Genomic DNA, 57671 nt, shown 5'->3' with positions numbered 1-57671 from the left:
GCTGGTAGTCTTAATTTAAATGAGATTGTAGCGGCACAGGAGAAGGTGTGGTACATTTTCGCACAGCCGATCGGTTTCGTTGTTTTCTTAATTGCAGCAGTTGCAGAGTTAAATAGGACACCGTTTGATTTACCGGAAGCTGAGTCAGAACTTGTTTCTGGATACCATACGGAATACTCAGGGTTTCGCTGGGCATTTTTCATGCTTTCAGAGTATGTATATTTCTTCGGGATGGCATCTTTAATTACAGTACTTTTTTTAGGCGGATGGAACCCAGTTATGTTCCTCGGATTTATTCCAGGTGCTGTATGGTTTGCTTTGAAATTCAGCAGTGTGGTCTTTCTATTAATTTGGTTCCGCGTCACGTTTCCACGTATAAGAGGTGACCAGTTAATGGAGTTTGGCTGGAAAGTATTATTGCCAATCGCGCTTGCAAATATTTTCTTAACGGCATTGATTAAGGAGTTATTCTTCTAATCTATGAAGGGGGTGCCAGTAAGAGATGAAAGGACTATTTAAAGGTTTAAAATATACGCTTAGTAATTTGAGTAAGAAAAAGGTGACCTATGATTATCCGAATCAACCGTTGCCATTACCAGACCGCTTTCGAGGTATTCAAAAGTTTTATCCAGAGAAATGTATTGTTTGTAATCAGTGTTCTAACATTTGTCCGACAGATTGCATTCAATTAACAGGAAAAAAACATCCTGATCCTACGAAAAAGGGAAAAATTATCGACACGTACGATATTAATTTTGAAATTTGTATTCTTTGCGATTTATGTACAGAAGTTTGTCCGACAGAGGCGATTGTAATGACAAATAATTTTGAACTCGCAGAGTATTCACGTGATGATTTATTTAAAAATTTGCAGTGGCTTGACGAGAATGACGAGAACGTCAGGAAGGAGAATAAAGCATGAATGGCGAGTTTGTAGCTTTCTTTATATTATCCTTTTCTGCGATTATTGGAGGCGTTCTTATGCTGAACTTAACGAAAGTAATGCATATGATGCTGGCTCTTGTGCTTACGTTCCTTAGTATTGCAGGTTTGTACTTTCTCTTATCAGCTGAATTTATCGGAGTTGCACAAATTTTAATTTACTCTGGTGCAATCACTATTATTATGATTTTTGGCATTATGTTAACGAAACATAACGCGGAAAATGAATCGCGCCTTACTCTTCGAAAATGGATTATCTTCTTTGCGGTTGTAGCATTTGGAGCGGTTATGTATTTCGCTGTTAATAATATCGATTTTTCAAATCAAAGCGCACAAGGAAGTTTACCTCTCCATGAAAAAAACACACTTCAAATCGGTACACTTCTCTATTCAAAATATATTATTCCATTTGAATTAACCTCGGTTATTTTACTTGTAGCACTTGTTGGCGCAATTATACTTGCGAAGAAGGATGAGGGGGAGGAGGATTCCCATGAGTAGCGTTCCAGCTTCTGCGTATTTAACACTTGCGATTATTTTGTTTTGCATCGGTCTATTTGGAGCTTTAACAAAGCGAAATACAGTAATTGTATTGGTTTGTATTGAATTAATGCTCAACGCCGCCAATTTAAATTTAGTAGCGTTTAGTAAATTAGGTTTGTTTCCGAATTTAACAGGACAAATTTTTTCGCTGTTTACGATGTCTGTAGCGGCAGCTGAGGCGGCGGTCGGACTTGCGATTTTGATTGCTTTGTACCGTAATCGCACGACAGTTCATGTAGATGAAATGGATACGCTGAAAGGATAGCATTGTGACCGAAAAGGGGGAAGGAAACAATGATCGATTATGCATGGCTCATACCGCTTTTCCCGCTTGTTTCGTTTTTGTTACTTATTATGTTCGGGAAGAAGATTAGAGAGGGAAGCAGTGTACTAGGTATTTTCTTCACCTTTCTCTCCTTTATAGGAGCGGTAGTTGTACTAATAGAACGATTTTCATCCGAGGCAGTGAAACATAAATGGATATGGCTTAGGGCCGGAGATATAGATATATCATTTGGTTTTGAGGTTACTGCATTAGGAGCTTTAATGCTATTTATCGTTACGCTTGTGAGCTTTCTTGTACATGTGTACTCGAAAGGTTATATGAAGGGTGACGAAAGATTACCAACCTTTTATGCATATTTAGGGCTCTTTACATTTGCGATGCTTGGACTTGTTATATCGACGAATTTATTACAGCTTTATATATTTTGGGAGTTAGTCGGCCTCGGTTCATTTTTACTTATCGGTTTTTATTTCTTTAAAGAAGAAGCGAAGGCTGCTGCGAAAAAGGCTTTTATTATGACACGTATTGGGGATGTTGGGTTATTTGTTGGGATGATTTTAATTTTTTGGAACGCAGGTAGTTTTGAATATGAGGCGATTTTTAAGGCGATTTATACGGGTGATCTTTCCCCTACCATGATTACAATAACGGCGATCTTAATTTTTATCGGTGCGATGGGGAAATCGGGTCAGTTCCCGCTTCATACGTGGTTGCCAGATGCAATGGAAGGACCGACACCTGTTTCGGCACTTATTCATGCGGCAACGATGGTTGCAGCTGGCGTATATTTAGTAGCAACGATGTTCCCTCTATTTTCAGCAAGTGCTGTAGCGATGCAAACAGTTGCAATCGTTGGTGCTTTCACCGCAATCTTTGCAGCCTCTATCGGTCTTGTACAAACTGATATAAAGAGGGTGCTTGCTTATTCTACAGTTAGTCAGCTCGGGTACATGATGCTTGCGCTAGGCTCTGCTGGTTATGTAGCTGGTGTCTTTCATTTAACGACACACGCTTTTTTTAAAGCATTACTGTTCTTGGCTGCAGGGAGTGTAATTCATGCAGTGCACACGCAAAACATTAATAAAATGGGCGGTTTACAGAAGAAGATGAAAGTAACTGCTGCGCTGTTTTTAATAGGTACACTTGCCATTAGCGGCGTTCCTCTCCTTTCCGGGTTTTTTAGTAAAGATGAAATTTTAGCGGCGACTTGGATGAATGGTAATTACTTTCTATTCGCTTTAGCGGTAATTGCGGCATTTTTAACAGCATTTTATATGTTCCGTCTATACTTTCTTGTCTTTACGGGAGAAACGAAGACGAAGGAAGAGGTGCATGAATCGCCTCGCACAATGACGTATCCGATGATTGTCCTCGGTGTTCTTGCAGTGGTAGCAGGATATGTAAATACACCGTGGTTTGGGACGTTTCTCGGAGATTGGCTTACGAAGGATGTAGGGTTCAAAGTGAAAGATGTACATGGACCAGCTTGGATTATGGTTGTTGCGACGCTCGTTTCATTTGCGGGAATTGTCCTCGCGTATTTCATATATGGCAAGAAATCTATCTCCAGAGATTGGGCAGCGGGAGAGGGGACGCCTCTTTATAACCTTTTGAAAGAAAAATATTATGTGGATGAACTATATAATGTTACGGTGCTTCCTATTACGAAAGGAATCGCTCATATGCTTCGCTTATTTGAAGTATATGTTGTAGAAGGAATCGCAGTTTTAATTGGGGGTTTGGTTAAAGGTGTGAGCGGCCTAGGGGCGAAGCTTCAAAACGGGAATGTACAAGTGTACGGCACTGTAACGGCAGTTTCGCTCGCGGTACTCGTAATTATTTTGTTATATACGGGAGGGGATTTACGATGAATGAGTTGCTATTAACGTTCTTCATTTTTTCCCCGCTGTTAGGAATTCTCTTACTGTTATTAACGCCGAAAAAAGAATCGCGTACGGTGCGAGCGCTTGGTTTATTCGGAACGGCGCTTCCATTTGGAATCGCTATCGTCCTTGCTTGTACATACGCCTCTGGAAAGAGCTTATCGATATTTGATGAAAAAGTGAAATGGATTAAATTTGGGGACTTTGCAGCAGTGGACAAAAGGTTATTTTCGATTTATTACGAGCTTGGTATTGATGGTCTATCGCTTGTAATGATGGTACTCACAGCCCTTCTAGCGATGCTTGCAGCAATTGCGGCATTTTCCATTAAAAGAAATTTAAAAGCATTCTACATGCTATTACTCGTGTTAGAAATAGGGATGCTCGGTGTCTTCGCTGCTCAAAATTTAATGCTGTTCTTTATCTTCTTTGAAATTACGTTGCCACCAATGTTTTTATTAATTGGCAAGTGGGGGAAATTGTCGAGTGAAAAGGCTGCATATAGTTATTTAATATATAACGGTATTGGATCAGCCATTTTACTCATCGTTTTCTCAATTTTGTTTGCGAAAACAGGTACTACAAATATTGCGGAGCTTAAAGAGATATTAACGAGTGTAACTGCTGGGGGAGGACCGCTCGCCTCGAGTAGCTTACAGTTCGGTTTATTTCTTGCCATAATGGTTGCCTTTGCGATTAAACTACCCATTTTTCCTTTGCATCGCTGGATGGTCAATGTGCACATAGAAGCGCATCCTGCTGTAGTTATGCTTCATGCGGGAGTTCTGCTGAAGATTGGAGCGTACGGTATTATTCGCTTCGGGAAGGGGTTATTCCCAGAATACTTTCGTGAGTTTGCAACGCTAATCGCGATTTTAGGGGTAATTAATTTATTGTACGGGGCCTTTCTAGCACTTATCCAAACGGACTTTAGAAAGGTACTTGCTTACTCTAGTATTTCACATATGGGAATTGTTTTAATGGGGCTTGCGGCGTTAAATGCACCAGGCACACAGGGGGCGTTATTCCAAGTTGTGTCTCACGGTTTAATTGCAGCGTTACTCTTCTTCTTACTAGGCATAATTGAACAACGTTTCGGGACTTCGGATATTACAGCACTTGGCGGACTCGCAAAAAGTGTTCCAGTGCTTAGCGGTTTCTTCCTGGCGGGCGGTATGGCATCGCTTGGACTGCCAGGAATGTCTGGATTCGTTAGCGAATTCCTTGCCTTTCTCGGTTTATTCCAAGGGGAACCAGTCATCGCCGCTGTCGGTGTACTTGGGATTATTTTAACCGCTGTATACGTATTAAGAGCGATACTTCAAGTGACATTTGGCAAGAAAGAATGGGAAGCGAAATCGGATATACACGGATGGGAGTACGTCCCTGTTATATTGCTTATCGTTTGTATTATTGCAATTGGAGTAATGCCAGAACTACTAGGGGATCCGCTTCAAAATACATTGAAAACATTGGGGGTGAAGTAGGATGGATATGAACACGTTACTTAGCTTCTCATGGCACCTCATGGTACCAGAATTCATTATTCTCGGGGCTGCCATCCTTCTTTCCATATGTGATTTGTTTTTTAAGCTGAACCATAGGTACGTAGCGATTGGTGCAATTGCCGCTGCCTTGTTAGCGATAGTGTCATTAATTACGCTATATAGCGAACCGGCAGGAGATATTTTAAATGGATCGTTTGTATTAGATGGATTTTCAAAAGGGTTTAAAACGTTGTTATTAATCGGAGCAGCTCTCGTCTTATGTATGGCAATGAGTGATGACAAAGAGGATCCTATTCGAGATAAGGGAGAATATTATTACTTAATGTTAATGGCGCTTCTTGGAGCGATGTTCATGGCTTCTAGCGTTGATTTCATCACACTATTCGTCGGTTTAGAGTTGCTTTCGCTTTCTTCGTATATTCTAGTAGGAATTCGAAAAAGAAACCGCGCATCAAATGAGGCAGCAATGAAATACGTCATTAACGGAGGGATTGGAACAGCGATTACGCTCTTTGGAATGAGTTATTTATACGGTATTACAGGATCGACCAACATAGTGGAAATGCAAAAGGTATTGACGCAAGAGTTGGCTGGCGGCATTCAGTTATTGTTAGCTCTCGCATTTCTACTATTGCTCGTTGGGCTCTCTTTCAAAATTGCAACAGTGCCGTTTCATATGTGGGCACCAGACGTATATGAGGGAGCGGCGACACCTGTCACAGCCTTTCTCGGGACGATTTCTAAAATTGCGGGGTTTCTACTCATTACGCGCCTGTTCCTTATGGTATTTGCAAGTGTGGCAATCCAAGGGGATATGCAATCCTTGTATGGGCGTATGAGCATATACATTGTGGTGCTAGCTAGTATTACGATGATTGTTGGGAACGTAGTAGCCTTAAAGCAATACAATGTAAAACGCCTATTTGCCTATTCGGGCATTGCGCATGCTGGGTATTTGCTCGTGCCTCTCGTGGCACTATCGCAGTTTACGATGGATAGTATGTGGTTTTATATGCTGGCGTATATGCTCATGAATATAGGAGCATTTGCAATCATCCACGGATTAATCTTACAAAACAATAAGGAAAATATGACGATTTTCACAGGATTATATAAGCGATCGCCATTTACCGCTATAGTGATGACAGTTTTTATTTTATCGCTAGCTGGAATACCGGGGACGGCTGGTTTCATCGGAAAGATTAACATCTTTTTAGGAGCACTTCATGTAGAACCAGCTCATTACGTGTTAGCTTCTATTATGATGGGTACGACGGTTATTTCACTCATATATTATTTCCGGATTTTACAGCAAATGTTTTTTCGTACTGGAGAGACAGAAGAGAAAATTCAGTTACCGTTAAATATAAAGATTGTCATGAGCCTTTGCGCAATTTCGATTGTAATACTAGGGATTATGCCGATGATTGGTTACAATTTCTTTTATGAATATTTTCCATTAATGAAAGATTTCTTCTTCTTAGGGAACGTGGTACAATAGTGAAAATAAAAGGTGTAGAGTCCGTACTCTACGCTTTTTATTTTGGAGTAGCAGCAAATGAAAACGCCTATAGGTATATGTTTTTCAAAAGAAAATTTCGATGTGAAATGTAAGATACTTATTTGCGTGTGAAAAAGTGTGGCTCCTACTTATTATGGTATCGTTTTTACATTTTGCGTAAGTAGTAGCCAAGCAAAAAAGGGGTCGATTTTTTGGCACAACTTTTAGGGCAACAAGCACTGATTGCCATTGTTTCGCATTTATTATTTATTACCATTACGTGGTGGGCCTTACAAGGTATTCACATTGAGCGCTTAATGAAGTCTGGGAAAGTGATGCAGACGAGAGTGTTACTTATCCTAATTACAATTGCAATTGGGACATCTGTAAGTAACTTTTTCCTTGATTATTTAGGCTATTCGAAGAGTTTAACGTATTTAGTAAAGTAAGTGTATAGAACCTCATATCTCCGTTAACAATGGGGATAGGAGGGGATGAAATTGAAGTTTAAAGCCATTCTTATCGTTGTCGTAAGTGTTGTTTTATTTTTGGTTGGATATAGAGAGATGAAACCTATAAGCGATGAACAGAAAATGGAGAGCATGATTGCAGCTTTAGAGAAGAACGATGCAAAAGTAGAGCGGTGGTCATGGTTAGCGCGAGAAACGAAAACAATTTCTAATATACATACGTTTCAAAAATTGTTAAATGAAGTGAAGGAAAAGGCAAATATCGAAAGTTGGGAATTAGAGCAATCTCCAGATGGATATAAAGCTACATCCTATAAAAAATCTTCTTTATATGAAGAACGAGTAGTAGTAACTTGGAGTAAGGAAAATACTAAAGAAAACACTTTCATTATTTTTGAAGTAAGCGGGGCGAAATGGGACCCGAAGTACGTTCGGGAAATGAATAAAATTTTTAGTGAAAAACCTACAATTTATACTTGTGTTCAAGGTGTACTGAATGATAAGATTGAAGGTGTTTTGCAAAATAAAACCAATCAGGTTTTGAAAGATCTTTCAGCAAGAGCGATCGAACAGATAGAAGAAAGAGCATTTGTGTCAGTCTCCGCATATAATAAAAAGTGGAATGACGCTCTTTCAACAAATAGAGAGAAAATAAATGTGCAAATAGCAATACGTTCTACAGACAACAAAGATACAATTGTGGTTGGCACACCGATCATAACTTCTGAGTATTGAGTGAATAGATACTGAAAAAAGGACACGGAGGGGAATAATTTGGAAAAGATCATCGTCCGTGGCGGAAAGCGGTTGAACGGCACAGTGCGTGTTGAGGGCGCAAAAAATGCTGTATTACCTATAATCGCTGCAGCCCTATTAGCGAGTGATGGAAAGAATGTACTATCTGAAGTACCAGTTTTGTCTGATGTATACACAATTAACGAGGTATTACGTCATTTAAATGCTGAAGTCGTATTTGAAAATAACCAAGTAACAATCGATTCTTCTAAAGAATTAAACATTGAAGCACCATTTGAGTATGTACGTAAAATGCGTGCATCTGTTCAAGTAATGGGACCATTATTAGCACGTAACGGTCGTGCTCGTATTGCACTTCCTGGTGGATGTGCAATTGGTTCACGTCCAATTGACCAACATTTAAAAGGCTTCGAAGCAATGGGAGCGAAAGTGCAAGTTGGTAACGGATTTGTTGAGGCATATGTAGAGGGAGAACTAAAAGGAGCTAAAATTTATTTAGACTTCCCAAGCGTAGGCGCGACAGAAAACATTATGTCTGCAGCTACATTAGCAAAAGGGACAACAATCCTTGAAAACGCAGCAAAAGAGCCAGAAATCGTTGACTTAGCTAACTTCTTAAATGCGATGGGAGCGAAAGTACGCGGAGCTGGAACTGGAACGATTCGTATTGAAGGTGTCGATAAATTATATGGTGCAAACCATTCTATTATTCCTGACCGTATTGAAGCAGGAACATTCATGGTTGCAGCAGCAATTACTGGTGGAGACATCTTAATTGAAAATGCTGTACCAGAACATTTACGCTCTATTACAGCGAAAATGGAAGAAATGGGTGTTAAAATTATTGAGGAAAATGAAGGTGTACGTGTTATCGGCCCAGATAAGTTAAAAGCGGTTGATATTAAAACTATGCCTCATCCAGGTTTCCCAACAGACATGCAATCACAAATGATGGCATTATTACTACAAGCTGATGGAACAAGTATGATTACAGAAACGGTATTCGAAAACCGCTTTATGCACGTTGAAGAATTCCGTCGTATGAATGCTGATATTAAAATCGAAGGTCGTTCTGTTATTATGAACGGTCCAAACAGCTTACAAGGTGCTGAAGTAGGTGCAACTGATTTACGTGCAGCAGCAGCATTAATCTTAGCTGGTTTAGTATCAGAAGGTTACACTCGTGTAACCGAGCTAAAACATCTTGACCGTGGCTATGTAAACTTCCATAAGAAATTAGCTGCATTAGGTGCAACTATTGAACGTGTAAACGAAAAAGTAGAAGAAGTGAAAGAACAAGAAGTTTCTGACCTTCACGCTTAATTGAAATAGTCTCTATGTCTTTTGACGTAGAGGCTATTTTTTTTAACTATTACTGTTATAGTCAATAAATTCTATACTTATGCACGTCTCAGTAAAAATATTTAGAAAATTTTTGTTTTATCCCGCACATGCTCGATTGGGATGGGCTAATAGTCAGTGAGGGATGAATAAAACCCTCACTGATCAAAGTTTCACTTTATACCGATCCCCCTAAGTATGTTCTAAAAGCCCCCTTAGTTCCATAAGAATGAAAGGAAGCCAACTTTATATTGGGGGAATAGGATGAAATTTTCAAAGCCACTTTTCATTACAATGGCGCTTTTAATAGCGCTCGTTATCATTGTACCTGCCGTCCTTGTCATTCCGTTTGCGAAAGCAAAGGTAGGGGAAGAATCTCCTAAAACTCCTCCAGTCGTACAAAGCATACCAGCTCCAGGGAAAGTTGATACAGCGGTTCAAGTTGCTGTATATCGCGATCAGCAGAAAAAGGTAGAAACATTGCCTATGGAGGAATATGTAACCGGTGTAGTAGCTTCTGAGATGAATGCCAGTTTTGAAATAGAGGCGCTAAAGGCGCAGGCATTAGCAGCAAGAACATTCGTGGTGCAGCGTATGCTAAGCGGAGGTAAGAAAAACAATGCGGACGTGACAGACACGGTCAAAGATCAAGTGTACAAAAGTAAAGAGGAACTGAAGAAACAATGGGGGAATAACTACGAAAATAATTTAAAGAAAATCGAGGAAGCAGTTTCTAAAACAGCAGGACAAGTTTTAACGTATGAAGGTAAGCCAATTTCAGCTTCTTTCTTCTCAACGAGTAACGGTCGAACAGAAAATGCAGCGGATTATTGGGGGAATGATTATCCGTACTTAAAGAGTGTAGACAGTCCGTGGGATCAAGCATCTCCAAAATTTACGAGCGAGCAAACATTTACAGTGACGGACTTTCAAAAACGTCTCGGTGTGAAAGTACTACCAGACGGGAAGATTGGAAACATTAAAGACCTTACAGAAGGAAAACGGGTAAAAGATGTAGAGTTTCAAGGGAAAACATTAACAGGAAAAGAAGTTCGTGAAAAATTAGATTTACGTTCTTCTGACTTTACATGGAAACAACAAGGTAATAACATCGTCGTTACGACAAAAGGTTTCGGCCATGGCGTCGGTATGAGTCAATATGGGGCAAACGGTATGGCGAAAGAAGGTAAGAAATATACAGATATCGTTGCTCATTACTATAAAGGTATTGAAATTAAGACGATGAATGATTATGAAGGGAAATTAATGGTGAAAAAATAGAGATTATAGTGCACGTACACTTTTGTTGATTTGATATAGATGTCGTTACTAGAAGGAGCTGTTCCAAAAGATATTTTGGAACAGCTCCTTTTTGTTGTATAGGTGGCTACTATTGTAAATCTTTATCGGTAAATCGATATTCCTTGTCGAATCGTTAATATATTTTGAGTTACGATAGATATATTCGAAAAATCGTTAATTTACTATGGTATTGTTCAGCAAGGAGAAAATATAAAGGGGTGTCGCCTAGTCAAAAGTTCGACTTATGGGACAGCTCTTTTTGTCATTATTTGTAGAAATAAATGGAAGTTACACTACGTGCCGCGTGTTATAATACAGTTATGTGAATATATAAAACATAATAACAGGGGGTAATGAAAAATGATGATGGATGTACCACTTCTCATTCCATCAATGATGGAACGAGCGGAGAAATATTTTTCAAAAAAGGAAGTTGTCTCACGGACTGCATCTCGTATTCATACATTAACATACGGAGAAATTGCAAAGCGGACAAGAAGGCTTGCTAGCGTATTAAAGAGAATGGGAATTGAACAAGGGGATAAAGTAGGTACAATTGCTTGGAACCATCATAGGCATTTGGAAGCATACTTTGCGATTCCTGGGATCGGAGCGGTGCTACATACGATTAATTTAAGGCTTTCCGCTGATCACATTTCATATATTATTAACCATGCAGAAGACAAAATTATTTTTGTCGATGAAGACATGGTACCTATATTAGAAAGTATTCAACACGAAATTCCACACGTAAAAGCCTTTATTATTATGACAGACGATCATAAACTACCTCACACAACACTATCACCAGCATACCATTACGACCAATTACTCGAAGAGGGCGATGAGACATTTCCGTTTGTAAAAGATTTAGATGAAAAAGAACCAGCTGGTATGTGCTACACATCGGCTACGACAGGGAAACCGAAAGGTGTAGTTTACACACACCGTAGTATTGCGCTCCATAGTTACACACTCGGGCTTGCAGATGGCGGGAATATATCAGAAGTAGACACTTGTATGCCTGTCGTTCCAATGTTCCATGTTAACGCATGGGGATTACCGTTTGCGAGTACATGGTTTGGTACGAAACTCGTATTACCAGGACCGCATTTCACACCAGAGATTTTGGCGGGACTAATCGACAGAGAGAAAGTAACAATTACGGCTGGCGTGCCAACCATTTGGATTGGCTTATTACAAGAACTTGAAAAACATCCATATGATATTAGTAGCGTGAAAACGATATGGTCAGGTGGATCAGCTGCTCCACAAAGTATGATTCGTACGTATGAAGAGAAATATGAAATTGCATTTAGACAAATATATGGAATGACAGAAACAAGTCCAGCAGTTGTAATTAACTGTCCAAAATCATATCAGCGTGATTTACCGAAAGAAGAATATTATAATTTACGTTCTCGCCAAGGGTATTTATTCCCTGGATTAGAAATGAAAGTGATTGGACAAGACGGTGAAATTAAATGGGATGGAGAAGAAATGGGAGAACTTTGCCTGAGAGGCCCATGGATTGCCGGTAGCTATTATAACGATGAACGTACAGAGGAATCGATGAAAGATGGTTGGCTCCATACAGGAGATATTGTCACGGTGGATTCGGAAGGATTTATTAAAATTGCTGACCGTACAAAAGACTTAATTAAAAGCGGCGGTGAATGGATTTCTTCAGTAGATTTAGAAAACGCCTTAATGTCACACGACAAAGTATTAGAAGCATCTGTCGTGGCAGTTCCGCACGAAAAATGGCAAGAACGTCCCGTTGCTTGCGTCGTATTAAAAGAAGGACAAGCAGTAGAGCGAGACGAACTGTATGCTTTACTAGAAGCGGAATTCCCGAAATGGTGGATGCCAGATGATATTTTATTCGTGAATGAAATTCCGAAAACATCTGTAGGGAAATTCTTAAAAAGAGCACTTCGTGATCAGTTGAAGACTTATATGGTGGAGCAGAAATAAAGAAGAAGGCTATCCTTTCATTTGGATAGCCTTCTTTGTTGGCGTAATATAAGAATGTATAAAATATCATAATTTTCCATTAATTGTTTGGTATAATTAGAGAAAAACAGTTGGGGGAGACAGAATGGCGTTATTGGAGTTAAAACAGTTAGGGAAGACAAACCAGTTGCCAGCAATTGAACTGGAAGTTAAGAAAGGACAATGTGTTGTTTTGCAATGTAATAATCATACAGCTAAAGTGTTGCACCGTATTATTATCGGAGAAGAAGAGGCTTCTTCGGGCAGTGTGCTATTTGAAGAAGAGCCAATTGGGAAGAAAGTGTATTCCCGCATCGGCTTTTGCTTTTTGAAAGATGAAGCATATGACCGTTTGAAGGTGAAGGAGTACTTTAAGTTCTTATTAGGGCTGTATGAATCAAATATGAGTATGGAAGAAGTAGTACAATATGTTGGTCTCCTAGATAAGTTAAACGTTAAAATAGAAAAATTGTCATTTTCAGAGAAACGCCGTCTTCATATCGGGCGGGTTATGATTCATAATCCTGATTTAGTTATTTTGGAAGAGCCAGAGCAAAATGTAGATACAGAGAGTACGATTATTATTCGAAAAGCGATTATGAAAATGAAAGAACAAGGAAAGGCAATATTTATTACATCGTCCTTCCTATCGGACGCTCTTTCACTGACTGAAGATGTATACATATTAAATCAAGATGGTGTAAAAAAGGTGGAAATCGAGCAGGAAGAAGTGGAAGAAGTCGATGAAGAAAAAGTAGTTCAAATGATTCCGCAAATGAAACTTGAAAGAATACCAGCGAAAGTGAACGATAAAATCATTTTACTTGATCCGATGGAAATTCATTTCATTGAAACGCAAAATGGGGTGACACATATTCACGTTCGTGAAGGTGATTTCGTATGTGCATTAACATTAAGTGAACTAGAAGTAAGATTAACAGGATTCGGATTCTTCAGATGTCATCGCTCGTACCTCGTTAATTTACAAAGAGTGCGAGAAGTTATTACTTGGACACGTAATAGCTTTAGTTTAATTTTGGATGACGAAAGAAAAAGTTCAATCCCGCTTTCAAAAGGACGAATGGATGAATTAAAAGGTGTAATTGGACTATAAAAAATACTCCAATAAGCTCAAAATACGATTCATTCACCGGTAAAAATACTCCTTTTACCGGTATTTTACTGCGTAACCCCTTTGTTTTTCATATGATTGAGTCAAGAAAAGCGAAACAAACAAACGAGAATCGCTAAAGCGACTTTCATCTATAAAAGGAAAAACAAAGGGGATGACGAAATGACATTGGCAATTGAAATGAAAGATGTAATGAAAAGTTTCGATGGAAAAACGGCCCTTCGAAATGTAAATATTGAGGTGAAGCAAGGAGAAATCTTCGGATTCCTCGGACCGAGTGGATCTGGGAAAACGACAACAGTGAAAATTTTAACTTCTCAATTGCTTCATAGCGTTGGAACTGTAAGAGTGTTAGGTAAAGATATTACGGGGCCAAGCAGCATCGATTACAAACGAATCGGTATTTTAACAGACAATAGCGGCTTATATGAAAGACTTAGCATTTATGATAACTTACTACTATTTTGTGACTTATACGATTGTAAAAAAGAACGAATCGATGAAGTGCTATCACAAGTGAACTTATTAGAAGATAAAAAAACACCAGTAAAAAAATTATCAAAAGGAATGAAGCAGCGCGTTACATTAGCGAGAGCAATCCTTCATAAACCAGATATCCTCTTCTTAGATGAACCAACATCTGCACTTGATCCAGTAAACGTGCAAAACATCCATAACATTTTAAAAGACTTAAATAAAGAAGGAACAACGATTTTCTTAACGACGCACAATATGGACGAAGCAGAAACACTTTGTAACCGCATCGCCTTTCTTTGCGGGGGAGAAATTGTAGCCCTCGATACACCAGAAAACTTACGATTAAAATACGCGAAAGATCAAATACAAGTTGTGTTAAAAGATAAGAAAAAAGAAACAGTACAAAAAGATGAATTAGGGGCAAAACGCATTTCAGAATGGATGAAAAAGGGCGAATTACTATCGATTCATTCTTATGAGCCAACGTTAGGTGATATCTTTATTGAAGTTACTGGGAGGGGATTATAATGACATTTTCAATGAGGCGATTTTCAGCTATTTTTCGGAAAGAGGTACAGGATTTTAAAACGAATTCACAAAGTTTAATTATGATGGCAATGCCGATTTTCTTTGCAATAATATATAGTCGTTCAGATAATTTTAGAGAAGTTGGGGCAAGTACATTAATTACAATGACGTTAGTTTTGGTTGGGGGCTTTATACAGGCAATGCTTATCGCTGAAGAAAAGGAGAAAAGTACGCTTCGTGTTCTTATGTTATCGCCAGCATCGTCTATTGAAGTATTAATTGGTAAAAGTTCATTAACGGGTATGATTACAGTAGCGATCTGTTTTATTAATCTACTTATTTTAGGGAAATTAGAAGGTAACTTTGCATTATTATTACTCATTTTTGTTCTTGGAATGCTAATATTTAACCTCATTGGTACTTGTATTGGATTATTAGCTCAAAATGTGCCGCAAACATCAACAATTGGGTTACCGATATTAATGGTCTTTCTTATTGGCGATTTTATAGCAGGATTCGTGAAAAATGAGGTTGTTACAAAAATAGTTGAGTATTTACCAACTCGTCATATCGGCCTCGCAGTCAGCGGTGTGATAAAAGGTGAAGGCTTTAGTGCAATTACTAGTAATTTATTGAACATAACAATTTGGTTAGTTGCAGTACTTGTTATTACGCTCTTTGTGTATAGAAAGAAACAAATGGACTAAAAACTGGGCTGAAAAAGCTCAGTTTTTTCTTTTTTTCATCATTTCCTCGGAAATTTTGCAATTCTTATACATATTTTTACAGATTTTGTCGAAAAGTAATTAGTTATAGGTTGTATAGGATGTATGAATATTGTTCAAAATGATTGCTGAGGTGATGATGGAATGCGAGGAAGAAATAATAAAAAGTCGCAAAAAGTAGTACATTTATTTCAAAGAAGATGGGTGTTTCCGGCACTATACATTGCTTGTGCAGCGGTAATCTTAATGGTTGCGCTATGGTTCCAGGGAGCTAACCCGAAGAAAGCTCCGAACCAAGATCAAGCAACGCCGTATACACAAACAGATGATCCGGCAGTACCGGTAACAAAATCTTCAGAAGTAGTGAAAATGCCAGCTGCAGCAAATGCAGAAGTAGTAGTACAGAAGAAATTCTATGAAGATGCAGCAACAGAGGCGGAACAAGAAAAAGCACTTGTCTTTTATAACAACACATATTCCCCGAATAAAGGAATCGACATTGCTGCGAAAAATGGAAAAGAATTCGATGTTACAGCTGCTTTAAGTGGTACAGTAACGAAAGCTGAAAAAGATTCACTTCTTGGTTATGTTGTAACAGTAGATAGTGGAAATGGTGTAGCAGCATCTTATCAAAGCTTAGGCAGTGTGAAAGTAGAAAAAGGTGCACGAGTTGCACAAGGTGAAGTACTAGGGAAATCCGGTTTAAGTACAATGAATAAAGATGCAGGTTCTTACGTTCACTTTGAAGTACGTAAAGACAATGTGGCTGTGAATCCTGAGCGTTACTTAAATAAATCAGTATCAGAAATTAAAGCTGATGCAGGTACTGCAAAGGCGACGAATGCTTCTGGTAAAAAAGCTGATGACAAATCTCAAAAAGAAGAAAAGTCAACAAGCACGAAACCAGAAAGTAAAACAGAAGATAAGTCTCAAAAAGAAGAGAAATCGACAAGCGGTTCGACTAGTGATAAAGAGACGAACGGCAAACAAGAAGACAAAGCTAAGAAAGAAGAAAAGTCAACAAATGGTTCTACAGAATCATCTAGTGATTCTTCTTCACAAGAATAAAAAAGTGAAAAAATCAGTTCTCACTAGGAGAGCTGATTTTTTTATTTTTATATAAAAATAATCAATTTCGAGAAAAAATTTGCAATAACAAGGAAAAATGACGAGATTCTCGAATATATATTACAAAAGGGAGGGGATACTGTGTCATTTTTATCTGTTCTGTCGATTGCTATTATTTTATTGTTTGTTTTATTCTCCTTATATTATTATATTGCCGGTAAGAAAGAAGTTCCCCACCATCAGTTGTTAGAAGAAGAGTATGAACGAGAAAAGTGACACCTTTTATAAGAGGTGTCACTTTTTTTCGCCATAATTGTCATTGTTAACGTATTTCTCACACAAAAACGTAATTTTTCTTAACTTAGTCCGCAAAAATAGTGAACATGTAGCATATATCAGTAGTGCGGGCAATACAATGGTATAAACCAATGCAAAGAGAGTGTTTGAGGTGAGAAATCGTGAATCATTTCATTATAAATCCAAGAATGTTTAACGCTTACAAACAGCACTCACATTTACTTCATAGTCGTATGCAGCGAGTCTCATTTCACACTTCTCACATCCAATTTAGGGAGGCGAGTGGTGTGCACGATTACATCAAAGAGAGAACTATCAAGATTGGTAAGTATATCGTGGAGACAAGAAAGACAGTGCGTGTAATTGCAAAGGAGTTTGGGGTATCAAAGAGTACAGTCCATAAAGATTTAACAGAACGTTTGCCAGAAATTAATCCAGAGCTCGCAAATGAAGTGAAAGAAATTCTTGATTATCATAAGTCTATTCGTCATTTAAGAGGGGGAGAAGCAACAAAGCAGAAGTATAGAAAAGAAGATATAGAAAAGCCTGTACGTCAATAAATGCAAAACAGCAAACATTCCTTACAGATTCGGTAATATTTTTCAGAAAAATTCTTTTTGTGAATATTACGTTTCTGTTAAAATTATGATAAAATCAGAAATTAGGTGTAAAAGAATTCGGGTGTAACCTGATTTTGAATATCGAGGAGGAAAAAACGGGAATGTTTGCGCGAGATATCGGAATTGACCTAGGTACGGCTAACGTATTAATTCATGTTAAAGGTAAGGGTATTGTATTAAATGAGCCATCTGTTGTGGCAATTGATCGTAATAGTGGAAAAGTATTAGCAGTAGGTGAAGAAGCAAGAAGTATGGTGGGACGTACACCTGGTAATATTGTGGCAATTCGTCCGCTTAAAGATGGTGTAATCGCAGATTTCGAAATTACAGAAGCAATGTTAAAGTATTTCATTAACAAATTGGACGTGAAGAGCTTCTTTTCAAAACCTCGCATTTTAATTTGCTGTCCAACAAATATCACATCTGTAGAACAAAAAGCAATTCGTGAGGCTGCTGAGCGTTCAGGTGGTAAAACAGTATTTTTAGAAGAAGAGCCAAAAGTAGCTGCAGTTGGTGCTGGTATGGAAATCTTCCAGCCAAGCGGAAACATGGTTGTTGATATTGGTGGAGGTACAACAGATATCGCCGTACTTTCTATGGGTGATATTGTTACCTCTTCCTCTATCAAAATGGCTGGCGATAAGTTTGATTTGGAGATCTTAAACTACGTTAAACGTAAGTATAAGCTATTAATTGGAGAACGTACTTCAGAAAATATTAAAATTAAAGTCGGTACAGTATTCCCAGGTGCACGCAGTGAAGAGCTTGAAATTCGCGGACGTGACATGGTAACTGGTTTACCACGTACAATTACAGTATGCTCTGAAGAAATTACAGAAGCACTAAAAGAAGACGCGGCTATCATTGTACAAGCTGCAAAAGGCGTACTAGAGCGCACACCACCAGAACTATCTGCGGACATTATCGACCGCGGCGTTATTCTAACAGGCGGAGGAGCTTTATTACACGGTATTGACATGCTTCTAGCAGAAGAATTAAAGGTACCAGTATTAATTGCTGAAAACCCAATGCAATGTGTTGCTGTTGGTACAGGTATTATGTTAGAGAATATCGATAAATTACCACGTCGTGCGTTGAAATAAAGTGAAAAAGAGCTAAGGGAAAACCTTAGTTCTTTTTTTGGGGATTTTTTTAATTCTAATTTTTTAAGAAAACAGAAGAAAAATAGAGGAAAATAAAGAAATAGGGCAATATATTCATATATATAGTTAAATTTAATGTTTTCTTATTTGAAAACGTATGTAATATAATGATTCGGAATACGACATTAAGGCAAAGAATGTTCAAATACATATTGCCTTTCCCTAATTTGGGCATACACTCTTTTCTACCTCCGTGTCAGTTGCTGGGAAGTGCAACTATTTTAATGGAATAGAGTGTGTGCATTTTTTTATATATGAAGCTGAACTGATTAAAGTTTCACTTTATAATGACAAATAATAAACAAAATGGGATAATAACAATATGTCCAAGTGGTAAGACCAATATTGTAAAAGGGGCGATTGTTATATGCTAAATATAGAACAAATTAAAGAAATCATTCCTCACCGCTATCCATTTTTACTTGTTGATAAAATATTAGAAGTGGATGAGGGAAAAAGAGCGGTTGGAATTAAAAATGTATCTGCAAACGAGGAGTTCTTTAACGGACACTTTCCTGATTATGCAGTTATGCCTGGTGTACTTATTGTAGAAGCATTAGCACAAGTTGGGGCAGTTGCTGTATTAAAGAAAGAAGAAAATCGCGGGAGACTTGCTTTCTTCGCAGGCATCGACAACTGTCGCTTTAAAAAACAAGTGCGCCCAGGTGATCAACTTCGCCTAGAAGTAGAAATGACACGCGTACGTGGTCCGATTGGAAAAGGAAAAGCAATCGCAACAGTAGATGGTGAAGTTGCTTGTGAGGCTGAAATTACATTTGCAATTGGTGATAAAAAAGAATAGATAAAACAAAAAAAATCTTCTTGTAAAAATACAGGAAGATTTTTTTATTTCATTAATATATCGATGGAATTATTAAAATGCAAACTAGTCAGAAAACAACTTGTAATTATATGGTAATTACCATATAATACCTTTATCGTTTATTTAGAAAATAGGATAAATGATAAAGGTATTAAAGAAGTAAAGTCATTGTCATATTGTTAAGGTATTTATATAAGACAAAGTAGAATGTTATTGATTATGATGAGGTGTGGGGAAGTTAGCGATACAAAATATTAATTAGACGTATGAAATCGAGCATAAGAGAGAGAAAAGGGAAAATGTCGCATTTCACAAAAGGAGATTATGAATATGTTCGGGAGAAAGAAAAGAAAACCATTACGACAATTAATTACACATAAAGAGCCTAAATCGCGTATTACAGAACAATATCGTAACATTCGTACAAACATTGAATTTACATCTGTAGATAGTCGTGTTCGTTCTATCATTGTTACCTCGGCAGATCCAGGCGATGGAAAAACAACGACAATCGCAAACTTAGCAGTTGTTTTCGGTCAACAAGGAAAAAAAGTTTTATTAATCGGAGCTGACTTACGTAAGCCGACGATTCAAAACTTATTTGCAATTCATAATTCAAATGGATTAACTAGCCTACTATCAGGACAAGCGAAATTAATGCAATGCATTCAAAAAACAGATATAGAGAACGTATATTTAATGGCGGCAGGTCCAATTCCGCCAAACCCAGCTGAACTATTAGGAAATCGAGCGATGGACGAGGCATTGCTAGAAGCATATAACATGTTTGATATTGTTTTAATCGACACACCACCTGTCCTTGCTGTTACCGATGCACAAATACTTGCGAACAAATGTGATGGAATCGTACTTGTCGTGCGCAGTGAAAAAACAGAAAAAGACAAAATCGTAAAAGCGAAACAAATATTAGATAAAGCATCAGGGAAAATACTTGGTGTCGTTTTAAACGATAAAAGAGAAGAACAAGAGCAATATGGTTATTACTAAAATATAAAAAGCCAATAAGAAATACTTGTTGGCTTTTTGTATTTTCCGGAAATTCTTTATCAAGTTATATAGTATAAAAAACATGATAAAATAAAAAATTTGGAAAATCATTGGAATGTGTTGTCATATTTAAGATTATTTTGTAAGATTATACTTGTTTGTTATGAACTAATATAAAATAAATTACTAAAATAAAAAATGTAAGATAATATGTTATAATTTTTCTTATGTGCAAATTTTAGAAAGTTGGAGGAACTTATGGAAGAAACAATTAGTTTAAAAGAGTTATTTCATATCTTAAAAAAACGTTTAGCAATGATCCTCGTAATCGCCTTTGGTGCAGCTATTGTAAGTGCTATCATTAGCTTCTTCTTTATGACACCAATCTATCAATCTTCAACGCAAATTCTTGTGAACCAGAAGAAGCAAGAAGGTGCAGCAATTCAGTTTAGTGAAGTGCAAACAAATATTCAATTGACCAATACATATAAGGTTATTATTAAAAGTCCAGTAATCTTAGAGCAAGTTAAGGAAAAACAAGGTTTAAATATTACCATCCAAGAACTGAATGAAAAAATCGAAGTGGTAAATGAAAAAGATTCACAAGTAGTTACATTAATGGCTCAAGATAAGGATCCGAGATTAGCTCGTGATATTGCAAATACGACAGCTGAAGTCTTTAAAAGTGAGATAGCAAAAATTATGAGTGTGGATAACGTAACTGTATTATCGAAAGCAGAAGTTGCAGAAAATCAATCTCCAATTAAACCAAGCCCGATGTTAAATGTGGCAATTGCTTTCGTTGTTGGCTTAATGGCTTCAGTTGGTCTTGCATTCCTACTAGAATACTTAGATAACACAGTGAAAAAAGAAGAAGATGTAGAAAATTTACTTGGCTTACCAGTGTTAGGTATTGTTGCTCGTATGGATGAAGAAACAACGAACGTGAAATCACATGCTCCATCATCAAGAAAAGTGAGGGGACAAACAATTGGCTCTTAATAGTTTATTCAAGAAGAAAAAAAATCATCGTCAACGTCGTCAATTAATTGCTCATCAACAACCGAAATCACCAATTTCAGAACAATATCGTAATATTCGAACGAATGTTGAGTTTGCAGCTGTTGATACAAACTTGCATTCACTAATGGTAACATCTGCGAACCCAAGTGAAGGGAAAACGACAACGACAGCGAATATGGCAGTTGTTTTTGCTCAACAAGGAAAGAAAGTTTTATTAATTGATGCAGATATGCGTAAACCAGCGATGCATCAAATGTTCCAAGCTGATAATATTTACGGATTAACGAATGTATTAACACATAGTGAACGTTTAGAGAAGTGTGTACAAACGACAGCTGTAGATAATTTACACTTTTTAGCATGTGGCCCGATCCCGCCAAATCCAGCAGAATTGTTAGGTTCGAAATCAATGCACGAACTTCTTGCACAAGCATATAGTATGTACGATTTAGTTATTTTTGATTTACCACCAATTTTAGCAGTAACGGATGCGCAAATTATGGCAAATGTATGTGATGCATCTATTCTTGTCGTTCGTAGTGAATCGACAGAAAAAGAAACAGCGGTAAAAGCAAAAGGATTATTAGAATCTGCAAAAGGTAAATTGTTAGGCGTTGTTCTAAATGATCGTGAACGTGAACAAAGCTTATATTATTACTATGGTGCAAATTAATTAAAAAGTGAGATATGCCAAGAACATATCTCCTTTTTTCCCTTGAATATGAGACATGTCTCATATTCAAGGGAAAAAAGATTTTTATACAAGAGGGAGCGTGAGAAGAATGATTGATTTACATTGTCACATTTTATCTGGCATCGATGACGGTGCACAAACAGTAGCAGATAGTTTAGCGATGGCACAAAAGGCCGTGCAAGAAGGAATTCATACAATTGTCGCTACACCACACCATCAAAATGGAAAATATGTAAATGAGCGTACTTCTATTATTCATCAAGTGAAACAATTAAATGATGAACTACAACAAAATGAAATTCCACTCAAAATTTTACCGGGGCAAGAGGTCAGGCTATATGGTGATTTATTAGAAGACTATGAAGCTGGTAAAATTGTTACTTTAAACGAAACAGATAAATACATATTAATTGAATTTCCATCTAATCACGTACCTCGCTATGCAGAACAACTATTATATGAACTACGTGTTAAAGGAATGATCCCGATTATCGTTCATCCAGAACGTAATGCCGAGTTAATCGAGCGGCCAGATAAGTTATATAACCTTGTAAATAAAGGTGCATTAACACAAGTGACGGCAGGAAGTCTCTTAGGGAAGTTCGGCAAAAAGATAAAAAAATTCTCACTACAACTCGTTGAACATAATTTAACGCATATGATCGCATCAGATGCACATAACACAACATCAAGAGGATTTCATTTAGCGGAAAGCTATGAATTAATCGAAAAAGAATTCGGAATGAACGTTCTGAGTGATTTAAAAGAGAACCCATATTTATTAATTAGCGGAAAGGCAATTTATAAAGAAGACCCAGAACAAATTCGTCGTAAAAAATTGTTCGGTATCTTTTAAATAAAGAACAGGTGATGTCTCCTAACCGTTATCAACGGGGGCACTCGGTCGTGCTGTGGGTAGAAATTTTTATTCCTTAGACGCTTGTCGTCGGGAGTGTGACGTGAGGATGGGTTAGATGCCCATAATTTTATTTATGATAGAAACTCTACCTATGGAGTTATAACTATGACTCTATAGGTAGGGTATTTGTTATTGCTACATATAGATAAAAAGATATACGGGGGGGACTAGAATTGAAAAAAGTAAGAAAAGCGATTATCCCAGCTGCGGGACTGGGAACGAGGTTTTTACCAGCAACGAAAGCAATGCCGAAAGAAATGTTACCTATCGTTGATAAACCGACAATTCAATACATAGTAGAAGAAGCGATAGAATCAGGAATCGAAGATATTATTATTGTTACTGGAAAAGGAAAACGTGCAATTGAAGATCATTTCGATCACTCTTTTGAGTTAGAACAAAACTTACTCGAAAAAGGAAAGTACGAAGTACTTGAAAAAGTGCAAGCTTCTTCAAAAATTAACATTCATTACATAAGACAAAAAGAACCTAAAGGACTTGGACATGCGGTATGGTGTGCACGTAAATTTATTGGAAATGAGCCATTTGCAGTATTACTTGGTGATGATATTGTGCAAGCGGATACGCCATGTTTACGTCAATTAATGGATCAATATGAAGGAATACAATCATCTGTTATTGGGGTACAGACAGTGCCAGAAAATGAGACACACCGTTATGGAATTATCGATCCAATTGAGCAAAATGACCGCCGTTATCAAGTGCGTCAATTTGTAGAGAAGCCAGCTCAAGGTACAGCACCATCTAATTTAGCAATTATGGGACGTTATGTATTAACACCAGAAATCTTTATGTTCCTTGAAGATCAACAAACAGGTGCTGGTGGAGAAATTCAGTTGACAGATGCGATTCAACGTTTAAATGAAATTCAACGAGTATTTGCTTATGATTTTGAAGGAATACGCTATGATGTTGGGGAGAAGTTTGGGTTTATTAAGACTACGATTGAGATGGCACTTCAAAATGAAGAATTGAAAGCAGATTTGCTGAAATACATGAAGAAACTTATAAAAAAAGATGAGGTACATTCATAAGAGAATGTCCTTTTTTATTATTAATTAAATACTATTTATATACAGAAGGGAACAGGTATATTGAGTTATCGAAGACGGCTCTCATTATTAATTTTATTAGATTCATTTATTGTATTAACTGCCGTGTACTTAAGTTATTGGTTTATACATCCTAATGTATTAAATAAAATTCCTACGACAGTAGTTATTAGTTCTATTACATTATTGTGTAGTCATCATATTTTTGCAAGTATGTATAAGCTATACAATAAAGCATGGGAATATGCAAGTATTGGTGAATTGAAACAAATATTCAAAGCAATTACTCTTTCTATTATCGTAACTGCAATTGTTCAACAAATTATAAATCATGATATTTATGTTCGAATTTTAGCAATTGCATGGATGCTACATTTATTATTGATTGGTGGTTCGCGTTTCGTATGGCGTATGTTCCGTGATACATATATTAGTAAGGGGACGAATAAAAAACGAACATTAATTGTCGGAGCGGGTGCAGCAGGAACTATGGTAGTAAGACAATTACAGCATAATAAAGAAGCAGATTTATACCCGATTGCATTTGTTGATGATGATAAAAATAAACAAAAATTAGAGATTTATAATGTACCAGTTGTTGGTATGACAAATCATATTAAAGAAATTGTAGAAGATAATGATATTGAACATATTATTATTGCTATTCCTTCTTTAAATAGAAATCAAATAAACGAGATTTTTGAGAAGTGTACAAAAACGAAGGCGAAAACACAAATTGTACCGATGCTTGAAGATCTTCTAGATGGTAAAGTTTCTGTTAATGAATTCCGGGATGTACAAGTGGAAGATTTATTGGGAAGAGAACCAATCCAATTAGATGATGCAGGAATTGGAGAAAAGATTACAGGGAAAACAATTTTAGTAACAGGTGCAGGTGGATCGATTGGATCCGAAATTTGTCGCCAAGTGATGAAATATAAACCAGCAAAAATTGTTCTTTTAGGACATGGTGAAAATAGCATTTATAATATTGAAATGGAAATGCGAGTTACATATAAGGATTCGGTCGAAATTACTACAGAAATTGCTGATGTACAAGATCGGAATAAGATTTTTGAAATAATGGAGAAACATCGTCCTTATATTGTATACCATGCAGCTGCACATAAACATGTGCCATTAATGGAACGTAATCCTGAAGAGGCTGTAAAAAATAATATTTTTGGTACGAAAAATGTAGCGGAAGCAGCTGATACGTTTAAAGTAAATACGTTCGTAATGGTTTCTACAGATAAAGCAGTAAATCCGACGAATGTAATGGGGGCTACAAAACGATTTGCAGAAATACTTGTACAGCATATGGCAGCAGTGAGTACTAATACAAGATTCGTTGCCGTTCGATTTGGTAATGTTCTTGGGAGTAGGGGAAGTGTAATTCCATTATTTAAGAAGCAAATTCAAAAAGGTGGGCCTGTAACAGTTACTCATCCTGATATGATTCGTTACTTTATGACAATACCAGAAGCTTCAAGACTAGTTATTCAAGCTGGAACGTTAGCTAAAGGTGGGGAATTATTTGTACTTGATATGGGAGAGCCAGTAAAGATTGTTGATTTAGCTAAAAACTTAATTACTCTTTCGGGTTATTCTATTGAAGATATCGGAATTGAATTTACTGGGTTAAGACCAGGTGAAAAAATGTATGAAGAGTTATTAAATGAAGGTGAGATTCATCCAGAGCAAATTTTCCCTAAAATTCATATAGGAAAAGCTGTTTTGATAGAACAAGAAATTTTAAGACAATTTATGAATGACTTTGAAGGAATGGATAAAGAGGAAATAAGAGAGCGATTATTGGGTATTGCAAATAATAAAGTTAATCTTAAATATTAATTTAAGGGAAGGAAGTTTTTAAAATGGGAGATAGAATATTTCTTTCATCACCACATATGAGCGATGAAGGCTATGAAATGCAGTATGTTAAGGAAGCCTTCGATACAAATTGGATTGCGCCACTTGGGGAGAATGTGAATGGATTTGAAAGAGAGCTAGCCGCGAAAGTTGGCTCTAAAGCAGCCGCAGCGCTATCTTCTGGAACAGCTGCAATTCATCTGGCACTTAAAGCAGCAGGAGTAGGGGAGGGGGATATTGTTTTTTGTCAAACACTTACATTCTCAGCTACAGCAAATCCTATAATTTATCAAAATGCTGTTCCTGTTTTTATAGATAGTGATTATGAAACTTGGAATATGTGTCCTAAAGCATTGGAAGAAGCTTTTAAAAAATATCCAAGTGTAAAGGCAGTCATAGTAGTTCATCTTTATGGTCTTTCTGCAGACATGGATAAGATTGTTGAACTTTGTAAAAAATATGGTGTTACTTTAATTGAAGATGCTGCTGAATCTTTAGGAACCTACTATAAAGGTAAGCATACGGGAAGTTTTGGAGAGTATGGTATTTTCTCTTTTAATGGAAATAAGATCATCACTACTTCTGGTGGTGGTATGCTTGTTTCTAATGATGAAGAACGAGTTTCAAAAGTAAGATTTTGGGCTACTCAAAGTAGAGATCAAGCGAGACATTATCAACATAGTGAATTAGGATTTAACTATCGTATGAGCAATGTCGTTGCTGGGATTGGCAGAGGACAGCTTAAAGTATTAGATGAGAGAGTGCAGAAGAAAAGATACATATTTGATTTTTACAAGAGGGAATTAGGAAATCTTGAAGGTATTGAGTTTATGCCTAGCAATGAATGGAATGAACCAAACTATTGGTTAAGTTCTATGACACTAAACGGTAAGGTTCGTCCAATCGACGTGATGGAAGCTCTTGAAAAAGAAAATATTGAATCTAGACCAGTGTGGAAACCAATGCATTTACAGCCATTCTTTGAAAAATATGATTTTGTTGGGACAGATGTATCAGAGAAGTTATTTGAGAATGGTGTTTGCTTACCAAGTGATACGAAAATAACAGATGAAGATTTAGATAGAGTCGTGAAAATTATTAAAGGGTTGTGGTTAGGGTAATGGGTGTTGTTAAAGGTGGTATTTATAGAACATTTATAAAAAGACTAATAGATTTTATATTGTCTTTAATCGCTATTATAGTGCTCAGTCCAGTACTTCTTATTGTTGCTTTACTTGTAAAAACGAAGTTAGGTAGTCCAGTTTTATTCAAACAAAAAAGACCAGGGCTAAATGAGAAAGTTTTTATGATGTATAAATTTAGAACAATGACGGATGAAAGAGATTCTGGTGGTGAACTACTTCCGGACGATGTGAGGTTAACTAAATTTGGTAAGTTTTTGCGTTCAACTTCTCTTGATGAGTTACCAGAGTTATTTAATATTCTTAAAGGAGACATGTCAATTGTTGGACCAAGACCCCAATTGGTTCGAGATATGGTATTCATGACCTTGGAACAGAGAAAGAGACATAGTGTTTTACCAGGGCTTACTGGTTGGGCTCAAGTTAATGGACGGAATTGCATTACATGGGAAGGGAAATTGAATTTCGATTTGCAATATATTAATAACATTTCCTTTATGGGAGATTTTAAGATAATTTTTATAACAATAGCTAAGGTATTCAAGAGAGATGGAATAAGTACAGAAGGTATGGAAACAGCTGAGGATCTTGGTGATTATTTATTAAGGGTAGGTCGAATTGATAAAGAGACGTATATTGGAAAAATAAAAGAGAGCAGAAAATTAGTTTAACATAAGAGAAGGTGCAGAAATGGTAAGTGAGAATAGAGAAGATATTTTGATTTCAATAATTACACCTGTGTATAATTCTGAAAAATATATAGGTGAGACCATAAAAAGTGTTTTATCACAAACACATGAAAACTGGGAAATGCTTATTGCTGATGATTGCTCACAGGATAATACAGCTGAAGTAATTAAAGAGTTTAATGATGATCGAATTAAATATTTTAAGTTGGAAGAAAATGCAGGGGCTGCCGTAGCGAGGAATAGGGCTTTAGAAAAGGCCAATGGAAAATACATTGCATTTTTAGATGCAGATGATATGTGGAAAGCGGATAAATTGCAGAAACAATTGACTTTTATGATTGAGAATAATATAGGATTCTCGTTTACGGGATATGAGATTTTGAAAGAAGAAGGGAATAAAATTATTAATGTTCCCCCTAGGCTAAACTATAGCCAATTTATGAAAAATACAATTATAGGCACATTGACTGTTATGGTTAACGTCGACATTGTAGGGGAAGTTAGATTAGTTAATGTAAAAAAAGACCATGATTCAATGACTTGGGCAAAGATTCTTAGAGAAGGGCATCTGGCATATGGCTTAGATGAGAGTTTAGCTTATTATAGAAAAGTTGAAGGCTCAATTTCAAATGATAAGTTCCAAGCGGCTAAAAATCATTGGAATAATTGTAGAAATATAGAGAAATTATCATTACCGAAATGTCTTTATTATTTCTTCTTTTATGGGGTCAATGCGGTGAAAAAACATTACTTCTAAAATAATATTAGAAAAATGTTGAAAATATCTTAGGAAATTGAAGGCGTAGGAATATTGTATGTTGAGGTGTTTTAATGTATAAAATTGGTGTGTGCGGACATTTTGGGAGTAAGAAAAACCTTCTTAACGGTCAAACAGTAAAAACGAAAGTGTTAACTGAAGAATTAAAATTAGCTCTTGGTACACAAAACGTTGAAATTGTTGACACGCATAATTGGAAAAAAAATCCTTTTAAACTTTTTATAAATTGTTTACTTTTAATTAAAGGTTGTGAAAATGTAATAATTTTGCCTGCACAGAATGGACTTGGTATTTTTGTACCATTATTTTTACTATTGAACAAGGTATATAAAAGGAAGCTTCATTATGTCGTTATTGGTGGATGGTTACCTGAAATTTTAGGAGAAAATCCTAAACTTAAAAAGCAGGTATGCAAATTAGATGGGGTTTATGTTGAAACGACTAGTATGATAAAGTCCCTCCAGCAATTAGGTTTAGAGAATGTTAAAAAGTTTATAAATTTTAAACGCTTAGATGTTCTTACGGCAAGTGGATTGCATTTTCCAAATGAGAGACCATTTAAGCTTTGTACTTTTTCTAGAGTGATGAAAGAAAAGGGAATTGAGGATGCTATAAAGACAGTAGAATCCATTAATACAGCAAGAGGAGAAGTAATGTTTACACTTGATATATATGGACAAGTGGATGAAAACTATAAAGAGAGATTCGAACAGTTACAGAAAAAATTCCCAAATTTCATATCATACAAAGGTAGTGTGAATTTTAATGAGAGCGTAGAAATTCTCAAAGAGTACTTTGCGTTACTATTTCCAACGCAGTTTAAAACAGAGGGGATACCAGGTACCATTATTGATGCGTATGCTGCGGGAATTCCAGTAATAGCGTCTAAATGGGATTCAGCAGATGAAGTTATTACTCAAGGGATAACTGGATATATATATGATTTCATGCAAACATCACAATTAGAGATGATTTTAAATTCAGTATTAGATGCCCCTGAAAAAATGGGGGATATGAAAGAGAATTGTTTGAAGAGAGCTGAAGAATTTTTACCTGAAAAGGTTATTAGCGAGTTTATTAAAAATATGTGACTAAGTTTACACTTAATTTAACGGAATAAACTATTATGTTGTTAGGGTTACAGTTGCTTTTTTATGAGTCTTATTAAAAGCAAATTAAGTAATAAGTAAGGGGTCTATTTAGAATGATAAAAGATGCTCAACCTAAAAGAATTTTGTGCATAGTAAATACAATAAACGCTGGTGGTGCAGAAACTTTTTTAATGAAGTTATATCGTGCATTGGATAAGAAGAAATACCAAATGGATTTTTACTGTATGTCTTTAGAAAAAGGATATTATGAAGATGAAATAAAGGAATTAGGTGGAAAAGTTTATTATGCAGTGCCTAAATCTAAAAATTGGGTTAAGGCTTTTCTTACGCTTAAAAATGTTGTAAAAGAGAATAAATATGAATGTGTAATGAGGGTTTCACAACATTCGTTGGCAACAGTTGATTTAATTGCAGCTAAAATGGGGGGAGCTAAAACTTTAGTACAAAGATCAAGTAATTCTAATGCTGCTAGTAAACTTAGTAGGTTATTACATAATATTTTTAAATGGTTACCAATGACAATTCCGAATGTGAAAATTGCGCCATCTACAGAAGCTGCCGAATACACTTTTGGTAAAAAATGTATAGAAAAAAAGAAGGCAATTCTTGTTAAAAATGCAATTCCTTTAGAAAATTTTCTGTTTGCACAAGAAAAGCGGGACAAGATGAGAAAAGAACTTAACCTAGATGGAAAGTTTGTTGTTGGACATGTAGGAAGATTTGATGCGCAGAAAAATCACAATTATTTAATTGATGTATTCTCAGAAATTGTTAAAAAAAATACTAACAGCGTATTAGTTTTGACTGGAAAAGGCTCTCTTGAAGATGATATTAGAAAAAAATTAGAAATATTGAATTTAACTGATAAAGTTCTTTTTACGGGACTTAGATCTGACGTTCCAGATATTATGATGGCCATGGATATTTTTATTTTTCCATCCCTTTATGAAGGGATGCCTAATACAGTAATTGAAGCACAGGGAACAGGGTTACCATGTCTAATTTCCAATACAATTACTAGAGAAGCGGATATAACAGGGAATGTTGAGTATCTTTCTATCGATGATTCAGCAGAAAATTGGGCTGAGAAGGCTTTAGAGTATTCAGAGGAGTATGAAAGAAGAAATGTAAAGACGGAATTTATTGCAATGGGCTATGATATCACTTTTGAATCGAAAAAGTTGATGGAACTAACATTAAAATAATGTTGTAATTAAAGAGTTATTAAGTTAAAGAATTAAGTTCGTTACCTAATTTGTAAAGATCTTAGCTCCCATATCTATAATGAAGAAAAATTTGATAAGTGAATTATTATTGAATTAATAAACCGTTCATCTTGTGTGGAAAATATAGTTTTAATGTTGTAATGGAATTAGAGTGGGTGTTAATACATAAAACTTTATATTATCTGTATAAAAGAAATGGCACTCGACTTTGGTTAAAGAATGGAGCTTGTAATGGAGAGAATTACACTAAATAAAGTTATTAATATAATTATGTTTTTTTATGTTTTAAGCATCTACCTATTTACGTTTAGGGATGGATTAAATTCAATAAGTAATGCCTTGGCTTTAATGCTTATTGGTACTATATGGACAGATATTTTGTTAACCCGAAAGAAGTTGGTGTTTAATAACTTTTTACTTGTGTACTTAATATTTATTGTAATTTGTTTAGTATCAGTATTTTATGCAATTAATCAGGAAATTGCACTAGCTAAAGTTAAGACTTTAGCTCTTATGTACATGTTAATGCTTTCTTTTGCAAACTACATTAATACATTGGAAAAATTAAGGAAAATTTTAATGTATTTTGTATATTCTGGTTTTGTTACTGGAATTTATATTTTAATGAACTCTGATTTTTCGCAAGTATCTAGGTATGGAAGTGAATTGGGGAATGTTAATGCAATAGGTATGATAATAGGGATATCCTCTATATTTTGTTTTTATTTTATTATAGAAGAAAAAAAATATTTATTATATATACCTATCCTATTAACAAATGTACTTGTTATATTCTTAACTGGCTCCAGAAAATCTCTTCTTTTTATTGTTTTTACATTTATTGCGGTATTATTGCTTAATGGGAAAATGGGGATAAAAGGGAAAATGAAAGCTTTATTATGGAGTAGTGTTGTTATATTTTTGAGCCTTTATATAATATTTGATAACCCTCTACTTTATCAAATAATAGGCGTGAGGATGGAGCATCTGTTTTCTTTTATATTAGGCAAAGGTGCTGATGAAGGCTCTATAAATATTAGAGAGAATATGATTGATGTGGGCCTAGAGTGGTTTAAAGAACATCCAATTTTAGGTTACGGGATAGATAATTTTAGATCTTTATACGGAATGGAAGTTTTTGGGGTTGAAGCTACTTATTCGCATAATAATTTTGTAGAGCTTCTAGTTGGAACAGGTATTTTTGGTGCTATTTTCTTTTATTTAACTCATTTTATTGTTTTAAAGGATTTATATAAAGCGTCGAAAGGAAATGACAACAATTCTTTATGTTATGCATTTATAGCGATAATAGTGACGTATATTTTCTTATCAGTCGGAATGATATACTATTACGACAAACATATTAGTATAGTGTTAGTTCTTGGAAGTATAGTATACAGATTAATAAAATCAGATAAATATAAAAATAATACCTAATTAATTTAGTTTTTATTTTATCAAAGAATGTATTTTTGAAATGAATAAAGTTTTATATCGCTATACATTCGATTTTTATCTTTATTTAACGTTTGAAAGGGCCCCCCTTTTTTAGATGGAAAAATCAATTAATAGGAGGTATGGATAGTTGAATATATTAGTTGCTGGTGACTTGGTGCCAACACAATCGAATAAGGATATATTTTCGAAAGGTGACGTTACTACATTGCTTGGAGAGGAGTTGCTTTCAATTTGGAGAGCCGCAGATATGAGGGTCCTGAACCTTGAAGTTCCTCTTACAGATAATGAATCTCCAATTTCAAAATGTGGACCAAATCTTAGTGCTCCAACAAATACTATAAATGGTATTAAAAAACTCGAACCGACACTATTGACTTTGGCAAATAATCATATTTTAGATCATGGTGTAACAGGGCTTAAATCTACTGAGCAAGTACTATCTATGAATGGCATTGCTTTTACTGGGGTAGGAGAAAATGTTTTTGAGGCGAGCAAGCCTTATATTCTAGCTAACGGTGATATAAATATAGGAGTATATGCTTGTGCTGAAAACGAATTTACTATTGCAACAGATAAATCTCCTGGGGCAAACCCATTTGATCCATTAGAAAGCCTTGATCATATAAAAGAATTAAAAGAGAAGTGTGATTATGTAATTGTTTTATATCATGGAGGAAGAGAGCATTATCGTTATCCATCTCCATATCTTCAAAAAGTGTGTAGGAAAATAGTGGAAAAAGGTGCGGATGTTGTGATATGTCAGCACAGTCATTGTATAGGTTGTTATGAAGATTATCAAGATTCTCTAATTGTATATGGCCAAGGGAACTTTATTTTTGATGAATCAAACAATGAATTCTGGCAAACTAGCATTCTAGTACATTTAGAAATTACAGATAAGATAAAAGTGGACTATATTCCAATTGTAAAAAAGGAAAATGTAGTAAGGTTAGCTCAAGGCAAGGATTTTGAAGATATACTAAATGATTTTCATAAGAGATCAAAGGAAATATGTCAAGAGGGATTTGTTGGGCAACAGTATCAAAAGATTGCTGCTGAAAAATATGAAAACTATCTCAGAACTTTTTCAGGTATGGGTAAATGGTTAGCGAGAATAGATTATAGATTGTTAAATGGTTTAATTTTAAAGAGGTGGTATAGCAAACGTCATTTGTTAGCGATACAAAACTTTGTAGAATGTGAGGCTCATCGAGAATTATTGCTCAAGAGTTTAAAAGGAGAAAATGAGAGTGGAAGATAAACAACTCCATAGAAAGATTACAAATGCAGCAAAATGGTCAACCATAACACAAATCATTGCCAAAATCATAGTTCCATTAACAAATATGGTATTAGCAAGAATTTTAGCACCAGAGGCGTTTGGAGTTATTGCAACAATAACAATGATTATTAGTTTTGCAGATATGTTTACTGATGCAGGCTTTCAAAAGTATTTAGTACAACATGAATTTAATAGTGAAAATGAAAAGCACAAAAACGCTAATGTAGCATTTTGGACGAATTTTGTCATTTCACTGTGTTTATGGGGCATAATCGCGTTATTTAATGAAGAAATTGCCAAAATGGTTGGAAATCCTGGATTGGGTTTAGTTATTATAGTTGCTTGCATTCAATTACCATTAACTTCTTTTTCTAGTATTCAAATGGCACTTTTTATGCGCGAATTTGATTTCAAGACACTTTTTACTGTTAGGATTATTACAATAGCAGTTCCATTTTTTGTGACCATTCCTTTAGCTTTTTTGGGCTTAAGTTATTGGTCACTAATTATAGGTACGATTTGTATACAGCTTTTTAACGCATTTTTACTTACTATCAAATCTAGTTGGAAACCAAAATTATTCTTCGATATAAGAATACTAAGAGAGATGCTATCATTTAGTCTATGGTCATTAATAGAAGCTATATCAATTTGGCTTACTGCATGGATTGATACATTTATTATTGGCTATTATTTGAACGAGTATTATTTAGGGGTATATAAAACATCCACGATAATGGTTAATTCCTTATTAGCACTTGTTACAGCGGCTACTGTACCAGTTTTATTTGCTGCATTGTCAAGACTGCAAAATAATGATAATGAATTTCAGAGTATGTTTTTCAAATTCCAAAGATTAATTTCGGTGTTAGTATTTCCATTTGGTGTAGGTGTTTTTTTATATAGTGATTTGGCAACACAATTAATGTTAGGTGGGCAATGGGAAGAAGCAAGTGATGTTATTGGTGTATGGGCGTTAACTAGTTCAATAATGATTGTGTTTGGTCATTATTGTAGTGAAGTATATCGGGCAAAAGGTAAGCCTAAACTATCATTTATGGCGCAATTACTGCACCTTATTGCATTAATTCCAACATGTATTATAGCAGCGAATTTTGGATTTTGGCCACTAGTTTTAGCTAGGTCTTTGATTAGGGTACAGTTTATTATGGTTCATATGGTAATAATGAGATTTATAATGGGATTTTCTGTTTTGGGAATCTTCAAAAATATCTTACCGACATTGAGTGCCGCCATTGCTATGGGACTACTAGGTTATCTTTTAAGAGAGTTGAATAATAGTTTGATATGGAGTATATTATCAATTTTCCTCTGCGCTGTATTCTATTTTGGAATATTATTTATGTTCCCGAAAATGCGAAGAGAGTTACTTGATTTTTGGATAAAGATAATCCCAAAAAGGTTTCTTAAAAGAGCGGTTTAGTAGCTAGATTGTGTTAATAATACTTTATTCTAAACATTGTTTAATACGAGATTAGATAAATAGTCATAGTGATTTGTTTTTAATGAGTTTAAGCATTAGTATTGTTGATAGTTTTTTATAGGTTTTAAGTATGTTGAGATCAAGTCAAATTAATTTTATAAATAAAAAGTAGGAAAGGATTTCTAAAATATGAGAAGTTCCCGTTTTAAAAAATTTGCATCCCGAATTCTTAGTACTTGTGAGCCGTATGATAAATTTGGCTGGATAGATAAAAATCGTGAGTATAGAGAATCGAAACGAAAATTACAAGAGAATGAATATTTAGAAAGTGCACCACCACTAGTTATTCAATGGCCATCCTCTATTCCAAAGCCATATGTGGGGTTAGTAAAGTCGGAAAAAGGGAATAAGGCTTATTGGCCAAAATTTGAACGGTTTTTAAAAAATAATAATATTCCTTATGATGAAATTGATATCAAAGCGTCAAATTTCACCTTAGAATGTAAAAAATTTGATGCCATTGTTTGGCGAACGCCATCAACATATGTTGAGCAATGGGAAGCAGCGGACAAAGTTGATTATATACAAGATTACCTTGATAAACTTATTTTACCGTCTAAGCAAGCTTTATGGATGTATGAAGATAAGATTAGATTGCAATGGCTACTCGAATTGTACAATCTTCCTACTATTCAATCATTTATATCGTATTCAAAAGAAGAAACAGCACAATACATTGAAAATTGTCAGTACCCTTTTATATCTAAAGATAAAACTTGCTCAGGATCTGAAGGTGTACACTTAATAAAAAATAAGAAGCAGGCAAGGAAATTATGGCGTAAAATTTTTCATCACGGGTTAAAATTAAATAATTCTTACATAAAACAAAAAAATTATGTATTATTTCAAGAATTTGTACCTAATAAGGGATTTGATCTACGGGTTATTATGGTAGGCGATTCGTATTTTGGTTACTATAGGTATCCTAAGGAGAATGATTATAGAGCTTCGGGTTCAGGTGTTGTTACAAAAAAGGATATTCCATTAGAAGTTTTAAAGATAGCAAAAAGGGTGCGCGAATGTCTTCCAGAGTCTTATTTATTAGCGGTCGACTTTTTACAGGATACACGTGACGATAAATACTATATTATAGAAACTTCAATATTTATTAGTATAGAGTCTTGTGAACAATTGGTTGTAGGTGATGTCGCTGGACGTTATATTGAAGAAAATGGTGAATTCACTTTTGAGCCAGGTCGTTTTTGGTTACAAGAGCTTATGATGCAAGGGTTAATGGAAGACTGGATTGCTAAGCATCAGGAGAAGGGGAGATTAAAGTAAATGAAAATTACAATTGTTGGGGCAGGAAATGGTGGAACTACACTTGCAGCTGATTTAAGCTTTAAAGGGCATGAGGTAACTTTATTAAAAACTTCAAATAAACTTCATAATAAAAATTTTAATTATTTATTACAAAATAATGGAGAAATTATATTTAAGGACTTAGATGAAATAAATTTAGTAAAAATCAATAGAGTAACCACATGTTTTGAAGAGGCATTTTCTAATAATCCACAGTTGATCATTTTATTTATTCAAACTAGCTATCACGAAGAAATTATTAAAAGGATAGCTCCTTATTTAAAGGATGATCAAACGATATTAGTAGAACCTGGTTATCTAAGCACAGCTTTCTTTAAGAAATACTGTGGACATTTAAATTTAATTATCGCTGAAGCGGAGAGTTCCCCAATTGACTGTAGAATAACAGCACCAGGAGAAGTACAAGTGTTATTTAAAAATGTTCGGAATCCTATTGGTATCTATCCTCGATATCGTAAAGAAGAAGGAATGCTTCTTTTAAATCAACTGGATTATAATTTTACAGCCTTAGATTCGGTGGTGGAAGCGGCACTCCATAATCCAAATTTAATAGTTCACACAGTTGGTGCAATTATGAGCATACCACGTATAGAGTTTTCAGAAGGGGATTATTGGATGTATCGTGAGGTGTTCACTCCAAGCGTTTGGAACCTAGTGGAGAAACTTGATAATGAAAAATTAGAGATTTTGTCCGCATTAAGTTTAGAGCCAGTTCCATATGTGGAAGCATGCAAATTCCGAAATTCTATTGATTTGAATATTGATGCCAAAGCTGTGTTTTTCGATTATGCAAAGAACCATTCTCCGTCTGGGCCAGATGTAAGCAATTCTAGATATATAACTGAAGATGTACCAGAAGGACTAGTATTATTAGAGTCTTTAGGTAAGGTATTAAATGTTAATACCCCTGTTTGTTCGGCTCTAATTGATATTGCTTCGGGTTGTTTAAATAGTGACTTTAGAAAAAATGGAAGAACGGTTGATAGGTTAGATAAGAAAATTATAATGGAGATATTAGGTGTTACTACTCCTGTATAAAATAATAGATGATACGTTCCCTCTTATTCTTTATTTGGGAGTGGACCCTTTAGTGTTACTACTTAAATTATTTAAGGGAAATGTAAAGTTATTCTGTTTTAAAAGAGGAATAAAAATCAATTGTGTAAAAAGATGGAGGCTCGTAGTTTATCCAACTTGCTTTTAAATATAGGTTATGTAAGTAGGTTTATTAGGCAGTAATATCTATATTGGGAATTAAACTAGATATACTATTCTAATTTGTTAAGATGTATATCTTAAGGGGGATTATTATGTATAAAATAGCAGTAGCAGGAACAGGCTATGTAGGTTTAGTAGCAGGCGTATGTTTTGCAGAAGTTGGACATCAAGTAACTTGTGTTGATATTGATGAAAAAAAAGTGGCATTAATGAAATCTGGTGTTTCACCAATTTATGAAGCTGATTTAGAGGAGTTAATGCAGAAAAATTATACTGCGGGAAAGATTAATTATACAACAGATTATAAATCAGCATACAAAGATGCAGATGCAATTTTTATTGGGGTAGGGACTCCAGAACAAGCTGATGGTTCTGCAAATCTTTCATATATTGCAACTGTTGCGAAACAAATTGCTGAAAGTGTAGAAAAAGATTGTCTTGTTGTTGTAAAATCAACTGTTCCAATTGGAACAAATGACAAAGTTGAGCAGTTTATTCAAGACTTTTTAGTTAATGATGTGAAAGTAGAAGTTGCATCCAATCCAGAGTTTTTAGCTCAAGGTTCGGCTGTTCATGATACGTTATATGCAGAAAGAATTGTTATTGGTACAGAAAGTAAATGGGCTGAGGAAGTATTAATGAATCTCTATAAACCGTTTCATTTGCCTATCGTTTCAGTGAATAGAAGATCAGCTGAAATGATTAAGTATGCTTCTAATGATTTCTTAGCTCTTAAAATTTCCTATATGAATGATATTGCGAATCTTTGTGAATTAGTTGGCGCGGATATTCAAGATGTTGCAAAAGGTATGAGCTTTGATGAGCGTATTGGAAGTAAGTTTTTAAATGCAGGTATTGGTTTTGGTGGTTCATGTTTCCCTAAGGATACGAAAGCATTAGAATATTTAGCGAGACAAAATGGTTACGAATTAAGAACAGTAAAGGCTACAATTGATGTAAATAAAGATCAAAAGACTTTATTGTATAAAAAAGCTAGCCAAAGATTAATTACTTTTAATGGGCTTAAAGTAGCGGTACTAGGATTAACGTTTAAACCTGGAACAGATGATTTACGAGAAGCTGCTTCTCTTGAAAATATACCTTTACTATTAGAACAAGGTGCAGATATTTACGCGTTTGACCCAGTAGGTGCAAACAATTTTGCTAAAGTGTATCCAGAGGGTAAAAATAAAAATGGTAATATTACATATGTTGCTAATGTTGAACAAGCTTTAGAAGGTGCAAACGTCTGCTTTATTTTTACAGAATGGGGAGAAGTGAAAGAATTGACTCCAGAAAATTATAAGCAGTTAATGAGAACACCCCTAGTATATGATGGAAGAAATATTTATGATGTTCCAGCGATGCAAGAAGTCGGGATAGAGTATCATTCTATCGGAAGAAAATCTACAAGTAGAGAACGTATGAGGGAGTCGGATAATATTGAATTACAAGCCTCTAGATAATAGTAAAGTATACCTTGTTACTGGAGCAGCCGGTTTTGTAGGATACTTCTTATCTAAAAGATTATTAGAACAAGGTTGCCGTGTAATAGGTATTGATAATATAAATGATTATTATGATGTGAATCTTAAATACGCTCGTTTAGAGCAGCTTAAGCCATATGAAAACTTTACTTTTATTAAAGGTGATATTTCTGATAAAGGTATAATTACTAAGCTCTTTGAAGAGTACAAGCCAAATATTGTCGTGAATTTAGCCGCACAAGCTGGTGTGAGATATTCAATTGAAAATCCAGATGTATATATTCAAAGTAATATTATTGGCTTTTATAATATTCTTGAAGCGTGTAGACATTATCCAGTAGATCATCTTGTATATGCATCATCTAGTTCTGTTTATGGAGCAAATAAAAAGGTTCCTTTCGAGGAAACGGATTTCGTAGATAACCCAGTATCACTTTATGCATCTACTAAGAAATCAAATGAATTGATGGCTCACACGTATAGTCATTTATATAAAATTCCTGCTACTGGGCTTCGTTTCTTTACGGTATACGGTCCTATGGGACGCCCAGATATGGCTTACTTTGGGTTTACTGATAAGTACTTCGCTGGAGAGCCAATTAAAATATTCAATAATGGTGATTTTGACAATGACCTGTATCGAGACTTTACTTATATAGATGATATTGTTGAAGGGATTCAACGCCTGTTGAGCAATCCTCCTATAGAAGATGTAAAACACGAGGTATTTAATATCGGAAATAATAATCCTGAAAAATTGATGGTGTTTATTGAAACATTAGAGAAGGCACTAAGCAATTCTTTAGGAAGACAAGTGATGTTTAAAAAGGAATTTGAACCTATTAAACCAGGGGATGTACCAGCTACTTACGCATCAACAGATTTATTGCAGAAAGCTGTAGATTTTAAACCTAAAACTTCTATAGAAAAAGGTTTACAGGAATTTTCCAATTGGTATGTAGACTATTATAAAGTAAAATAATAAAAAGCTTGGGTTACTGGGTAGAGAATATACTAGTTATAGGATCCCAATCTTAGTATAATAGACTAAATTAGTATTTATGTTATCTGGGCATTTATTCCGAATAATCGAAAGAAGAGGTCTATAGTAATGAAAAAGAAAATCCTATTTTGGATATTAGGAATTATAGGAGTATTAATTATAGGTGGAGGGGTTTACGCCTATACTGTATACTCATCTGTTTCCAAAACATTAGATGAAGTTCATAAGCCTTTGAAGCGTGATCAAGGTAATAAGCAAGAGGAGAAAATCAGTAATTCTCAGCCGGTTTCAATTTTATTATTAGGTGCTGATGAGCGCGGTGAAGATAAAGGGCGTTCAGATTCTTTAATGATTATTACATTAAATCCTAAAAATAATTCCATGAAAACAGTAAGTATCCCACGTGATACGTATACTGAAATTGTTGGAAAAGGCAAAAGTGATAAAATCAACCATGCTTACGCATTTGGTGGCGTAGACATGTCTGTAGCGACAGTAGAAAAATTCTTAAATGTCCCTATTAACTACTATATTGAAGTGAACATGGAAGGATTTAAAGATATCGTAGATGCAGTCGGTGGTGTAGATGTAAATAACGATTTAGAATTTACACAAGATAAGCACCATTTTGCCAAAGGAAATATACATTTAACCGGTGATGAAGCTTTAGCGTTTACACGTATGCGAAAAGCAGACCCACGCGGTGACTTCGGTCGTCAAATGCGTCAACGTCAAGTGATGCAAGCTGTTATTAAGAAAGGCGCAAGCTTCTCTTCTCTAGCAAGCTATGGAGATGTGCTTACAGCAATTCAAAAGAATGTGAAAACAAACTTAACGCAAGATCAAATGTTTGATATGCAAAAGAATTATAAAAATTGTCTGCAGAACAGTGAGGATATCCAAATTCCAGGCGACGGTCACATAGCCGCTGATGGTATTTGGTACTACTATGTTCCAGATGCAGCAAAACAAGATTTAACGAATAAGTTAAGAGCACAGCTTGAATTGACTAAGTAATATGTAATAACCCAACTCCTTTGGAAGGAGTTGGGTTTATTTTTGCATGGATTTATATTAGTATTATATGTTGTGAGATTAATAGATGAGGTGAATCGATGAATAAGAAAGCGGTACTTGTCCTTGTTATTTTTGTAGTGTTTGTCGCTTCGATTGTGAGCGGTAAATTGTACTGGAATAAGAAAGTTGCGAATGCAACGGGGCAAACGAGTGAAGTAACGAAAACGAAGGCTGAAGTGAAAGATAGCGGAGCGAAGAAAGAAGAGAAAAAACAAGAAGCGAAGTCATCTTTTAATGAAGCATATGCGAAGAATTTACCCGATAAAGTGAAAGAGAAGTTGAAGAAAGCTGCTGAGGAGAAGAAGGCGGTAAATCTTGTTATTGTTGGTGATGAAGCTTCTTCATCTGAAAAAGATGCTTGGGCAGCTAAGTTAACAGCTAATTTAGAAACTGCTTACGGTAAAGGTTTATGGAATGTGACAGTAAAGGAATATAAGGGTGAAAGTACAGAAGAGTTAATCGCAAATAAGCGTGATAAAGAGATTGCGAAAGACAACCCAGATGTAATTTTATTTGAGCCACCATTTATTACTGATAATAGTAAAACTGGTAATGGGAACTCTGTTGCGAGTACACAGAAGTTCGTTCAGGCACTTTCTACTAGTGCAAAAGGCGCTACAATTATGATTCAACCACCAAACCCAGTGTATGGTGCGAAGAATTATCCGAAATCGATTGAAGCATTAAAACAATTTGCGACGCAAAATGGTTATGCATATGTTGATCATTGGGGCGCATGGCCTGATGCAACAACAAAAGCGATTTTACCGTACTTACAAGAAGAATTCGGTTTCCCAAGTGCTAAAGGGCATGAAGTTTGGGCGCAATACGTAACGGATTATTTTGTGGCTAAGTAATGAAGGGTATATAAAAGGTATACGAGCAATCGTATACCTTTTATATTAGTGAAGTAATTAAGAAATCCTAGTATATATGTAGGGGGAAAACAATGAACTCAATCTTAATCTGTGGCGGGGCTGGCTATATCGGTTCTCACGCTGTTAAAAAATTAGTAGATGAAGGTCTATCAGTAGTAGTAGTAGACAACCTACAAACTGGTCATGAAGATGCAATTACGGAAGGTGCGAAGTTTTATAATGGTGACCTTCGTGATAAAGCATTTTTAAGAGATGTTTTTAAACAAGAAAATATTGAGGCGGTTATGCATTTCGCAGCTGATTCTTTAGTTGGAGTTAGTATGGAGAAGCCTCTTCAATATTATAATAATAATGTTTATGGTGCACTTTGCTTGTTAGAGGTAATGGATGAGTTTAAAGTAGATAAGTTTATTTTCTCTTCTACTGCAGCAACTTATGGTGAAGTAGATGTAGACCTTATTACTGAGGAAACGATGACAAATCCGACGAATACATACGGAGAAACGAAGCTAGCAATAGAGAAGATGCTTCATTGGTATAGCCAAGCTTCAAATTTAAGATATAAGATTTTCAGATACTTTAACGTAGCTGGCGCAACGCCAAGTGGTATTATTGGGGAAGATCATCGTCCAGAGACACATTTGATTCCTCTTGTTTTACAAGTGGCGTTAGGTCAACGTGAGAAGATTATGATGTTTGGTGATGATTATAACACACCAGATGGTACTTGTATCCGTGATTATATTCATGTTGAAGATTTAGTGGCGGCTCATTTCTTAGGGCTTAAGGATCTGCAAAATGGCGGAGAAAGTGATTTCTACAACTTAGGAAATGGTAATGGTTTCAGTGTAAAAGAAATCGTTGATGCAGTTCGTGAAGTTACAAATCATGAAATTCCTGCTGAGGTGGCACCGCGCCGTGCGGGAGATCCAGCACGTTTAGTTGCTTCTTCTCAGAAGGCGAAAGAGAAGTTAGGATGGAACCCTGAGTATGTAAATGTGAAGACAATTATTGAGCATGCGTGGGATTGGCATCAAAAACAACCGAATGGATATACTAAATAAATATAGTAAGTGAAAGAGAGGCTATCGTCGACAAAATATGTTCGACAATACCCTCTCTTTTTTCGTATGATTTTTGCTATACTAAACTGTACTATAATACAGGATGGAAGGAGGAGAATGATGAAAATACTTGTAGTTGATGATGAATCGAGTATTCGTAATTTGATTCGGATGCAGTTAGAGATGGAAGGATATGAAGTATTGACGGCAGCTGACGGGAGAGAAGCTGTAGAGAGATGGAATGAGCAGCCGGATGTACTTATTTTAGATGTGATGCTTCCTGATACGGATGGGTATGAGTTATTACGTTTATTCCGGGAGAAGGATCGTGATATTCCGGTGCTGATGTTAACAGCGAAGAGTCAGATGAATGATAAGTTACTTGGTCTTCAGCTTGGAGCTGATGATTATGTGACGAAGCCTTTTAATTATGCTGAGCTTATTCTTCGTGTGAAGAATATGAGCAGGCGTGTGAAGAAGAAGGAGGCAGCTGTAAGTCACGAAGTAATTCGCGCAGGTGAGCTAGTGATTTGTCCTAAGGAGAGAAAGGTGCATGTCGAAGGACAAGAAATTCAGTTAACGTACCGGGAGTTTAATTTATGTCAGTTGTTTGTTTCGAATCCGCAGCGTGTTTTTATGAGGGATGAGTTGCTTGAGAAAGTATGGGGGTTTGAGTATATCGGAAATACGAGAGCGGTTGATATTATGGTGCAAAGACTTCGAAAGAAACTAGGGAATAGCGGAGAGTATATTAAGACGATTTATGGTGTTGGCTATAAGCTGGAGTGCTAAAAGGTGATGATATGTCTTTAAAACGAAATATGGTGTTTGGAATAGTTGGATTGTTGATTCCAATTCTTGTTCTTTTGTATGCAGTTGTTTATATTGCACTGGAGAAGAATGTGTATCATAATGCGGCGGATTCCTTAGAAAAGTTAAGTGTAGAAGCGCAAATTTATACAATGAATTATTTAGAGAAGGAAGCAGAAGTGGAGACACTAGGTCCTAATTCGCTTTTAATTGCTTCGTATTTAGCGAAGCGAATGGATATCCGTGTGCAGATGATTGGGAAGAATGGAGATGTTGTTGCGGATACACAAAAGGGAGCATTACTTCATCGAAATATCGATATTGAGAGTTCTTTGAAGGGAAAGAAATCCTATGTTTTCGAGGAGGGAGATCCAGCTCCAATTCTTTTGTTTTCAAGTCCAGTTTATTATGGAAACGATGTCATTGGGAGTATTCGTTTTATAAATGAGTTAACGGATGAGAAGGAAGTTTTAACAAATGTGAGTTGGACATTTTTAATAACGTCTCTTTGCCTAGTAGCTGCTGGTATTTTCTTTGCGATTCGTTTGGCGAAGTCTCTTCATAAACCAATTGATCAGTTAAGGCAAATGGCGCATCGGCTTGCGAATGGAGATTATGAAAGCAAGATTGAGCTGAATGAGTATGTGGAAATTGCGCAGCTTTCAGCGTCCTTTAATGCGATGGCTGATGGAATTGAACTACATATTAAGCAACTGAAGGAAGAGAAAGAGAAACAGAAAGATTTCTTAGACCGAATTACGCATGAGCTGAAAACACCGCTCACAGCGATTATCGGTTATGTTGATTTAATTCCGAAGTTACAATCGAAGGAAGATGTAAAGGAGAGTCTCCGTTATGTGGCTGTAGAAAGTGAGCGTTTGTTATCACTTGTAGAGGAATTACTTAAATCTTCGAAGTATGGGACGAGTACGTTTGAAGTGTCACCTACAGTTGTAAATATTAAAGAGTTAGCAGAAGAAGCAATTTCAATTGTGAAACCTCGATTGCAGCAGTTTGAAATTGAGGTTATGAATGAGTTAACGGAAGTACACGTCGTTGCGGATTTTGATAAGACGAAGCAAATTTTCTTGAATGTGCTTGATAATGCGATTAAATATAGTGATGCTACGCAAATTCGTATGAATGTAATTGTAAATGAGCAGGAAGCGAAAGTTTTTGTTCATGATGATGGTATTGGTATAGATGAAGGTGTGCTTGCAGAGTGGAACGAGTTTCCAGGAGGTAAGGTGATACCCTCTAGTTACGGGAATGGCTACGGCCTATATATTTGTCAGGAGATTATAAATAAACAGGGCGGAAGTATGCGAATTGAGAGTAGTGAAGAAATGGGAACTACAATATTTATTACATTTTTGCTTCCGAGACGGATGGAAGACATAAAAAACTTGAAAGCGGTTAAATGATACATTTATGAAACAATTATGCGGTATTTTCGAAACAACGTTTTTTTATCTTGGAGGTAGGCAGAAATGAAAAGGCTATCATTTCAAATTCTTATGTTTGTCTTTTGTATTATTGTTTCTCTTATTTTGTTTTATGTTATTGAGAAGCAAATATATAACCGAATCACAATTGTGGATGACAAACAAGCCGTTTTACAAAGAGTGAATGAGTCCCTTCCAATTGAAGTGAAAGTAAGGCATAGTAGGTGGGGAGAAATTGTTGTAACCGATGAAGTTCGGTTGCATACGATTGTTTCATTCTTTGACCGAATTCGAATAGAGCCGAGAGAAGCGAAGAGTCAAGAACAAGTATTTACTGGAGAAGTAACGTACTTGAATGGACATAAACGTACTTTTGCAGTAGGTGACTTGTTCCAGTATGAGGCGAACATATACGGGAAGAATGGTACGGATCCGATGATCTCAGCATTCCAAACGTATTTGTTAAGCCTGTATTATACACCAGAACGTATTAGTGATTTTTTTGCGTCAGCAAAGGATGTCATAGTACGCCAAGGTGATGTAGTACGTACTATAAATCTTACGTACATACTTGACTCTATTCGGTACGCAAAGCAAATTACAGATTACGGAGAAATTCAGAAATTATTACAGTCACAGAATGAGCCAATCGCTTATATTACTGCTTATAAAACAGGCAAACGTGTAAAGAATGAGCGGGAGGATATTCTAACTATTTCTGTGTATCCATCGTACTTTGTTGTGCAATACCTCGGTGATAACAACGGGAATGTCATGTATATGAAAGGCTCCCTAGCAGAGTTATTTGTAAAGGAGAATGTGTCATGAGAAAGATAGCCTTTTTCTTCTTTTTGCTAATAATCGGAGGAGCGATGTCTAGTTGCTCTCGAGATACATCCTCTATTAAATATAATAAAAGTGGTCTCCCTATTTTGAATGATCGTCATCTTGTTGCGTATGTAGCTGCTCGTGAAGAAGTTGGTGAAGCTTTGCTTTCGTCATTTTGTAAACCGCGTGGATGTACGTATGAATTTATTCGTCTTTCGACAGAAGAACTTCTTCGGAGAGTGGAAGAAGAAGCTGGAAACCCAAAAGCGGATATTATTATTGGTGGTACAGTAGATGCACATCAAATGATGAAGCAAAAAAATCTTTCTATTCCTGTGATGAGCCAACATGCGAATCGTATTTCAAAAGCTGTTAAAGATAAAGACGGCTATTGGTACGGTTATGAAGTGGAGAAACTGGCAATTGCGATTAATAAAGAGCGGTGGAATGAAGAAATAGCGCCGCTCGGTCTTCCGTATCCATCAAGGTGGCAAGATTTATTAGATCCTGTATATACGGGTAAGATTGTAATGCCAGATCCAAATGTTTCAGGTACAGCATATACGTTGTTTCAATCACTTATTGATACTTTAGGTGAAGAAGAGGCGAAAGCGTATGTAAAGAATCTTGCAGGGCAAGTTGGTGAAGTAACGGTGAATGGTTACATGCCTGCGGAACTTGTTGCGAGCGGTGAATATATGATAGGCGTCAATTTCATGGGAGATCAGAGAATGCTTCAAAAACAAGGCTTTCCAATTGTAAGTATCGTACCTGAGCAAACAGGTTTGTCTGTTAATGCGATTTCGAAACTAAAACGTGCACCGAGTGGTATTATTGCGGATTTATTTATTGATTATTGTTTATCAGAAGAAGCGGGGCACATTTTAGAAAAAGTTTCGTTTGGTGTACCGACGATGTTTGCGAAGAATGAGAAAGAAATAGAAGGACAGCCGGTTAGAAGGACGAACCAAAATATATCAAATAGTGGAATAATCGAGATATGGAATAGACAGCGTCTCTCTCAAAAGTGAGAAAAGGAGACGAGAGTATATGTTTAAATGGCTTAAGCCAGCACCTGCAATTGAGAGATTACCAGCGGATATGATCGCTAAAGTATATACATTACTACGTATTCGTGTGCTAATCGGAATTTCAGTTGGATATGCTGCTTATTATTTAGTGCGCAGTAACTTTACGTTATCAAGTACGTATTTAGTACAAGAATATGGTTTTAGTACAGCTCAAATTGGACTACTAGGTTCAGTAATGGCGATTGTTTATGGATTTAGTAAGTTCTTTATGGGGAATTTATCAGATAAAGCTTTTGCCCAGCGCTTTATCGCAGTCGGATTATTCTTATCAGGGCTTGTAAATATTTGTTTCGGGTTTGCATCTTCATTTGGAATGATCGTTACATTACTTGTCCTGAACGGTATTGTACAAGGTATGGGAGCACCACCTTGTAGTATCGTTATGACGAAATGGTTCTCGAAGAAAGAACGTGGTACGAAAACAGGTATTTGGAATATTTCACATAACGTTGGCGGAATGCTTGTGCCACCACTTGTTGGAATTGGTGTAGGTATTTTTGGTGAAAATCATTGGCAAGGCGGCGTGTTTATTTTCCCAGCGATTATCGCTATGGTAATTTCAGTTCTTGTTTGGATCAATGCGAAGGATACACCAGAATCTGAAGGTCTTCCTCCAATTGATGAGTATCGTAATGACTATGAAAATCTTGAAAAAGCAGACAATGCTAATAAGATGTCACCAAAAGAAATTTTAATGAAATATGTAGTGAAAAATAAGTTCGTTTGGTACTTATGTATTGCAAATGCATTTGTTTATTTAATTCGTTTCGGTGTTATTAACTGGGTTCCACTTTATTTAACGACAGTAAAAGGTTTCTCAAAAGCAGAAGCGCATGCTGCATACGCGATTTTTGAAGGGATGGCAATTCCAAGTTCATTAATCGTTGGTCTTTTAAGTGATAAGTTATTTAAAGGAAAACGTATGCCATTATGTATTATTAGTATGGCCGGAGTTGTTATTGGTACGGTTGTATATTGGCAAGCATCTAGCGTACTTGTTGTAAGTATTGCAGTTTCTATTATCGGTTGTTTAATTTACGTACCACAGTTCTTAATCGGTTTAAGTGCGATGGAATTAGTGCCGAAGTTTGCAGTAGGTACAACAGTTGGTATGTGTGGTCTGTTCGGTTATGTAGGCGGAAGTCTTGTAGCAAACGCAGCAATTGGTGTTATTGTTGATCGTTCTGGCTGGGATGGCTGTTTCATCTTACTACTAGCAGGCGGTATTTTATCAACAGTATTCTTATTTATCGTTCAACGTGGACATGAGAGAAAAGGTCCTAAAGTGGCGTAATATTTTATTCGGAAAAGCGATTCAATCATTATTTTGAATCGCTTTTTTTATATAAGGTAATCTTTCCTTAAAACTATCTTAAAAGATAGGATGTCATATTCCTAATCATTGGAATTTTTGTTACAATATAAATGAATGTGTAAAACTTTGTAAAAAAAATGTAATAATATGCATTTTGTTTTCAGAAAGTTTTATACAATTCGGGTATCTATTAAACTATTAAGTTATAAAAGGAGAGAGAATATGTTACCAAATACGGTTCGTACTCCAAACAAGAAGAAGAAATGGATTATTATCGGGGTTATTGCACTAATTGTTATTGTAGCAGCAGTTAATATTTTTGTGATGCAAGGTAAGAAGAAAGGCGCAGCGAATACGGATGCTGTAAGTTTTGAGAAAGTGACAGAGCGTAAGCTGAATAATACGAAGTTAATTTCGGGTCAGGTGAAGCCCGGGAATATCGAAAGTTTCTATGCGGATCCGACTAAAGGAAAAGTGAAAGATATTGCGGTGAAAGAAGGACAAGAGGTAGAGAAGGGAACGAAGTTATTCTCTTATGATAATGAAGAAATTAATTTGCAAATGAAGCAAGCTGAGCTTGATCAGAAGATGGCAGATATGCGTTATGATCAAGGAAAAAAGAAGATTGATTCGTTGAAGAAAGAAATTAAGAAGGCGAAAGATAGCGGAGCTGGGAAAGAAGTAACAGATCCGATGGACGAGCAAGTAAGTGAGTTAGAAATACAGCAAAAAACAACTGATCTTGAGAAAGAAAAAGGGAAGCTGCAAAAAGAAGAGTTAAATAAAAAGCAGAACGAGCTTACGATTTATAGTAATTTTGCTGGTGTTGTTCAAAAGTTAGATAAAGATGCGGCGCAAAGTTCATCTCAAACGTTAGGTGGTCAAGGGAAGGCATTCTTACAAGTTGCTTCTAAAGATCCGTTCCAGGTTCAAGGGACATTAACAGAACTTCAGAAGTCACAAATTCAAAAGGATCAAACGTTTACTGTAACGGCGAAAGCAAATAATAAGAAGAAGTGGACAGGTAAGATTACAGAAGTAAGTGAATTCCCAACAAGTGCAGAGATGGCTCAATCGGCTGGTCTAGGTGAAGCGACTCAAAATATGTCTCAATATACATATAAAGCAAGTCTGGATAGTCAAGATGGTTTATCTCCAGGTTATCACGTTTCTTTACAAGTAAATTTAGAGAATAAGACGATGATTGCTGTGCCAAGTAAGAGCATTGTAGAAAAAGGCGAAGATGCATTTGTTTATATTGAAGACAAAGGAAAACTTCGTAAACAAAATGTGAAAAAAGGTTCTACTGATGGAGACTGGACAGAGGTTGTTGAAGGCGTAACAGTGGGGCAAAAGGTGGTTAAAAATCCTTCCGACAACGTGTATGACGGAATGGAAGTGAAAGAGAAATGATTACGTTAAATAATATTTCTAAAACGTATTATCAAGGGAAATTGGCAGTGCCGATTTTACATGGTATTAGTTTAACGATTCAAAGTGGTGAGTTTGTTTCTATTATGGGGCCGTCTGGTTCTGGTAAATCAACGCTTATGAATATTATCGGTTGTTTAGATCGTCCAACAGAAGGCGAATATATGCTGAATGATGTGAATATCTTAACAGCAGACGAGTCAAAGCTTGCTTTAATTCGTAATGAATATATCGGCTTCGTATTTCAGCATTTTAATTTATTACCGCGTCTTTCCGCAGTGGAAAACGTTGAACTTCCGCTCATCTATGGTGGAGTGAAGAAAGCAGAGCGTCGTCAAAGAGCTCTTGAAGCGCTGGGGAAAGTTGGATTATCAGATAGAGTACACCATTTGCCTAGTGAATTATCGGGTGGACAGAAGCAGCGTGTCGCTATTGCGAGATCGATTGCAAATAATCCAACGTTTATTATGGCTGATGAGCCAACTGGTGCGCTTGATACGAAGTCTGGTGGGCAAGTTATGGATATTTTTACAAAGCTAAATGCAGAAGGCACAACGATTGTTATGGTTACACATGAAGAGGAAGTAGCGGCTTATTCGTCTCGCCGGATTGTGCTGCGAGATGGGGAAATTACAGAAGATAGAAGGTGTGCAGTATGAGCTTACTAGATAGTATGAAAATTGCCTTATCTTCTATTTTGGCTCATAAACTGCGATCTGCTCTTACGATGCTCGGTATTATTATCGGCGTTGGTTCTATTATTACTGTCGTTGCGATTGGACAAGGCGGAGAAGCGATGTTGAAGTCAAAAATCGCTGGTTCTGGTAATAACCTTATGCCAATTCAATTTAAACCGGATATTAATGATGAATTTAGTATGGGGGGGCATCAAGTCCCGAAATTAACAGAAGAAGATATTATGGAAGTAAAGCAAATTAAAGATGTTTCTCATGTTATTACGACGAATAATACGATGGAAACAATGGATATTAATGATAAAAAATCAATGATTAATGTTATTGGACTTGATAGTGAGTATTTTCAAGTAAATAAAGTGAAAATGGTCAAAGGGCGCTCACTAAATGAATCAGATATTTCGCAAGGGAATAACGTTGTGATGATTAGTACGAAGGCAGAAGAGACGTTATTTAAGGATGAAAATCCAGTAGGGAAAATTATTGAAATGAAAGGACAGCCGATGCAAATTATCGGTGTCTATAAATCAGATAATGAATTTATGGGATTCGAGACTGATGAAATGTTAATTCCTCTTACTTTATGGCCTGTTTTATACGGAACAGATGAAATTCAAAGTATCGCAATTCAATCTAAAAACGTAGACAATTTAGAAGCAGCGGGGAAAAAGGCTGTGGATGTATTAAATAGTCGTAAGCCAAGCGATATTCCAGGTAAATATGAATTGGTAAACTTAAAAGAGTTCCAAGAAGGTGTTTCTAAAGTAACTGGTATTATGACGATGATTATCGGTGGTATCGCTGGTATTTCACTAGTCGTTGGCGGTATTGGTGTAATGAACATTATGCTCGTATCTGTAACAGAGCGTACGCGCGAAATTGGGATACGTAAAGCGCTCGGAGCGACGCGTAGTAAAATTTTATTACAGTTTTTAATTGAAGCAGTTATGTTAACGCTTCTAGGTGGCTTGATTGGAATTGGTCTTGGATATGGCGGGGCATATATTGTTTCCACATTTGCAAAATGGCCACCGCTCGTTTCATGGGAAGTTGTCGTTGGAGGCGTATTGTTCTCTATGACACTCGGTATTATTTTTGGATTAATTCCAGCAAACAAAGCTGCGAAATTAGATCCAATTGAAGCACTTCGTTATGAGTAGATTATTAGTGTAGTAGAGAGGTTCTCTACTACACATCACCGTTCTAGTGGGCGGTTCGTAGCCTCTACATGAGGATGTGAACCGCCCGTTAGAACGGGTTATATAAAATAGAAGGAGGCGTTATGATGGAAGCGAATTTGAATACGCAAAAGGTTAGTGGAGAGAAGCCATCTTTATTTGGGATGATTACATCTCCAGGTGTGCAGTTTGAGAGAATGAAGACTAGTAATGCGGTTTGGGGTGCGTTTTTGATACTTGTTTTATTAGCGGGGATTGTAGGAGGACTTGCTTCTTATGTGTACTCTCTAACCCCTGAGGCAATTAAGGTTAATAAGGAGATAGGCATTAGTGTTACGCCTGCAATGGCGTTTGGTACGGGTGCAGTATTCGGTGCTATTGGTATGGCGGTAGGTTTCTTTATTAGCGCAGCAGTGTATAAAGTATTCATGATGTTTATGAGCAATGATACTTCTTATAAGAAATTATTAACAATTAGTGTATATTCAAGCATTATTTCATTACTTGGTTTATTAATAAATACAGTTTTAGCACTTGTTTTAGGCGGATCAGGTCAAGAAATGTACACTGGTTTAGGGCCAATTTTCGCTTCAAGTGGTGGTGTTGCAAAAGGTATTGCAAATAATATTGAAGTGTTTACAATTTGGGGATTTGTTATAACGTGGTTAGGTCTTCAAATTACAGCTGGTTTAAGTAAAAAGAAAGCAACAATTCTTATGGTTATCTTCTTCATCTTAACTATTGGATTTGGTGCGTTAAAAGGAATGTTCCAATAATAAAATAAAAAAGGTGGCTCTTCTGAGAGTCACCTTTTTTATTTTTACCCCTATTTCAAATACCTCCAGCAGAATTTCAAATTCTACCTAGTGTAATTTCAAATTCCGGCATCAGCAGTTGAAATTACCTACAATGAAATTTCTTTTCTCTTTTTATATTGTAGAGGTACCGCGGAATAACGAAGAGGTATACCTTTTAGAAACGGGTACTGTGTGAAGCCAGCGACTTTTACAGAGACGGTTGTTTTGTATGAAGGTATGATTATTAATCAAATAAAGAAGTTAGGTATTTATCAAGATTATGAAGAGTATTATCAATGTGGTTTAATTGGTCTTTGGTATGCGTATGAAAGGTATGATGCGGAGAAAGGAAGTTTTCCTGCATATGCAGTTGTAACGGTACGTGGTTATATATTGGAGAGATTGAAGAAAGAGTGTGTGGTGCAAGAGAGGTATGTATGCGTAGGAGAGTATGAGGAACGATTTGAGTGTGAAGATGCGGGAACGAGAGCGAAGGACTTTATGAGTGTGTTAGATGAGAGGGAGAGGCACATTATTTCAGAGCGATTCTTTACAGGGAAAAAGATTGGAGAGATAGCTACCGAAATGGGGATGACGTACTATCAAACGAGATGGGTATATCGACAAGCGCTTGAGAAAATGAGAGATAGTGTAATGATGTAACAATAAGAATGGAAGGAAAGAAAAATATCTCCTTCCATTCTTATTTATTATTTTAAGGTAGTAAATATAACGGGAGGTTTTTTAAGTGTAGTAAATCTTTCAAGTTCATCTGGGATAATACATGTCCTGTTTTCAAAAATTGTTGCTTTAACTTATGGGTACTTATGTGCATTGTTACGGTAGTTCCGTTTAAAAAATGAATGTTAGCTTTGTTAATTTTTTTGGAAAACTCTATATCATCTATATGATTATAGAACAACCAAATGCAGTTTGGAGACGAAGGAGATTCTGTTGGGAACGCACAAATATATTCCCTGTGATTAATCGGAATCGGCACATTTTGTTTGAGCTTAAAGTTTGCTTGTATTGCATCACGTCTACCTTGATAAGTAGAATGAACAGTTGTTAGACAAGATTTCTTGATGAGTTGTAGACCTGTTTGGCAAGAGTACAGATGGTTACCGCTACTGTCGATAATTTTTGTACGGTAATAAGGGTGTTTGTACGGCTCAAGCATCATTGTAGAACTAGAAATAAAAATATTACTTTCATTATCCATAAGTCTAAATCCTCCTCTATATAAGTTTTTTATTCTGAATATAATTATATACAAATTATATGAATTTACTGTTAATCTTCTGTTGCGTATTGTAAATTTTTATTGTTGGTTTACAATCAATAGATGATGGTCTTTCTAATTTGCATCGCTTGTACATATATATGAAAATAGAAAAGAGTAGGCGGTGAGATAGTATGAAGAAAAAGTATATTATTATTATGGCTCTTGTCGTTGTTCTCCTAGTTTATTTAGCAAATAGTAACCCGAGTAAAGGGGAATATACAGATTGGGCAGCAAAACAATTTATGAAGCGTAATGATGTGAGTAAGAAGCTAGACGAGGTTGAGAAAGAAAACAAAGAGGGTCTGCTTGGCGACTTAGCATCGGCGGGTAAAAAATTGGCAAATAAGTATGTTGAGCCACAAGTTGGGTTAGTAATCGATCATTATACAAAGCGAAATGATTATATTTTCTTCTCAACATATACGACCGAGTTTGATTTAGGCGGAGAGAATTATAAATACGTTTGCGTTGGTTTTTCCAAAATCTTTATCCCGATTGAAATGCCGAAGAAAAAAGACGAATCTGCGAAATGATGCAGATTCGTCTTTTTGATTTACGGAGTAATAGAAACTTCAGATACGTTTCTTTCTACGAGGCGTGCTCCTTTTTTACGGGTGTTTTCACCAATTGATGAAAAAACAGACGATGAAAGAATTGTATCCATTACTTCATTTACTACTTGTGTATTGACCGGTGTGGTGGGATTATCGATAGAAAAAACAACTGTTTTTCCATCTTCTTTCGCGAAAATTAACTCGAGTACTTGCATTCTTTATTCACTCCTTTTTATTTATCTCGCTATTTGTGGGAGTCTTACTGCCCGTAAAATCCTCACTGATTAAAGTTTCACTTTATAGATTAGAAAGATCTGACGTACTTACAAGTTGTACAGCGTGAAGTGGTGATCCTTGTAATGAAGCAAGGGCGCGTGCTACTGCATGTACTTTTTCTAAATCTGCATTTGTTTTAACGCGTTTGAATTGCTTGTTCTTAACAACTGTTTTTCCGTTTTTGTCTAATCCGCCATTTAATACGAGACGTAAAGTTAAGTCCATTACGATTTGTTCAACTGCCATGTTTATCACCCCCTTTCACTTTATAAATAGGGAGTGAATGTCATGTTTTGGCGTGAAATTTTTTCTTTTTTTTGGTACTCTTATAAGAACAAGAGAGGAGTTTTCGGGAGAATGAATCGTAAATGGTTATTTTGGATTCCTGTATTATTATGGATGGGGCTTATTTTCTATTCTTCAGCACAGCCATATAAAAAACAGGATATGCGCTCGAATATTGAGCAATATGTAAATGTTGAGTTTGTGAAAGAGCATTTTTCATGGGTATCTATCGATTATGGCGGAGGTACACCTGTTAGTATCGCAAATAAAGGTGTAGGTGGCTTTATTGAGTTTTTCCTTCGTAAAGGTGCTCATTTTATGGTGTTCTTTATGCTTGGTTCATTGATATATTATGCTTTTCATCGATCGGGTTGTTCGAGAAAACGGTGCTTTGTGTACGCCCTCCTTTTCGTTGCAGGATATGCAACATTTGATGAAATCCATCAATGGTTTACAGGGGATCGTACACCGATGTGGCAAGATTCATTGCTTGATACGTGCGGCGGATTAATAGGAATTATAATAAGCAATTGGTTTTGGCATAGAAAAAGGAGCTAATCTCAGTTAGAGATTTGCTCCTTTTTGATTTATACACCAAGTAATTCTTTTAGTTCGTCTGTTGATAGTTCAGTCATCCAACTATCGCTTGTAATGACGGCGTTATTTAGTGATTGTTTTCGTTCTAACATTTCATCAATTTTCTCTTCAAGTGTTCCTGTTGTAATAAGTTTATGAACGTGAACGAAGCGTTTTTGACCAATACGATATGCACGGTCTGTTGCTTGGTTTTCTACAGCTGGATTCCACCAACGGTCATAGTGAATGACATGGTTGGCAGCAGTTAAGTTCAATCCTGTTCCACCAGCTTTTAACGATAAGATGAAAATATCATACGTTCCATTTTGGAATTGCTCAATCATCTTGTCACGTTCTTTCTTCGGTACGCTACCGTTTAGGAAGAGGACGCGCTGACCGAATGTTTCCTCTAATACACTCTTTAGCATATTTCCCATACCAATATATTGAGTAAAGATTAAACAGCTTTCGTTTTGGTCTTTTATATTTTCGATGAGTTCCATTAGCGTTTTTGTTTTCATAGAACGTTCGACGATGTTTTGTGGTTCTGTTTCTTTCAAATAAAGAGCTGGATGATTACAAATTTGTTTTAGTTTGTTCAGCATAAGTAATATAAATCCGCGTCTTTCAATCCCGCTTAATCCTTCTACATTTTGCAATGTATCTTGAACAAGTTGTTCGTATAAGGAAGCCTGTTCACCAGTTAGTGGACAGTAAGCTTTCTGTTCTTGTTTATCTGGTAAGTTTAATGCGACTGTTTGATCTTTTTTCGTACGACGCAATAAAAATGGCGAGATAAATCGTTGTACTTGTTGGATTTTTCCTTCATCACGGTCCTTTTCGATAGGTGTGACGAAGCGGCGCTGGAATTGTCCTAAGCTTCCGAGATACCCATGGTTGATAAAGTCGAAAATGGACCAAAGCTCAGCAAGTCGGTTTTCCATCGGTGTACCGGTTAAAGCAATTTTGTGATTTGCTTGTAGGTTTCTTACTGCTTTCGATTGTTTCGTATGTGGGTTTTTTATATTTTGTGCTTCGTCTAAAATAACAGCGTCCCAGCATAGCGTACTAAGTTCTTCTTCATCAAGCTGAGCTAATGCATAAGAAGTTAACACGACATCTGCCGATTGAAGAAAGTCTTTAAATGACTCTTCTTTAGCTCGGTTACTTCCATAATGTAACTGAACACGTAAATTCGGTGCGAAACGCTCAAATTCTTTTTGCCAATTTCCAAGAACTGATGTTGGCGCCACAATTAATGCAGGGCCTGTTTGGAGATTGTTTTCTTTAGCATATAGTAAGTAAGCTATCGTTTGAATACTTTTTCCAAGACCCATATCATCGGCCAATAATGCTCCAAATCCAAGCTCTCGTAAGTATAGTAACCATTCAATCCCGTGTTGTTGATACGGACGGAGTGTTGCCTGTAGTGAAGATGGTACATCTACTTTTGGAATATCTCCAATGTGCAGAAGTTTTTGGAAAAGCTCTTCGTAATATCCATCTAGCTCGATTTCAATGTCGGTAAACGGGCTATCGTCTTCTACGATTTCTGTTTCCGCCGTATTAGATAAATGTTGCTGGAGAACGTCTTTCATTTCTAGTCCATATTTATCGGCACGGTTCATTAGTTTCTTTACTTCTTCAATAAAGGCAGGATCAAGTCTCATCCATTGACCATTTAAATTGAAAAGACGTTTGTTCTGTTCAACGAGTTCGAAAAATTCGCTTTCTGATAAATCAATCCCGTCTGTTGAAATGCGCCAATCGAAATTAACGAGCGTATTCATGCCGAAGAAAGATTGTGTTTGTGCTGTACTTTGCTTCAGCTGTACGCGTAATTTCGGTTTGGTTGCTTTTAAATTTTGCCACCATGATGGTAGTAAAATCGTAATGCCTGCTGCAAGTAATTCAT

Annotated in this window: 57 protein-coding genes (2 of these 57 only partly in view); 53 read left to right on the top strand and 4 right to left on the bottom strand. The window is 36.1% G+C overall.

The window, feature by feature from the left end; genetic code table 11:
* The 51 genes from nuoH to ACTFQM_RS20875 all read left to right on the top strand — a co-directional run.
* Positions 1-477 carry the 3' end of an NADH-quinone oxidoreductase subunit NuoH gene (gene nuoH / locus ACTFQM_RS21125; RefSeq protein ID WP_048370068.1) on the top strand. It extends 525 nt beyond the left edge of the window, so the window shows 477 of its 1002 coding nt (coding positions 526-1002); its start codon lies off the left edge, out of view; the stop codon is at positions 475-477.
* A 25-nt stretch (positions 478-502) separates the two neighbouring features.
* A complete protein-coding gene (gene nuoI, locus ACTFQM_RS21120) occupies positions 503-922 on the top strand; it encodes an NADH-quinone oxidoreductase subunit NuoI (protein WP_000677191.1) in 420 nt (139 codons plus the stop codon).
* The gene (locus ACTFQM_RS21115) at positions 919-1443 is read left to right on the top strand and encodes an NADH-quinone oxidoreductase subunit J (protein WP_440036142.1); all 525 of its coding nucleotides are present in this window, start codon (positions 919-921) and stop codon (positions 1441-1443) included. The genes nuoI and ACTFQM_RS21115 overlap by 4 nt, the downstream gene beginning before the upstream one ends.
* Positions 1436-1750, top strand: coding sequence for an NADH-quinone oxidoreductase subunit NuoK (gene nuoK, locus ACTFQM_RS21110; protein WP_002174335.1), 315 nt, complete (start codon positions 1436-1438; stop codon positions 1748-1750). The genes ACTFQM_RS21115 and nuoK overlap by 8 nt, the downstream gene beginning before the upstream one ends.
* 29 nt (positions 1751-1779) lie before the next feature.
* Positions 1780-3642: an NADH-quinone oxidoreductase subunit L gene (gene nuoL / locus ACTFQM_RS21105; RefSeq protein WP_440036140.1), complete on the top strand. Its 1863-nt coding sequence runs from the start codon at positions 1780-1782 to the stop codon at positions 3640-3642.
* Complete coding sequence (locus ACTFQM_RS21100) at positions 3639-5141, top strand: NADH-quinone oxidoreductase subunit M (protein ID WP_440036138.1); 1503 nt, start codon at positions 3639-3641, stop codon at positions 5139-5141. Before nuoL ends, ACTFQM_RS21100 begins: the two co-directional genes overlap by 4 nt.
* A gap of 7 nt (positions 5142-5148) precedes the next feature.
* Positions 5149-6663 (top strand): NADH-quinone oxidoreductase subunit NuoN, encoded by a 1515-nt coding sequence (gene nuoN / locus ACTFQM_RS21095; protein ID WP_440036185.1) that lies wholly within the window; start codon positions 5149-5151, stop codon positions 6661-6663.
* Positions 6664-6875: 212 nt separating this feature from the next.
* Positions 6876-7112, top strand: a complete 237-nt coding sequence (locus ACTFQM_RS21090; RefSeq protein ID WP_002174331.1) for a DUF1146 family protein — start codon at positions 6876-6878, stop codon at positions 7110-7112.
* Positions 7113-7163: 51 nt separating this feature from the next.
* Complete coding sequence (locus tag ACTFQM_RS21085) at positions 7164-7868, top strand: YwmB family TATA-box binding protein (RefSeq protein ID WP_440036136.1); 705 nt, start codon at positions 7164-7166, stop codon at positions 7866-7868.
* 39 nt (positions 7869-7907) lie between these two features.
* Entirely contained in the window at positions 7908-9212 is a 1305-nt protein-coding gene (murA, locus tag ACTFQM_RS21080) for a UDP-N-acetylglucosamine 1-carboxyvinyltransferase (protein ID WP_025147061.1), read from the top strand.
* A 282-nt stretch (positions 9213-9494) separates the two neighbouring features.
* Entirely contained in the window at positions 9495-10511 is a 1017-nt protein-coding gene (spoIID, locus tag ACTFQM_RS21075; protein WP_002174328.1) for a stage II sporulation protein D, read from the top strand.
* A 381-nt stretch (positions 10512-10892) separates the two neighbouring features.
* Entirely contained in the window at positions 10893-12509 is a 1617-nt protein-coding gene (locus ACTFQM_RS21070; RefSeq protein WP_242271497.1) for a long-chain fatty acid--CoA ligase, read from the top strand.
* Between the two features lie 124 nt (positions 12510-12633).
* On the top strand, positions 12634-13641 hold the full coding sequence (locus ACTFQM_RS21065) for a LytTR family transcriptional regulator DNA-binding domain-containing protein (RefSeq protein ID WP_440036134.1): 1008 nt from the start codon (positions 12634-12636) through the stop codon (positions 13639-13641).
* Between the two features lie 180 nt (positions 13642-13821).
* Positions 13822-14664 carry an ATP-binding cassette domain-containing protein gene (locus tag ACTFQM_RS21060; protein WP_440036133.1) on the top strand — a complete coding sequence of 281 codons (843 nt, stop codon included), beginning with the start codon at positions 13822-13824 and terminating at the stop codon, positions 14662-14664.
* A complete protein-coding gene (locus ACTFQM_RS21055; RefSeq protein WP_440036131.1) occupies positions 14664-15371 on the top strand; it encodes an ABC transporter permease in 708 nt (235 codons plus the stop codon). The genes ACTFQM_RS21060 and ACTFQM_RS21055 overlap by 1 nt, the downstream gene beginning before the upstream one ends.
* Positions 15372-15533: 162 nt before the next feature.
* Entirely contained in the window at positions 15534-16457 is a 924-nt protein-coding gene (locus ACTFQM_RS21050) for a peptidoglycan DD-metalloendopeptidase family protein (protein ID WP_440036130.1), read from the top strand.
* Between the two features lie 141 nt (positions 16458-16598).
* Complete coding sequence (locus ACTFQM_RS21045; protein WP_178940917.1) at positions 16599-16733, top strand: ABC transporter ATP-binding protein; 135 nt, start codon at positions 16599-16601, stop codon at positions 16731-16733.
* A gap of 308 nt (positions 16734-17041) precedes the next feature.
* Positions 17042-17314: a sporulation transcriptional regulator SpoIIID gene (gene spoIIID, locus ACTFQM_RS21040; RefSeq protein WP_000544010.1), complete on the top strand. Its 273-nt coding sequence runs from the start codon at positions 17042-17044 to the stop codon at positions 17312-17314.
* A gap of 161 nt (positions 17315-17475) precedes the next feature.
* On the top strand, positions 17476-18477 hold the full coding sequence (locus ACTFQM_RS21035) for a rod shape-determining protein (RefSeq protein ID WP_440036128.1): 1002 nt from the start codon (positions 17476-17478) through the stop codon (positions 18475-18477).
* Between the two features lie 427 nt (positions 18478-18904).
* A complete protein-coding gene (fabZ, locus tag ACTFQM_RS21030) occupies positions 18905-19339 on the top strand; it encodes a 3-hydroxyacyl-ACP dehydratase FabZ (RefSeq protein ID WP_000931959.1) in 435 nt (144 codons plus the stop codon).
* Positions 19340-19690: 351 nt separating this feature from the next.
* Complete coding sequence (locus ACTFQM_RS21025; RefSeq protein ID WP_265623152.1) at positions 19691-20368, top strand: CpsD/CapB family tyrosine-protein kinase; 678 nt, start codon at positions 19691-19693, stop codon at positions 20366-20368.
* A 258-nt stretch (positions 20369-20626) separates the two neighbouring features.
* Positions 20627-21370 (top strand): YveK family protein, encoded by a 744-nt coding sequence (locus ACTFQM_RS21020; RefSeq protein WP_440036127.1) that lies wholly within the window; start codon positions 20627-20629, stop codon positions 21368-21370.
* Positions 21360-22064 carry a CpsD/CapB family tyrosine-protein kinase gene (locus ACTFQM_RS21015; protein WP_440036126.1) on the top strand — a complete coding sequence of 235 codons (705 nt, stop codon included), beginning with the start codon at positions 21360-21362 and terminating at the stop codon, positions 22062-22064. Before ACTFQM_RS21020 ends, ACTFQM_RS21015 begins: the two co-directional genes overlap by 11 nt.
* Before the next feature lie 109 nt (positions 22065-22173).
* Positions 22174-22941: a tyrosine-protein phosphatase gene (locus ACTFQM_RS21010; protein ID WP_440036124.1), complete on the top strand. Its 768-nt coding sequence runs from the start codon at positions 22174-22176 to the stop codon at positions 22939-22941.
* Positions 22942-23177: 236 nt separating this feature from the next.
* A complete protein-coding gene (gene galU, locus ACTFQM_RS21005; protein WP_440036123.1) occupies positions 23178-24059 on the top strand; it encodes a UTP--glucose-1-phosphate uridylyltransferase GalU in 882 nt (293 codons plus the stop codon).
* Between the two features lie 60 nt (positions 24060-24119).
* Positions 24120-25931, top strand: a complete 1812-nt coding sequence (locus ACTFQM_RS21000; RefSeq protein WP_440036122.1) for a polysaccharide biosynthesis protein — start codon at positions 24120-24122, stop codon at positions 25929-25931.
* A 23-nt stretch (positions 25932-25954) separates the two neighbouring features.
* On the top strand, positions 25955-27070 hold the full coding sequence (locus ACTFQM_RS20995) for a DegT/DnrJ/EryC1/StrS family aminotransferase (protein WP_440036121.1): 1116 nt from the start codon (positions 25955-25957) through the stop codon (positions 27068-27070).
* Positions 27070-27762 (top strand): sugar transferase, encoded by a 693-nt coding sequence (locus tag ACTFQM_RS20990; protein WP_440036120.1) that lies wholly within the window; start codon positions 27070-27072, stop codon positions 27760-27762. The genes ACTFQM_RS20995 and ACTFQM_RS20990 overlap by 1 nt, the downstream gene beginning before the upstream one ends.
* A 19-nt stretch (positions 27763-27781) precedes the next feature.
* A complete protein-coding gene (locus ACTFQM_RS20985; protein ID WP_440036118.1) occupies positions 27782-28537 on the top strand; it encodes a glycosyltransferase family 2 protein in 756 nt (251 codons plus the stop codon).
* Between the two features lie 74 nt (positions 28538-28611).
* Positions 28612-29649: a glycosyltransferase family 4 protein gene (locus tag ACTFQM_RS20980; protein ID WP_440036117.1), complete on the top strand. Its 1038-nt coding sequence runs from the start codon at positions 28612-28614 to the stop codon at positions 29647-29649.
* Positions 29650-29762: 113 nt separating this feature from the next.
* Positions 29763-30875: a glycosyltransferase family 1 protein gene (locus ACTFQM_RS20975; protein ID WP_440036116.1), complete on the top strand. Its 1113-nt coding sequence runs from the start codon at positions 29763-29765 to the stop codon at positions 30873-30875.
* A gap of 252 nt (positions 30876-31127) precedes the next feature.
* Positions 31128-32333, top strand: coding sequence for an O-antigen ligase family protein (locus ACTFQM_RS20970; protein ID WP_440036115.1), 1206 nt, complete (start codon positions 31128-31130; stop codon positions 32331-32333).
* A 148-nt stretch (positions 32334-32481) separates the two neighbouring features.
* Positions 32482-33615 (top strand): CapA family protein, encoded by a 1134-nt coding sequence (locus ACTFQM_RS20965; RefSeq protein WP_440036113.1) that lies wholly within the window; start codon positions 32482-32484, stop codon positions 33613-33615.
* The gene (locus ACTFQM_RS20960; protein WP_440036112.1) at positions 33599-35080 is read left to right on the top strand and encodes a lipopolysaccharide biosynthesis protein; all 1482 of its coding nucleotides are present in this window, start codon (positions 33599-33601) and stop codon (positions 35078-35080) included. The genes ACTFQM_RS20965 and ACTFQM_RS20960 overlap by 17 nt, the downstream gene beginning before the upstream one ends.
* Before the next feature lie 189 nt (positions 35081-35269).
* Complete coding sequence (locus tag ACTFQM_RS20955) at positions 35270-36421, top strand: ATP-grasp domain-containing protein (protein WP_440036111.1); 1152 nt, start codon at positions 35270-35272, stop codon at positions 36419-36421.
* Positions 36422-37501, top strand: a complete 1080-nt coding sequence (locus tag ACTFQM_RS20950; protein ID WP_440036109.1) for an NAD/NADP octopine/nopaline dehydrogenase family protein — start codon at positions 36422-36424, stop codon at positions 37499-37501.
* A 272-nt stretch (positions 37502-37773) separates the two neighbouring features.
* Positions 37774-39147, top strand: a complete 1374-nt coding sequence (locus tag ACTFQM_RS20945) for a UDP-glucose dehydrogenase family protein (RefSeq protein ID WP_440036107.1) — start codon at positions 37774-37776, stop codon at positions 39145-39147.
* Positions 39125-40150, top strand: a complete 1026-nt coding sequence (locus ACTFQM_RS20940) for a GDP-mannose 4,6-dehydratase (RefSeq protein ID WP_440036106.1) — start codon at positions 39125-39127, stop codon at positions 40148-40150. The genes ACTFQM_RS20945 and ACTFQM_RS20940 overlap by 23 nt, the downstream gene beginning before the upstream one ends.
* A gap of 129 nt (positions 40151-40279) precedes the next feature.
* The gene (tagU, locus tag ACTFQM_RS20935; RefSeq protein ID WP_440036105.1) at positions 40280-41188 is read left to right on the top strand and encodes a polyisoprenyl-teichoic acid--peptidoglycan teichoic acid transferase TagU; all 909 of its coding nucleotides are present in this window, start codon (positions 40280-40282) and stop codon (positions 41186-41188) included.
* Positions 41189-41286: 98 nt separating this feature from the next.
* The gene (locus ACTFQM_RS20930; RefSeq protein WP_440036104.1) at positions 41287-42105 is read left to right on the top strand and encodes an SGNH/GDSL hydrolase family protein; all 819 of its coding nucleotides are present in this window, start codon (positions 41287-41289) and stop codon (positions 42103-42105) included.
* 92 nt (positions 42106-42197) lie between these two features.
* Positions 42198-43190, top strand: a complete 993-nt coding sequence (galE, locus tag ACTFQM_RS20925) for a UDP-glucose 4-epimerase GalE (protein ID WP_440036103.1) — start codon at positions 42198-42200, stop codon at positions 43188-43190.
* A 120-nt stretch (positions 43191-43310) separates the two neighbouring features.
* A complete protein-coding gene (locus ACTFQM_RS20920) occupies positions 43311-43982 on the top strand; it encodes a response regulator transcription factor (RefSeq protein WP_440036101.1) in 672 nt (223 codons plus the stop codon).
* An 11-nt stretch (positions 43983-43993) separates the two neighbouring features.
* Entirely contained in the window at positions 43994-45424 is a 1431-nt protein-coding gene (locus ACTFQM_RS20915) for a HAMP domain-containing sensor histidine kinase (RefSeq protein WP_427356518.1), read from the top strand.
* Positions 45425-45490: 66 nt separating this feature from the next.
* Positions 45491-46273 (top strand): DUF3919 family protein, encoded by a 783-nt coding sequence (locus tag ACTFQM_RS20910; protein ID WP_440036099.1) that lies wholly within the window; start codon positions 45491-45493, stop codon positions 46271-46273.
* The gene (locus ACTFQM_RS20905; RefSeq protein ID WP_440036098.1) at positions 46270-47304 is read left to right on the top strand and encodes an ABC transporter substrate-binding protein; all 1035 of its coding nucleotides are present in this window, start codon (positions 46270-46272) and stop codon (positions 47302-47304) included. Before ACTFQM_RS20910 ends, ACTFQM_RS20905 begins: the two co-directional genes overlap by 4 nt.
* Before the next feature lie 19 nt (positions 47305-47323).
* Positions 47324-48658 carry an MFS transporter gene (locus ACTFQM_RS20900; protein WP_265622848.1) on the top strand — a complete coding sequence of 445 codons (1335 nt, stop codon included), beginning with the start codon at positions 47324-47326 and terminating at the stop codon, positions 48656-48658.
* Positions 48659-48901: 243 nt separating this feature from the next.
* Complete coding sequence (locus ACTFQM_RS20895; RefSeq protein WP_440036097.1) at positions 48902-50092, top strand: efflux RND transporter periplasmic adaptor subunit; 1191 nt, start codon at positions 48902-48904, stop codon at positions 50090-50092.
* Positions 50089-50769, top strand: coding sequence for an ABC transporter ATP-binding protein (locus ACTFQM_RS20890; protein ID WP_440036096.1), 681 nt, complete (start codon positions 50089-50091; stop codon positions 50767-50769). The genes ACTFQM_RS20895 and ACTFQM_RS20890 overlap by 4 nt, the downstream gene beginning before the upstream one ends.
* On the top strand, positions 50766-51965 hold the full coding sequence (locus ACTFQM_RS20885) for an ABC transporter permease (protein WP_440036095.1): 1200 nt from the start codon (positions 50766-50768) through the stop codon (positions 51963-51965). The genes ACTFQM_RS20890 and ACTFQM_RS20885 overlap by 4 nt, the downstream gene beginning before the upstream one ends.
* Before the next feature lie 125 nt (positions 51966-52090).
* Positions 52091-52759, top strand: coding sequence for a Yip1 family protein (locus ACTFQM_RS20880; RefSeq protein WP_440036183.1), 669 nt, complete (start codon positions 52091-52093; stop codon positions 52757-52759).
* Positions 52760-52972: 213 nt separating this feature from the next.
* Positions 52973-53443: a sigma-70 family RNA polymerase sigma factor gene (locus ACTFQM_RS20875; RefSeq protein WP_440036094.1), complete on the top strand. Its 471-nt coding sequence runs from the start codon at positions 52973-52975 to the stop codon at positions 53441-53443.
* A 52-nt stretch (positions 53444-53495) separates the two neighbouring features.
* Here ACTFQM_RS20875 and ACTFQM_RS20870 read toward each other — a convergent pair whose 3' ends face one another.
* Positions 53496-54002: a competence protein ComK gene (locus ACTFQM_RS20870; protein WP_440036093.1), complete on the bottom strand. Its 507-nt coding sequence runs from the start codon at positions 54000-54002 to the stop codon at positions 53496-53498.
* A gap of 194 nt (positions 54003-54196) precedes the next feature.
* Between ACTFQM_RS20870 and ACTFQM_RS20865 the strand changes: the two genes are divergently transcribed.
* Complete coding sequence (locus ACTFQM_RS20865) at positions 54197-54598, top strand: DUF4359 domain-containing protein (RefSeq protein ID WP_440036092.1); 402 nt, start codon at positions 54197-54199, stop codon at positions 54596-54598.
* A 20-nt stretch (positions 54599-54618) separates the two neighbouring features.
* Here ACTFQM_RS20865 and ACTFQM_RS20860 read toward each other — a convergent pair whose 3' ends face one another.
* Together ACTFQM_RS20860 and ACTFQM_RS20855 are read right to left on the bottom strand one after the other, a co-directional pair.
* Entirely contained in the window at positions 54619-54834 is a 216-nt protein-coding gene (locus tag ACTFQM_RS20860; protein WP_002174263.1) for a DUF2922 domain-containing protein, read from the bottom strand.
* Positions 54835-54916: 82 nt separating this feature from the next.
* Complete coding sequence (locus tag ACTFQM_RS20855) at positions 54917-55141, bottom strand: DUF1659 domain-containing protein (protein ID WP_265622855.1); 225 nt, start codon at positions 55139-55141, stop codon at positions 54917-54919.
* 111 nt (positions 55142-55252) lie between these two features.
* Between ACTFQM_RS20855 and ACTFQM_RS20850 the strand changes: the two genes are divergently transcribed.
* Positions 55253-55738, top strand: coding sequence for a VanZ family protein (locus ACTFQM_RS20850; protein ID WP_440036091.1), 486 nt, complete (start codon positions 55253-55255; stop codon positions 55736-55738).
* A 29-nt stretch (positions 55739-55767) separates the two neighbouring features.
* Here the strand turns inward: ACTFQM_RS20850 and ACTFQM_RS20845 are convergent, their stop codons facing one another.
* A protein-coding gene (locus ACTFQM_RS20845) for a DEAD/DEAH box helicase (RefSeq protein ID WP_440036090.1) crosses the window boundary here: on the bottom strand, positions 55768-57671 show its 3' portion. It continues 853 nt past the right edge of the window; only the last 1904 of its 2757 coding nucleotides appear in the window; the start codon falls outside the window, past its right edge — the gene reads right to left on this strand; it ends in the stop codon at positions 55768-55770.

This window comes from Bacillus cereus group sp. MYBK30-2 (genome assembly GCF_051915945.1).
In the GTDB taxonomy this organism is placed as follows: Bacteria; Bacillota; Bacilli; order Bacillales; family Bacillaceae_G; genus Bacillus_A; species Bacillus_A paramycoides.
Note: the sequence above shows the minus strand (reverse complement) of the source record. Positions and strands in the feature narration are given on the sequence as shown.

Bases quoted from the DNA above. Each gene is read 5' to 3' on its own strand.
- ACTFQM_RS21050 (WP_440036130.1), top strand. From the start codon at position 15,534: ATGCGAGGAAGAAATAATAAAAAGTCGCAAAAAGTAGTACATTTATTT.
- ACTFQM_RS20955 (WP_440036111.1), top strand. From the start codon at position 35,270: ATGAGAAGTTCCCGTTTTAAAAAATTTGCATCCCGAATTCTTAGTACT.
- ACTFQM_RS20920 (WP_440036101.1), top strand. From the start codon at position 43,311: ATGAAAATACTTGTAGTTGATGATGAATCGAGTATTCGTAATTTGATT.
- ACTFQM_RS20985 (WP_440036118.1), top strand. From the start codon at position 27,782: ATGGTAAGTGAGAATAGAGAAGATATTTTGATTTCAATAATTACACCT.
- ACTFQM_RS20960 (WP_440036112.1), top strand. From the start codon at position 33,599: ATGAGAGTGGAAGATAAACAACTCCATAGAAAGATTACAAATGCAGCA.
- ACTFQM_RS20975 (WP_440036116.1), top strand. From the start codon at position 29,763: ATGATAAAAGATGCTCAACCTAAAAGAATTTTGTGCATAGTAAATACA.
- galE (WP_440036103.1), top strand. From the start codon at position 42,198: ATGAACTCAATCTTAATCTGTGGCGGGGCTGGCTATATCGGTTCTCAC.
- ACTFQM_RS20910 (WP_440036099.1), top strand. From the start codon at position 45,491: ATGAAAAGGCTATCATTTCAAATTCTTATGTTTGTCTTTTGTATTATT.
- ACTFQM_RS21115 (WP_440036142.1), top strand. From the start codon at position 919: ATGAATGGCGAGTTTGTAGCTTTCTTTATATTATCCTTTTCTGCGATT.
- ACTFQM_RS20970 (WP_440036115.1), top strand. From the start codon at position 31,128: ATGGAGAGAATTACACTAAATAAAGTTATTAATATAATTATGTTTTTT.
- ACTFQM_RS21020 (WP_440036127.1), top strand. From the start codon at position 20,627: ATGGAAGAAACAATTAGTTTAAAAGAGTTATTTCATATCTTAAAAAAA.
- ACTFQM_RS21065 (WP_440036134.1), top strand. From the start codon at position 12,634: ATGGCGTTATTGGAGTTAAAACAGTTAGGGAAGACAAACCAGTTGCCA.
- ACTFQM_RS21100 (WP_440036138.1), top strand. From the start codon at position 3,639: ATGAATGAGTTGCTATTAACGTTCTTCATTTTTTCCCCGCTGTTAGGA.
- ACTFQM_RS20865 (WP_440036092.1), top strand. From the start codon at position 54,197: ATGAAGAAAAAGTATATTATTATTATGGCTCTTGTCGTTGTTCTCCTA.
- ACTFQM_RS21035 (WP_440036128.1), top strand. From the start codon at position 17,476: ATGTTTGCGCGAGATATCGGAATTGACCTAGGTACGGCTAACGTATTA.
- ACTFQM_RS21025 (WP_265623152.1), top strand. From the start codon at position 19,691: ATGTTCGGGAGAAAGAAAAGAAAACCATTACGACAATTAATTACACAT.
- ACTFQM_RS20860 (WP_002174263.1), bottom strand. From the start codon at position 54,834: ATGCAAGTACTCGAGTTAATTTTCGCGAAAGAAGATGGAAAAACAGTT.
- ACTFQM_RS20880 (WP_440036183.1), top strand. From the start codon at position 52,091: ATGGAAGCGAATTTGAATACGCAAAAGGTTAGTGGAGAGAAGCCATCT.
- ACTFQM_RS21070 (WP_242271497.1), top strand. From the start codon at position 10,893: ATGATGATGGATGTACCACTTCTCATTCCATCAATGATGGAACGAGCG.
- ACTFQM_RS20930 (WP_440036104.1), top strand. From the start codon at position 41,287: ATGAATAAGAAAGCGGTACTTGTCCTTGTTATTTTTGTAGTGTTTGTC.
- ACTFQM_RS20950 (WP_440036109.1), top strand. From the start codon at position 36,422: ATGAAAATTACAATTGTTGGGGCAGGAAATGGTGGAACTACACTTGCA.
- tagU (WP_440036105.1), top strand. From the start codon at position 40,280: ATGAAAAAGAAAATCCTATTTTGGATATTAGGAATTATAGGAGTATTA.
- ACTFQM_RS21055 (WP_440036131.1), top strand. From the start codon at position 14,664: ATGACATTTTCAATGAGGCGATTTTCAGCTATTTTTCGGAAAGAGGTA.
- ACTFQM_RS20850 (WP_440036091.1), top strand. From the start codon at position 55,253: ATGAATCGTAAATGGTTATTTTGGATTCCTGTATTATTATGGATGGGG.
- ACTFQM_RS20945 (WP_440036107.1), top strand. From the start codon at position 37,774: ATGTATAAAATAGCAGTAGCAGGAACAGGCTATGTAGGTTTAGTAGCA.
- nuoN (WP_440036185.1), top strand. From the start codon at position 5,149: ATGAACACGTTACTTAGCTTCTCATGGCACCTCATGGTACCAGAATTC.
- ACTFQM_RS20895 (WP_440036097.1), top strand. From the start codon at position 48,902: ATGTTACCAAATACGGTTCGTACTCCAAACAAGAAGAAGAAATGGATT.
- ACTFQM_RS20885 (WP_440036095.1), top strand. From the start codon at position 50,766: ATGAGCTTACTAGATAGTATGAAAATTGCCTTATCTTCTATTTTGGCT.
- ACTFQM_RS21060 (WP_440036133.1), top strand. From the start codon at position 13,822: ATGACATTGGCAATTGAAATGAAAGATGTAATGAAAAGTTTCGATGGA.
- ACTFQM_RS20870 (WP_440036093.1), bottom strand. From the start codon at position 54,002: ATGGATAATGAAAGTAATATTTTTATTTCTAGTTCTACAATGATGCTT.
- ACTFQM_RS20995 (WP_440036121.1), top strand. From the start codon at position 25,955: ATGGGAGATAGAATATTTCTTTCATCACCACATATGAGCGATGAAGGC.
- ACTFQM_RS21010 (WP_440036124.1), top strand. From the start codon at position 22,174: ATGATTGATTTACATTGTCACATTTTATCTGGCATCGATGACGGTGCA.
- ACTFQM_RS20890 (WP_440036096.1), top strand. From the start codon at position 50,089: ATGATTACGTTAAATAATATTTCTAAAACGTATTATCAAGGGAAATTG.
- nuoK (WP_002174335.1), top strand. From the start codon at position 1,436: ATGAGTAGCGTTCCAGCTTCTGCGTATTTAACACTTGCGATTATTTTG.
- nuoI (WP_000677191.1), top strand. From the start codon at position 503: ATGAAAGGACTATTTAAAGGTTTAAAATATACGCTTAGTAATTTGAGT.
- ACTFQM_RS20980 (WP_440036117.1), top strand. From the start codon at position 28,612: ATGTATAAAATTGGTGTGTGCGGACATTTTGGGAGTAAGAAAAACCTT.
- ACTFQM_RS20905 (WP_440036098.1), top strand. From the start codon at position 46,270: ATGAGAAAGATAGCCTTTTTCTTCTTTTTGCTAATAATCGGAGGAGCG.
- fabZ (WP_000931959.1), top strand. From the start codon at position 18,905: ATGCTAAATATAGAACAAATTAAAGAAATCATTCCTCACCGCTATCCA.
- ACTFQM_RS20900 (WP_265622848.1), top strand. From the start codon at position 47,324: ATGTTTAAATGGCTTAAGCCAGCACCTGCAATTGAGAGATTACCAGCG.
- ACTFQM_RS20855 (WP_265622855.1), bottom strand. From the start codon at position 55,141: ATGGCAGTTGAACAAATCGTAATGGACTTAACTTTACGTCTCGTATTA.
- ACTFQM_RS20915 (WP_427356518.1), top strand. From the start codon at position 43,994: ATGTCTTTAAAACGAAATATGGTGTTTGGAATAGTTGGATTGTTGATT.
- nuoL (WP_440036140.1), top strand. From the start codon at position 1,780: ATGATCGATTATGCATGGCTCATACCGCTTTTCCCGCTTGTTTCGTTT.
- spoIID (WP_002174328.1), top strand. From the start codon at position 9,495: ATGAAATTTTCAAAGCCACTTTTCATTACAATGGCGCTTTTAATAGCG.
- ACTFQM_RS20990 (WP_440036120.1), top strand. From the start codon at position 27,070: ATGGGTGTTGTTAAAGGTGGTATTTATAGAACATTTATAAAAAGACTA.